This is a genomic window from Mesorhizobium jarvisii (genome assembly GCF_003601985.1).
GTDB classification, from domain to species: domain Bacteria; phylum Pseudomonadota; class Alphaproteobacteria; order Rhizobiales; family Rhizobiaceae; genus Mesorhizobium; species Mesorhizobium jarvisii.
The window spans coordinates 56,845-114,515 of sequence record NZ_QZXA01000013.1 but is presented as its reverse complement, the minus strand read 5'-3'; the positions used below and the strand labels follow the sequence as shown (position 1 = coordinate 114,515).

Annotated in this window: 47 protein-coding genes (2 of these 47 only partly in view); 12 read left to right on the top strand and 35 right to left on the bottom strand. The window is 63.4% G+C overall.

Translation table 11 applies throughout. The annotated features are described in order from the left end of the window. Nucleotides 1-185: the final stretch of a caspase family protein gene (locus tag D3242_RS28015; protein ID WP_081296220.1), read on the top strand. The gene continues 1,057 nt to the left of window position 1, outside the view; only the last 185 of its 1,242 coding nucleotides appear in the window; the start codon falls outside the window, past its left edge; the stop codon is at nt 183-185. 53 nt (nt 186-238) lie between these two features. Here D3242_RS28015 and D3242_RS28010 read toward each other — a convergent pair whose 3' ends face one another. After that, nucleotides 239-775, bottom strand: coding sequence for a DUF6931 family protein (locus D3242_RS28010; protein WP_156315148.1), 537 nt, complete (start codon nt 773-775; stop codon nt 239-241). 212 nt (nt 776-987) lie between these two features. Between D3242_RS28010 and D3242_RS28005 the strand changes: the two genes are divergently transcribed. Continuing rightward, nucleotides 988-1,491 carry an OmpA family protein gene (locus D3242_RS28005; RefSeq protein WP_019859816.1) on the top strand — a complete coding sequence of 168 codons (504 nt, stop codon included), beginning with the start codon at nt 988-990 and terminating at the stop codon, nt 1,489-1,491. Between the two features lie 84 nt (nt 1,492-1,575). Here the strand turns inward: D3242_RS28005 and D3242_RS28000 are convergent, their stop codons facing one another. The 8 genes from D3242_RS28000 to tagH (D3242_RS27965) form a co-directional block, all read right to left on the bottom strand. Continuing rightward, entirely contained in the window at nt 1,576-2,907 is a 1,332-nt protein-coding gene (locus D3242_RS28000; RefSeq protein WP_064986068.1) for a caspase family protein, read from the bottom strand. 270 nt (nt 2,908-3,177) lie between these two features. Next, entirely contained in the window at nt 3,178-5,601 is a 2,424-nt protein-coding gene (locus D3242_RS27995; RefSeq protein ID WP_064986066.1) for a M23 family metallopeptidase, read from the bottom strand. Further along, entirely contained in the window at nt 5,598-6,098 is a 501-nt protein-coding gene (locus D3242_RS27990) for a DUF1036 domain-containing protein (RefSeq protein WP_064986064.1), read from the bottom strand. Before D3242_RS27990 ends, D3242_RS27995 begins: the two co-directional genes overlap by 4 nt. A 12-nt stretch (nt 6,099-6,110) precedes the next feature. After that, on the bottom strand, nt 6,111-8,738 hold the full coding sequence (locus D3242_RS27985; protein WP_064986062.1) for a serine/threonine-protein kinase: 2,628 nt from the start codon (nt 8,736-8,738) through the stop codon (nt 6,111-6,113). Continuing rightward, nucleotides 8,735-9,514: a PP2C family protein-serine/threonine phosphatase gene (locus D3242_RS27980; RefSeq protein WP_064986120.1), complete on the bottom strand. Its 780-nt coding sequence runs from the start codon at nt 9,512-9,514 to the stop codon at nt 8,735-8,737. Before D3242_RS27980 ends, D3242_RS27985 begins: the two co-directional genes overlap by 4 nt. A 135-nt stretch (nt 9,515-9,649) precedes the next feature. Further along, nucleotides 9,650-13,177, bottom strand: coding sequence for a type VI secretion system membrane subunit TssM (tssM, locus tag D3242_RS27975; RefSeq protein WP_064986060.1), 3,528 nt, complete (start codon nt 13,175-13,177; stop codon nt 9,650-9,652). Next, complete coding sequence (gene tssL, locus D3242_RS27970) at nt 13,177-14,691, bottom strand: type VI secretion system protein TssL, long form (RefSeq protein WP_064986058.1); 1,515 nt, start codon at nt 14,689-14,691, stop codon at nt 13,177-13,179. The genes tssM (D3242_RS27975) and tssL (D3242_RS27970) overlap by 1 nt, the downstream gene beginning before the upstream one ends. 263 nt (nt 14,692-14,954) lie before the next feature. Beyond that, entirely contained in the window at nt 14,955-16,034 is a 1,080-nt protein-coding gene (gene tagH / locus D3242_RS27965; protein ID WP_064986056.1) for a type VI secretion system-associated FHA domain protein TagH, read from the bottom strand. A gap of 247 nt (nt 16,035-16,281) precedes the next feature. On the opposite strand from tagH (D3242_RS27965), the gene D3242_RS27960 reads away from it, so the two are divergent. From D3242_RS27960 to D3242_RS27950, 3 genes are read left to right on the top strand one after another with little or no spacing between them, the layout of a single operon-like run. Beyond that, nucleotides 16,282-18,609, top strand: coding sequence for a type VI secretion system Vgr family protein (locus D3242_RS27960; RefSeq protein ID WP_064986054.1), 2,328 nt, complete (start codon nt 16,282-16,284; stop codon nt 18,607-18,609). Nucleotides 18,610-18,617: 8 nt separating this feature from the next. Beyond that, nucleotides 18,618-19,061, top strand: a complete 444-nt coding sequence (locus D3242_RS27955; protein WP_064986052.1) for a DUF6484 domain-containing protein — start codon at nt 18,618-18,620, stop codon at nt 19,059-19,061. Continuing rightward, entirely contained in the window at nt 19,058-19,396 is a 339-nt protein-coding gene (locus D3242_RS27950; RefSeq protein ID WP_064986050.1) for a hypothetical protein, read from the top strand. The genes D3242_RS27955 and D3242_RS27950 overlap by 4 nt, the downstream gene beginning before the upstream one ends. Before the next feature lie 38 nt (nt 19,397-19,434). On the opposite strand, the gene D3242_RS27945 is transcribed toward D3242_RS27950, so the two are convergent. From D3242_RS27945 to tssA, 17 genes are all read right to left on the bottom strand, one after another. Beyond that, complete coding sequence (locus D3242_RS27945) at nt 19,435-20,364, bottom strand: hypothetical protein (RefSeq protein ID WP_064986048.1); 930 nt, start codon at nt 20,362-20,364, stop codon at nt 19,435-19,437. Between the two features lie 11 nt (nt 20,365-20,375). Next, nucleotides 20,376-21,335, bottom strand: coding sequence for a DUF4150 domain-containing protein (locus D3242_RS27940; protein WP_064986047.1), 960 nt, complete (start codon nt 21,333-21,335; stop codon nt 20,376-20,378). Next, nucleotides 21,335-22,360, bottom strand: coding sequence for a 3-oxoacyl-ACP synthase (locus D3242_RS27935; protein WP_064986043.1), 1,026 nt, complete (start codon nt 22,358-22,360; stop codon nt 21,335-21,337). Before D3242_RS27935 ends, D3242_RS27940 begins: the two co-directional genes overlap by 1 nt. After that, the gene (locus tag D3242_RS27930) at nt 22,357-23,454 is read right to left on the bottom strand and encodes a DUF2169 family type VI secretion system accessory protein (protein ID WP_064986041.1); all 1,098 of its coding nucleotides are present in this window, start codon (nt 23,452-23,454) and stop codon (nt 22,357-22,359) included. Before D3242_RS27930 ends, D3242_RS27935 begins: the two co-directional genes overlap by 4 nt. Next, nucleotides 23,454-23,996 (bottom strand): type VI secretion system-associated protein TagF, encoded by a 543-nt coding sequence (gene tagF / locus D3242_RS27925; protein WP_081296219.1) that lies wholly within the window; start codon nt 23,994-23,996, stop codon nt 23,454-23,456. Before tagF ends, D3242_RS27930 begins: the two co-directional genes overlap by 1 nt. Beyond that, nucleotides 23,978-27,520 carry a type VI secretion system membrane subunit TssM gene (gene tssM, locus D3242_RS27920; protein ID WP_064986039.1) on the bottom strand — a complete coding sequence of 1,181 codons (3,543 nt, stop codon included), beginning with the start codon at nt 27,518-27,520 and terminating at the stop codon, nt 23,978-23,980. The genes tagF and tssM (D3242_RS27920) overlap by 19 nt, the downstream gene beginning before the upstream one ends. A 1-nt stretch (nt 27,521) precedes the next feature. Then, nucleotides 27,522-28,850 (bottom strand): type VI secretion system protein TssL, long form, encoded by a 1,329-nt coding sequence (gene tssL / locus D3242_RS27915; protein WP_064986038.1) that lies wholly within the window; start codon nt 28,848-28,850, stop codon nt 27,522-27,524. Between the two features lie 4 nt (nt 28,851-28,854). Beyond that, nucleotides 28,855-30,189, bottom strand: coding sequence for a type VI secretion system baseplate subunit TssK (gene tssK, locus D3242_RS27910; protein ID WP_010910851.1), 1,335 nt, complete (start codon nt 30,187-30,189; stop codon nt 28,855-28,857). Nucleotides 30,190-30,229: 40 nt separating this feature from the next. Next, nucleotides 30,230-30,682 (bottom strand): type VI secretion system lipoprotein TssJ, encoded by a 453-nt coding sequence (gene tssJ, locus D3242_RS27905; RefSeq protein ID WP_019859795.1) that lies wholly within the window; start codon nt 30,680-30,682, stop codon nt 30,230-30,232. Nucleotides 30,683-30,685: 3 nt separating this feature from the next. Then, a complete protein-coding gene (gene tagH / locus D3242_RS27900) occupies nt 30,686-32,146 on the bottom strand; it encodes a type VI secretion system-associated FHA domain protein TagH (protein ID WP_064986036.1) in 1,461 nt (486 codons plus the stop codon). Further along, the gene (tssG, locus tag D3242_RS27895) at nt 32,143-33,204 is read right to left on the bottom strand and encodes a type VI secretion system baseplate subunit TssG (protein WP_064986034.1); all 1,062 of its coding nucleotides are present in this window, start codon (nt 33,202-33,204) and stop codon (nt 32,143-32,145) included. Before tssG ends, tagH (D3242_RS27900) begins: the two co-directional genes overlap by 4 nt. Further along, a complete protein-coding gene (gene tssF, locus D3242_RS27890; RefSeq protein ID WP_064986032.1) occupies nt 33,168-35,042 on the bottom strand; it encodes a type VI secretion system baseplate subunit TssF in 1,875 nt (624 codons plus the stop codon). Before tssF ends, tssG begins: the two co-directional genes overlap by 37 nt. Before the next feature lies 1 nt (nt 35,043). Next, complete coding sequence (gene tssE, locus D3242_RS27885; RefSeq protein ID WP_019859791.1) at nt 35,044-35,796, bottom strand: type VI secretion system baseplate subunit TssE; 753 nt, start codon at nt 35,794-35,796, stop codon at nt 35,044-35,046. Continuing rightward, a complete protein-coding gene (locus D3242_RS27880; protein WP_027047140.1) occupies nt 35,783-36,232 on the bottom strand; it encodes an Hcp family type VI secretion system effector in 450 nt (149 codons plus the stop codon). Before D3242_RS27880 ends, tssE begins: the two co-directional genes overlap by 14 nt. An 82-nt stretch (nt 36,233-36,314) precedes the next feature. Then, entirely contained in the window at nt 36,315-37,820 is a 1,506-nt protein-coding gene (tssC, locus tag D3242_RS27875; RefSeq protein WP_010910844.1) for a type VI secretion system contractile sheath large subunit, read from the bottom strand. 3 nt (nt 37,821-37,823) lie between these two features. Then, complete coding sequence (gene tssB / locus D3242_RS27870; protein ID WP_019859789.1) at nt 37,824-38,360, bottom strand: type VI secretion system contractile sheath small subunit; 537 nt, start codon at nt 38,358-38,360, stop codon at nt 37,824-37,826. Nucleotides 38,361-38,365: 5 nt separating this feature from the next. Further along, nucleotides 38,366-39,541: a type VI secretion system protein TssA gene (tssA, locus tag D3242_RS27865; protein WP_019859786.1), complete on the bottom strand. Its 1,176-nt coding sequence runs from the start codon at nt 39,539-39,541 to the stop codon at nt 38,366-38,368. A gap of 331 nt (nt 39,542-39,872) precedes the next feature. Between tssA and tssH the strand changes: the two genes are divergently transcribed. Beyond that, nucleotides 39,873-42,704 carry a type VI secretion system ATPase TssH gene (tssH, locus tag D3242_RS27860; RefSeq protein ID WP_120145552.1) on the top strand — a complete coding sequence of 944 codons (2,832 nt, stop codon included), beginning with the start codon at nt 39,873-39,875 and terminating at the stop codon, nt 42,702-42,704. 105 nt (nt 42,705-42,809) lie between these two features. On the opposite strand, the gene D3242_RS27855 is transcribed toward tssH, so the two are convergent. Next, nucleotides 42,810-43,571: an SDR family NAD(P)-dependent oxidoreductase gene (locus tag D3242_RS27855; protein ID WP_064986028.1), complete on the bottom strand. Its 762-nt coding sequence runs from the start codon at nt 43,569-43,571 to the stop codon at nt 42,810-42,812. A gap of 100 nt (nt 43,572-43,671) precedes the next feature. On the opposite strand from D3242_RS27855, the gene D3242_RS27850 reads away from it, so the two are divergent. Then, nucleotides 43,672-44,955, top strand: a complete 1,284-nt coding sequence (locus D3242_RS27850; protein WP_064986026.1) for a class-III pyridoxal-phosphate-dependent aminotransferase — start codon at nt 43,672-43,674, stop codon at nt 44,953-44,955. Nucleotides 44,956-45,075: 120 nt separating this feature from the next. After that, nucleotides 45,076-46,080 (top strand): phosphotransferase enzyme family protein, encoded by a 1,005-nt coding sequence (locus D3242_RS27845; protein WP_038648598.1) that lies wholly within the window; start codon nt 45,076-45,078, stop codon nt 46,078-46,080. A gap of 6 nt (nt 46,081-46,086) precedes the next feature. On the opposite strand, the gene fabG is transcribed toward D3242_RS27845, so the two are convergent. From fabG to D3242_RS27820, 5 genes are all read right to left on the bottom strand, one after another. After that, nucleotides 46,087-46,851, bottom strand: coding sequence for a 3-oxoacyl-ACP reductase FabG (fabG, locus tag D3242_RS27840; protein WP_064986024.1), 765 nt, complete (start codon nt 46,849-46,851; stop codon nt 46,087-46,089). A gap of 181 nt (nt 46,852-47,032) precedes the next feature. After that, complete coding sequence (locus tag D3242_RS27835; RefSeq protein ID WP_019859778.1) at nt 47,033-48,559, bottom strand: APC family permease; 1,527 nt, start codon at nt 48,557-48,559, stop codon at nt 47,033-47,035. A gap of 99 nt (nt 48,560-48,658) precedes the next feature. Then, nucleotides 48,659-49,357, bottom strand: a complete 699-nt coding sequence (locus tag D3242_RS27830; protein WP_019859777.1) for a cysteine hydrolase family protein — start codon at nt 49,355-49,357, stop codon at nt 48,659-48,661. A gap of 9 nt (nt 49,358-49,366) precedes the next feature. Then, nucleotides 49,367-49,786 carry a diol dehydratase small subunit gene (locus D3242_RS27825; protein WP_019859776.1) on the bottom strand — a complete coding sequence of 140 codons (420 nt, stop codon included), beginning with the start codon at nt 49,784-49,786 and terminating at the stop codon, nt 49,367-49,369. Continuing rightward, nucleotides 49,783-52,053: a propanediol/glycerol family dehydratase large subunit gene (locus D3242_RS27820; protein WP_038648590.1), complete on the bottom strand. Its 2,271-nt coding sequence runs from the start codon at nt 52,051-52,053 to the stop codon at nt 49,783-49,785. Before D3242_RS27820 ends, D3242_RS27825 begins: the two co-directional genes overlap by 4 nt. Before the next feature lie 35 nt (nt 52,054-52,088). Here D3242_RS27820 and D3242_RS33670 point away from each other — a divergent pair, with 35 nt between their 5' ends. Further along, nucleotides 52,089-52,259 carry a hypothetical protein gene (locus D3242_RS33670; RefSeq protein ID WP_155772710.1) on the top strand — a complete coding sequence of 57 codons (171 nt, stop codon included), beginning with the start codon at nt 52,089-52,091 and terminating at the stop codon, nt 52,257-52,259. A gap of 11 nt (nt 52,260-52,270) precedes the next feature. Here D3242_RS33670 and D3242_RS27815 read toward each other — a convergent pair whose 3' ends face one another. From D3242_RS27815 to D3242_RS27805, 3 genes are all read right to left on the bottom strand, one after another. Continuing rightward, entirely contained in the window at nt 52,271-53,257 is a 987-nt protein-coding gene (locus tag D3242_RS27815; RefSeq protein WP_120145551.1) for a glycosyltransferase family 4 protein, read from the bottom strand. Then, nucleotides 53,221-54,078 (bottom strand): glycosyltransferase family 2 protein, encoded by an 858-nt coding sequence (locus tag D3242_RS27810; RefSeq protein WP_223217892.1) that lies wholly within the window; start codon nt 54,076-54,078, stop codon nt 53,221-53,223. Before D3242_RS27810 ends, D3242_RS27815 begins: the two co-directional genes overlap by 37 nt. Before the next feature lie 218 nt (nt 54,079-54,296). Further along, nucleotides 54,297-55,247, bottom strand: a complete 951-nt coding sequence (locus D3242_RS27805) for a LysR family transcriptional regulator (RefSeq protein WP_019859771.1) — start codon at nt 55,245-55,247, stop codon at nt 54,297-54,299. 93 nt (nt 55,248-55,340) lie between these two features. Between D3242_RS27805 and D3242_RS27800 the strand changes: the two genes are divergently transcribed. The 3 genes in view from D3242_RS27800 to D3242_RS27790 are tightly spaced (at most 3 nt apart) and all read left to right on the top strand, a layout consistent with a single transcriptional unit that may run on beyond the window. Further along, nucleotides 55,341-56,246, top strand: coding sequence for a dioxygenase family protein (locus D3242_RS27800; RefSeq protein WP_019859770.1), 906 nt, complete (start codon nt 55,341-55,343; stop codon nt 56,244-56,246). 3 nt (nt 56,247-56,249) lie between these two features. Further along, the gene (locus D3242_RS27795) at nt 56,250-57,209 is read left to right on the top strand and encodes a VOC family protein (protein ID WP_064986013.1); all 960 of its coding nucleotides are present in this window, start codon (nt 56,250-56,252) and stop codon (nt 57,207-57,209) included. Continuing rightward, nucleotides 57,206-57,671, top strand: the 5' portion of a protein-coding gene (locus D3242_RS27790) for an alpha/beta hydrolase (protein ID WP_064986011.1). 194 nt of this gene lie beyond the right edge of the window; the window shows 466 of its 660 coding nt (coding positions 1-466); it begins with the start codon at nt 57,206-57,208; its stop codon lies off the right edge, out of view. The genes D3242_RS27795 and D3242_RS27790 overlap by 4 nt, the downstream gene beginning before the upstream one ends.

Genomic DNA, 57,671 nt, shown 5'->3' with positions numbered 1-57,671 from the left:
GCCTCGACAAATCGGTCTGGGAAGGCAAGCACTGCGACAACTGCCATGAGTGGAATGAGGTCCGCCTTTGCGAGCAGGCGAAGAATTTCGCCGCCAACGACGTCTCGGTCCTGCGCCTTCAGCATCCGCTTGGTACGCGCTTCAAGGTCGCGCTGGCCAGATGGGCGCAAGGCGGCTGCAAATAATGCCGGCCTGAGGCCAGCAATGACGGATGGCGCGTAGGGATCGGCGAATGCCGTTACGCCTCCATCTCCGCCATCTGGATGCCCATTTCGACAAAGGCCGAAAGCACGGAAAACCGGTCCGCCAGCGAGGCGCGGGCCAACCCGGCCAGAATTCCGGCATTGACGGCATGAGCGGCAGGAAATCCGGTCGACACCATGTCGAGGGTCGGGTCGCGCCACACCGCTGCCAGAGCGATCCAGGCGGCCGGTGTTGCCGGCGGCAGGTCAAGGGAATTGCTCAGGACGGCTTGATGGTGGGGATTGTCAGGTTCGCCGACGCGGTCATGGACAAGCGCCAGCAATTCGAGATCCCGGTCCGCGAGGAGCTCGGCGAGATTGCTCAGGCACTCATGTCCCCACCAGACGGCGGCTCGCTCGGGCAGAAGGTAGGCACAGAACGTGACTGCTTCTTCCGGCACGCGCCCGGCAAGCAGGGCTCGGCAAAAATCAAGCGGCGGCTGGCCCGTGGCCAGCGATTTCATGTCCCTGGCGATGGCGGGACAAGCAAGAAACAGATCCCGTGCCGTTCTGTATCCGAGTTCATTGGCCATGGCTGCCACACCCCAAGAACCACCAGAACAGCACTCAAGCCTGTGGCCGAGCGCCGGTCAAGCGTCAGTCGTTGGCAGATGGCGGCCACGAGCGGCATGCGTTTGTTCACAGACAATCGCTTCCCGATTTGATATGATGCGCGCCAGCGAAATCCTCTTAGACAGGAGTGACGGTCATGCGATGGGGCAGTTCAGCCTTGGCATTGGCGGCCATGCTTCTTGCAACGCACGTCTTTGCCGATCCGCTTCAGAAATCAGAAGACATCGTCAAGTTCTTCGCCGGACAGTCCGGCAATCTGGGTGCCGCGCGCGGCATCTGCGTCGGCACCGAGGAAGAGTGCAAGAGCAAGGCCGAGAAGACTGGCTCAGCTGCACAAAAGACCGGTCTCGACATGATGATCAATTTCGCCCTTGATTCCGCGCAACTCGACCAGACGGCGCGCACCGAACTCGACGAGTTCGCCAAGGCGCTGAAGGACAATCGGCTGAGCACGTTCAGCTTTGTCGTTGAAGGTCATACCGATGCAACCGGCCCCGATCGCTACAACCAGGACCTGTCGCAGCGCAGGGCCCAGTCGGTGGCCGCTTTCCTCGAAGCGAACGGCGTTGAATCGGCGCGGCTCGAAGCGATCGGCCTGGGCAAGTCGCACCCGCGGGTCGCCAATCCTTACGATCCGGTCAACCGGCGCGTGGAAATGCGCATCAGGACCGAGTAAGCGGTCGCCGCCAGGCCGATCCGGCAACAGCGATAGCGGCAAAAGGGAACTCGTCCAACGCGGGTTCCCTTTGGCTGACTATGATCAATATCTCATCGCACCGCCGATCACGACGCCGCTGCCGAAAATCAGCGCCTTGGTCAGGAAGTCATTGTTGTCTCTCCGCGGCGGCTCGTCGCGCATCACAGTCTCCCTGTTGCGCCAGCGCTCGACGATCTGCTGTCTTCGCGGTTTCCGCTGCGCCATCGGTTTCAGCGTGCGGGTCTTGTGCACGACCTGTTTCTTCGGTGGTGCGGTGCGGACCTGGTCGGCGGCCGAGGTGCGAACGGCTGAGCCGGGATTCGCGTTCGCATCGTTCGTGTCGAGCGACGCGACCTGCTTGCCCGCCTCGGGGCCCTTCAACTGGTCGATGTCGAGCCTTGCCACCGTGGCGAAGCGGCCGCTTGGAAACTGGTCGAGATAGGCCTCGTAATAGGGAATGGCATTCTTTTTCGAAGCCTCATCCCAAAGCCGCTGCTCAACCTGCCAGGACGGCGGATCGCTTGCGATCGGCGCGGGGGCGGGCGAGGCCGTCGTCCTGGCTGCATCGGCGATCGGCGCCCCCGCGGCCTGTGCCGACGGCTTGCCAAGGAAAACCTCGCGTCCCAGCGATGCGTTGTGCCATGGGCGCTGCCGGCCCTGCGTGGCTTCCGTCACGTCGCCGCGCACGCGCGTCAGCGCGCTCTGAATCTCGACACCGGGTTCGGTCAGGTGCTTGGCCAACGCCAGGGAGTAGGGGCTGTCGACGCCGTCGCCGTCGCCGTCGAAAGCGATAGCGCCGGGATCGGTTGCGTAGGCGATCAAGACACCGCCGGTGCCGACGCCGTCTGCCTTTGCATCCACCGGCGCGAGGCCGGCGCCAAGCGAGCGGCTCTTGGGCAGAGCCGCAGCCAGGGTACGACCCAGCGGATTGTCGCGGCAGGCATCGAGAATGATGATGCCAACGGCGGGATCGGCAGGCAGCGCCGCCATGAACTCGTCGATCTGAACCGTGCGGGTCTTGAGATAGGCGGGCGAGGTCAGGTCGGCATCGACCGGTATGAGATAGTTCTTGCCGTCGACCTGCATGCCGTGGCCGGCATAGAAGATGACCGCGAGGTCGGCGTTGTAGGATTCTTCGGTGAATTTGCTGATCAGGCCATGCATACCGGCATTGTCCTGGTCGACACCTTCGATCACGTCGAAGCCGGCGTTGCGCAACGTCGACGCAATCAGGTGGGCATCGTTCGCCGGGTTGGGCAAGGCAACGGCGTTGACATATTTGCTGTTGCCGATGACCAGCGCGACACGCTTGCTCTCGGCTGTTGCGGCCTGGACGCCGAAGGCGGCAAGGATGGAAAGGACAACTCCGCTCAAAAGGATGGCAAACAGTTTCATGGATCAGCCCTCCTGCCCATCGGGGCACGCTATGGATCTCTGCGCATGCTCAATTCGTCAGCGACGAAGTCGCTTCGGCCAAAAATGGCTCTCAGGCTTGTGTAGCCCCGACGACAGCTTAGGTTCACCGGATCCCCCGGCTTCCGCAGATATTTGTCGAAACCGATCGACCAGGCGATCGTGCCGCCTTTGAGCCGGGACGGCCACTAGAACCGTTCACCGTTTCACGGAAATGGTGAGCCGTTCTGTTCACACTTTTCCTGGAATTGCTCAGCCCGGCTCAAGCGTCTCTTGGATTGAATTGAGCAACGCGGTTATCGCCTGCTTGTATTTCTCGAACTCCGGCGACGTCTGCCGGACCTCGGTCGTGGTTGTCGCCGGCTGGCTCTGATCGGTCACCACGCGCGGCACTTTCTGCCCCATTTTCCGCTCGGCCCAATCGATGACGTAGCCGACGGTCTTGCCGGTCAGGAACGGGTTGGCCTGGATCACGGCTGCGCCCAGAACAGCGCTCAATTGCGACGAGCCGGACGCGGCCAGCACCTGGTGTGCCCCCTCCATGCCGAGGAAATGGCAAAGATACAGGCGACCGGCGGTTATCTGGTGGCCGCGGGCGCGCAGATAGGCCTCGCCTTCGCGCGCCAGGTTGCGCACCATTTCGCGTGACAGCGTCGCGTCATAGCGAAGCGCGAGCAGGTCGGCGGTCGAAAGCGATCGGGCAAGGTCGGGACGATAGGTGTTCATCATCCGGATCCAGGTCTTGGTGATGAACTGGCCGGCGCCGGTTGCCGACGAGTTGGGGTTCTTGGCGCGGGCGCTGCCGCCGCTTTCGACATGGACGATCCGGTCGGTCAGCGTCTCGACCGCGGAATCGCCGGGCCCGCCGGAACTGACGGAAACGGCGGTGGCGACGGTGGTGACTGTCCCGAGCGGGTCGATCGCCTCGCCGTTCTCGTAGAGCTCGAAATGCAGATGCGGGCCGGTCGAAAGCCCCGTCGTGCCGATATAGCCGATGACGTCGCCGGCCTTCACCTTGGTGCCGACACCGCTGGCGATGGCGAATTTTTGCATATGCGCGTAGCGCGTCTCGCGGCCGTTGGCATGCGTGATCTTCACCAGATTGCCGTAGCTGCCGCCATCGCCCTGGAAGGAAATCTCGCCGTCGAAGGCCGCCATGACCGGCGTCCCGACCGGAGCCGCCCAGTCGACACCCTTGTGGATCCGAACCGTGCCGAGGATCGGATGCTTGCGCGGGCCGAAGGTCGACGTCATCACCCCGGCGACCGGCGTGACCATGCCGTTGGTGACGTTCAGCGAGCGAACCTGATCATCGCCGGTCACGCAGGCATACTGGCCGTCACTTTGCTGGAAGACGAAGCAGTCGAGGTTCTTGTCCTTACCCAGGACGCCGACGTAAAGCACCCGTCCGGAGATCTCGCCCTCGTCGCGCGGCGTCTGCGAGTAGATCATCACCAGGCGCTGGTCCTCGCTGGCGAAAGCGTCGAGATCCTGTCCCCTCGACAGATACATGATCGCTTCGCCGATCACGCTGGTCGGCACCTTGTTGCGCGCCGCGGTCGAGTAGATTGCGTCGAGCAGCCGGTACTGCCGCTTGGGTCCGCCCTGGTCGGAGGCACCCGAATAGTTGAAGAGGTCCTCGCGAACCCAGGGGTCGACGCCGGAAACGAAGGCGCCCGCTGCGTTGCGCGTCAGCGTGCCGACATAGACGTTCCTTGCGTAGACCGAGACCTGCATCAGCGACATGGTCGTCGTCTCGCGATTCGGCCGGAAGCCGCGCATGGCGACCACGAAACCGGCCTCGAGCCCGTCGCGCTTGAACAGCGCTTTCAGCGCCTCGCCCGCAAGCCTGGCGTCGTCCGCTGAGAAATGCGCGTCGAGCGCCACGCTATCCAGGCTGCGGTCGTTGAGGATTTTCACGAAAGTGTCCTCTGTCGCCGCGAAGCGCTGATATTCGCTGGTGACGGTCGCGACGGTGGTGTTGTTCTCGATCGCGGTTTTCTTGAAGGCGGGCAGCGCTGCCTCGCCCTGGTCGATGGTCTCCCCCCAGCCGGCCTCGGGGTCGTCTGCGTCGGCCTTGGGCGCCGAACCGGCGGGGGGCTCGCCCGCGTCCGGCGGCGCCTGCAGGTCGTTCGCCAGATCGCCCGGTTGGTCGTTGGGCGCCGCAGCAGGTGCGGGCGAGGTCGGTTGCTGATCGTCTGGTGCTGCGGTTGAAGGCTGCCGCTGCGCCTTGAAGAAGGCAAAATCCTCCTGCGTCGACGGGATCGTCGTCATGAACTTCTCGCTGGCGCTCAGCATCACGTCGGACAGAATCTCGATCTGCGGCGAGGCCCCGGAACTGTCGAGTTCGGCCGGGCGCGCAACCGTGTGGCCCTTCGTGGCGGTGTCCGCATCGGGCGCCAGCGTGATCCACATCGGATCACCGGCAAGGTCGATGATGGCCGGCACATAGACCGAGGCGTCGGGCGGCACGTCCTCCATGCCTTCGACGGGATGCAGTTCCTCATCCTCGTCGCCGAACGACCAGTTGTCCTTCGTAAGATAGAAGCCGGTGGCGATCGCGATGACGGTGAGCGTTGCAACGCCAGCAAGAACGCGGCGCCAGAGTTTGCGTCTGCGCTCGGCCAGGCGTGCCAGCTTCTTCTGTTTGAAGCTCGTGTCGATGCTGTGCGTCACGGGCTGTTTCCGGTCAGGAAATAGGTCCAGCGCACCTGCTCCAGCGTGTCGACCTCGACGAAACGCGCCGCGATATGACCGCGCTGCCAGCACTCCTCGATGCCACGGATGGAGAAGCGGCGCCGATCAACGCACATCTCGGTCGATCCGTTGAGGATCGCATGGCCGAACACGTCGGTCGCGTAGAGGTAGATGTAGCGGTTGGCCAGTTCCTCGCGGATGACGTTCACGCATTGGTTGGCGCCGATGGTCCACCAGCCATCGGTCTGGTCGGCATTGTCGACCTTCTGTCCGACGGCGAGGTTGACGACGTCGAGCGTCTGGTTGCAGACGGTGAATTCGGCATGCGCGCTTCTGGTCGAGAAGATAACGAGCAGCGCCGCGCCGAGCAGCGCGGAAAATGCCAAGCGGTCGGAGAAGTCCGCCAGTAATCGAAACCAGCTACGCTTTGTGCGTGACGAAGGCTGGCAAAATGAATGCGAGGGGCGAAGGTCCATCGGCGTTCATATCTATCCGCCGAGCTGGAAATATTTGGCGGTGGCGGAGAACTGCCGGCCGTCGGCGCCGATCTCCTCGAGGATCTTTGGCAAAAGCTCGGAGACCGGTGTCGGTCTCGAGAACATCGCGGCCTGAATGTCCTTTGGTCCGGTGATCACCAGCATGATCTGCGGCAGGGGTTTGCCGGCCGCCTTGTCGGCGGCGCCTAGACCGATCGGGATGTTGAAGGTCGCCTTGTCGGTCTGCGCCACGATGCGATCATCGAGGTTGAAGGCGATGCCCCTGTGGTCGATTAACATGACGTTGGAAACCAACCCGCCACGCGTTACCAGAGTGCCGCTGATCGGCGCGCCATCCGGCACCGATGTCCGGTCGAGAACGAGCCGCGGACTTTCCACACGGTTCCGGTCGAGGACGCGCAGGAAGTTGGTCACTTCACACTGGGGCTGTTCGATGAGACGGACATTGATGTCCGGCTCGAGATGGAACCTCGAGCGAAAATCATTGAGCATCTGCTCGAAGGGCTGCACGGCTGTTGCGAGGCCTTCGATGGCGGCGGAGCTGGCGGTTTGCGATGTCAGCGACGCATAGAAACAGTCGCCGCCGCTGAAGTCGCGCACCCATGAGGCGCGTTGCGCCGCCTCGTCGACCGGCTTCGCCGGCGGAACCGCCGGCTTTGGCACATTGATCGCGACTTCGGTATTTTCGGGCCGTGTGGTTACCGGCGGCTGCGGTTGCTGGGACGGCTGCGCTGCCTGTGTCGGCTCTTGGGGCGAGGTTGGTGGTGTCGGCTCGCTGGCGGCCGGGGGCGGGGCCACCGGTTTAGCCGGCGGGCTGGTCGGCTGCGCCGGCAACCGGCTCTCCGAGGTCGGTGGCGAGGAAGCCTCCGGCTTGGCCAGCTTGGAAAGGATCTCGACCAGGTCCGTTGCGCTGGGTTCTGTCGCCGGCGGGTTTGCCTGCTGCGCCGGCTTGCTCTCTGCCTCCGCCTGGCTTGGCGTGGACGTCTTCGGTGGGTTAGCGGTCGGGTTTTGGGCAGGCTTGGTCTCGACCGGGGGCGCTTGCGCCTGACTGTTGGCCGTGGTTTCGGACGGCGCTGGCTTGCCGACGGGCCGCGCTACCGGCGCCTGCTCAGCGGGTTGCCGTGCTTCTGTTGCCGGCGGCACCTCGGGCCTGGTGGTCGGCATGGGGATTTCGGTAGGCTTGGCCGCCTCCGGTTTCTGCTGGCCCGCAGCGTCCGCCTGGTTCTCGGCCGGCACTGGGGTCTTCACCTGTGCATCCGGTAGGGCAGGTGGGTTCACCGTCTCGATAGTGGCGGCATTTTCGGGTTTTGAAGGCTCCGGCTGAGGCTGCATCGGCGGCTGAGGGTTCGATGCTTCCGGCTGCGGCGTTTGAGCCACCGGCTTGGGGGCTTCAACAACGGGTTTGGGCACCGGCTTCGGTGTCAACGGTTTGAGTTTCTCTTCGGCAGGCGGAGGCGCCAGGATGCCGCTGAAGTAAAGGCCGCCGCCCAACAGGACCGCCAGCGTCACGAGGCCGCCGGCGACAGCCGGCATCCGCGACAATTTTCGCGGCGCAGCCGGCATGGGCGTGCTGGCCGGCGCGGGCGCTGGCGCAGGCCGTGGTTGTGACAGATGCGCCGGTCGCACATGTTCAACAAAGTGCTTTTCGCCCGCGGACGTCGAAGGCTGCGGCCCGGTGTCGGACAGCGCCGTCCAGCCGGCGCGCGGCAAGCCCGCGCGGTCACGCGGACCATACGATGCCGGCGGCAATGTCACGTCGACATCCTCGCCACGCGTTGCCCTGGCGATCTCGGCCATGCTGGCAGGCCGATCCCGCGGATCCGGCTGCAGCATCGCGGCAATGAGCTCTTGGAAATCGGGGTCGATGTCAGACAGGTCCGGCACGGTCCGGCGTTTCTCGATCACCTCGTATTGCGAGCCGCTCATATCGAGCGGCTTTCCGCGCAATGCGGCGGCGAGCACCAGTCCGAGACTATAGATATCGGACTGCTCGCTGACCTCACCGCCATAGAGACCGAGCTGTTCGGGCGAGACGTAATTGTATTTGCCGGCGAACTTCCCGCCGATCAGCGTTTCACCGCCTGCGGTCGCCGACCGGGCTATGCCGAAATCGATGATCTTGGCGCTTTCCACCTGCCCGCCAGGCAGGATGATGTTGTCCGGCGAGAGGTCGCGGTGAACCGCGCCCGCCCGGTGCACGGCGGCGAGCCCCGACGTCAGGCGATGGCAAAGTCGCCGCACTTCTTCCGCCGGCATCGGTCCGCGACGCATCACGTCGAATAGCGACTGGCCGTCCACGAACTCCATCGCCAGATACGGGCGGCCGATCCTCGGATCGATGGTGAAGACGTGATAGCGCACCACTGCGTCATGCGACAGGTGATTGAGGATCGACGCTTCCTTGCGGAACAGCGACAGGATCGTCTGATCGCGGGCGAATTCGGGCAATACGATCTTGATCGCCACATGGTCGCCGGTTTGGATGTTGTGGCCGCGATAGACCTCTCCCATGCCGCCGGAGGCGATCCTCTCGTCGAGTTCGTAAATGCCGCTGAGCTGCGTGCCGACGCCGGCATAGATGTCGTTCGTCGATATCCGGGTCTTGTCGTCGTCGCTCATCTCACCAGGCTCTCCGCTCCGGACCGATCCGAATGGAGCGCGCCGTTGCGACCGCCGCCGATCTTCACGAGTACGATGGTCACATTGTCGGTTCCGCCGCGCGCCAGCACCGTCTCCAGCAGGCTTCGGCACGCCGCTTGCGGCGTTGCGGATATCACTGCGGCTTCGATCTCGGCGTCGCTGACATGCGCCGTCAGTCCGTCGGTGCTCAGGACGAAAACATCCCCCGGCATCAGCTCGCCCTGCTGGAAATCGATCTCGAGCTCATCGCTGACGCCGACGGCATGGGTGATGACATGGCGGCGCGGCCAGGTAAGCGCTTCCTCCGGGCTTATCATGCCGCGGTCCAGCAGTTCCTGGACCTCGGTGTGATCCTTCGAGACCTGAAAGATCACACCGTTGCGGACCAGATAGATGCGGCTGTCGCCGGCCCACAGGCCAGCGAAGCGTCCGTCCATTGCAAGCAAGGCCGCGAAGGTGGACCCGATGGTGATGCCGCGGGATCGCGAGATGTCGCGGATTTCGGAATTGGCGCGGCTCAGCCGGTCTTCGAAGCGCGCGCGAAGGTCCGGCGCCGAGCTTGCAATGCCGATCGTCGCCAGATGATCGACGATGCTGGCCGATGCGACCTCGCCGGCCTCGTGCCCGCCCATGCCATCGGCCACCACCCACAGGCCGGTCTGCGGCTCTATCAGGTAGTTGTCCTCATTGTGGTCGCGCACGCAGCCCTTATGGCTTACGCCGAAGCTTTCGATGGGAAGGGCGACAGAACTCAATTTGCCACCAAGCGCTTCGCGAGCGTCCTCTGTGACCAATCATGGGCGGCGTGCCCAGGCCACTTTGCCACAAGCGCATACGTTAGAGTACCGAAATGAGGGCTGCGGCCGGCGGCGCGCTGGAACACAGCCATGTCAGAACGCCTTTGGACAGCTGAAACCGGACAGGGCCGGCAGCAGGAATGGATTGGCCCCCGGTCCGGTCTGCATCGTGTAAGCGACGTCTCGTCCGCCGATCACGAAGCGAGCTTCGGTGTTGGCGCCATTGGCGGTGATGGTCGCCTTGTCCAACAGACGCTTCAAGGCCCACGGTCCTTCGAATTTGAGAGCGGAGTCGCGGCCTGGCATTTCCGGCATCAGGCTTAGGCTGGCGGAACCGGAGGCAGTGCTGTTCGGCCAGGTCACTGTGCTTGGCGCGTTCCCCGTTTGGCTGCCCTGGACGGTCTGGCCGTCAATGTCGAGAACCGCGTTGTCTGCGTCGCTATTCAGCGAAAAAGGCGTGATGGTGATCGAAACCGACGGCACCGAGCCGCCGGAAGGGAAGAAGGCGCTGCGGATTTCGGCGGCCGCCTGAAATGATTTCAAGGTCGACTTCGCCAGGTCGCGGCTGGAGCGGGCGTCCTGTCTCCAGGTCCATTCCTGGCCGGTCATGTCGATCAGCGGCGCAAGGTTCTGCGCGAAGAAGCGGTCCATCAGCCCGCCCGGCGCGAAGAGCTTGGCGAAATCCGCTATCGAGATCTCTTCGGTGCCGTCACTGACGAAGGGATAGCGACCGTTGACCGCCTCTTCGCAGGCTCGTGTGACCGTCTGGTCGAGGTTCTGGTTGAGGTTGGCCACCGAAGCTTCCGCGACATTGCCTTCAAACTCGTCCGCTGCCGCGTTGACCATGCGCGCAAGCGGCTTCGGAAGGCGCGAGGCGTTTGCGCGCAGCGTGGAGATCTGCAGCTGCAGGTTGGCGTTGACGCGTTCGGTCTGGGAAGGGACATCGGCCGAAAGCTTGAGGCTTTGAAAGATGTCGCGGAAATTCCGCGTCAACGCATCGAGCGGCCGCCGTCCACTGGCGCCGCTGACCAGGGCCTGGAACGGTCGAAACTGTGCCTCGACGCTCGCACCGGCATTCTGCGCGACAGCCGGGTCCAATCCGGCTCGGCTCTGCGACTTGCCGCCAGCGATCTGCAGGCCGATGCGTGCCAGACCTTTGGCCATGCTGGCGGGGTCTTCTTGCGCTGCGCTCTCGCCCTCGGCCGTGGTGTTCTGCTTCGTCAATGCGGTCTCATCGGCGATCGCGGTGAACAGCTGATCGAGAGGCGAGTCCGGTGCGGCGAGGGTGGAAAGCGCGAGATATTGCGGCTTGTCCTTGAGCAACGCCTTGAACTTGAGCTGGTCGAGCACGCGGCTCCATGCGGAAGAGAATTCCTTGCCGTAGCGGTCGATCAGTTCGGGGCCGAGCTTGGGCAGGTCCTGGTCGATGCCGCCCTGTTCGCCGCCTCCGCCGAGCACCCACTGGTCGTTGACGAGCATTTGCGCGATGCGCGAGAGCTGCGGCAGGAAGAAGCGGTTGAAGCCGGCGCGCGTGTAAAGTCCAGGAACGTTGAGATCGGCGAGGTCGCTGCCATCCATGCGTTCGAACAGCAGCTGCGTCTCGGGACCGGCTTTCGCGGCGACGGAGAGGTCCTCCAGCCTTGCGGCGTAGACGGCCGACCTGATCAGCGCCGAAGCGCGGTCGGCAAGGCTCATGCGCCCAAGCGAGCGTTGGGCGGCTTCGATCAGTGGCTGGTTGAGCTCAAAGACGGGATCGTAGGCGTCGTCGAGCGCGAGCATCGCACGCAGATGCTTTTCGAGCTGCGCGCGGCCCTCGCGGTTGTTCTCGCCGGGATAGCGGTTCTCTTCCCAATCCTGCCTCATCCAGGAGACAATCAACTCGTCATCGACCTTCGGAGCCTTGCCGCCCAGCATAAGGTAGATCTTCAGCGGTTCGTAAAGCGCGATCGGATCGGCCATCTTGGCCTGGATGGTGCGCTCGGCCTGCACCAGCAGCCGGGAGCGGAATGTCCGCTCGAGCGCTTGTCGGTAGGCGGTCCTGGAGGCCGACAGCAGCCTCTCGCGCTGGCTGAGCCCGAACGTCTCCTCGATCGGCTTTGCCTGGTCGCCGTTCTCGTAGCCAGCCGGCAGGTTGCGCAACTGGTCGAGCGGGCCGATGACGTTTTCGAGATCAACGTCGGTCACCGTCGTGCTCTTCAGCAGTGAATCGGCGCTGTCGCGATACTGTGCCATCGCCTGCCGGGTGGAGGCGATCAGCGACTTGTTGGCGAAGAAGCTGAGGCCAAGCACGCCGAGAGCCGCCAAGGCCGCCAGCGCAACGGCGGCGAGGCCGCCAAATCTCGCGAGCCTGGCGCGCCGTTCGGCCGCTCGGTCGAAGGATACCCAGCCCGATTCCGGGAAGATCACATTGGTCAGCAGATCGTGCAGGAAGAAGCTCTTGCCGATGCCGGAAAGATGCGCCTGCGAGGTGCTGCCGAAGCTGCGGCCGATCGTGCCCAGCACCTGGTCGAACGGGGTTCCTTCCTGAGTACCAGAGGAGAAATAGAGGCCCCGCAGGCTGACATTGACATGCGATCGAGAGGCATCGAACAAGCTACCGATAAAATGCGCTATCCGGTTCCCCAGCGCACCGAACTGTGCCGGGAAGCCGAAGATGGCGATGCGCGCCACCGGGTCGGCCTCCTCCTGCAAGCGATCGACAACTTCTTCCGCCAAGCGCTTCGCCAGCCCGTCGAATTCGGCCGGCGCCTCGCCGGCCATGTTCCTTGTGCGATCGGCGGTCTGGAACGTCGCGCCCCACACCTTGCGCCTGCCTGCTTCGTCGAATTGGCCGAAATAATCCATGAAGCCGGAGACGAGATCGGCCTTGGTGAAAAGCAGATAGACGGGAAACTGGATCTTCAGCGTCTCGTGCAATTCGCGCAGGCGGCTTCTTATCTCGGTCACATGCGCCTCGATTTGCTGGTCGTCGAGGCCAATGAGATCGGCGAGGCTGATGGCCAGGATCACGCCGTTGATCGGTTGCCTTACGCGGTTTTTCTTGAGCAATCCGAGGAAAGCAAGCCAGCTTGCCTTGTCGCGCTCGCGGTCCGATTCCTGCGTCGTGTAGCGGCCGGCCGTGTCGATCAGCACCGCCTCATCGGTAAACCACCAGTCGCATGACCGCGTGCCGCCGACGCCGGCCACCGGCTGGGCATTGCCGGAGCCCGCAAGCGGAAATTTCAGCCCGGAATTGACCAGAGCCGTCGTCTTCCCGGCGCCTGGCGGGCCGATGATGATGTACCAGGGAATATCATAGAGGAAGTTGCGCTTGCCGCTCGTCCGCTTCAGCGTCGCGATGGCCTCGCTCATGCGCGCTTCGAGCACCTGTGCATCGTCGTTGCGCTCGTCGCTGCGCACGATGGCCGCTTCGAGCGCCCTTTGCGCCTTGCGCCTTTGCCAGAAGCCGATGCCGTAGAACAACGCCAGCACGGCCACCGTTACCCCGATGATGACCGCCCTGAGCCACACGGATCCGAGCGGGCGGGTATCGGCGAAGCGGATCAGCGGTCCGGCATACCAGACGGCGGCCGAGAAGCCGGCCAGGGCGAGCACGCTGAATATCCGCAGCACCCAGCCCATTAGTTGCCGTTCTCCGCCGAGCCGGTCTGCAAGGTCTCCTGTTTCGGGATCATCACGTCGACGCGGCGGTTCTTGGCGCGGCCGTCCGCCGTCGCGTTGTCGGCGATGGGTTCGTCTTCGCCCTTGCCGTCCACGCTCAGACGCGACGGATCGTTCAATTGCCTGGCGATCATCGCCTGCACGGCCTTCGCGCGGGCGACCGAGAGATCGAAATTCGATTTGAACGTGCTCGACTTCTTCGGCTTCACATTGTCGGTGTGGCCGACGATCTTGATCGGTCCGGCTTCGGCGTCGAGCGCCGTGGCGATATCGGCCGCGATCGGCTGGAACTGTGCTTTCAAATCAGCCTGGCCGGATGCGAACAGAAGCTGGTTGCTGATCTCGACGACGATGAAGTCGCCCTTCGTACCGACGTTCAGTCCGCCGGCGGCGATCTCCTGGGCGAGTGCCGCGCGGATGCGGTCGATCTGCGTGGTGTCCGGGGGAGAGGGTGGCGGCGGTTTGGCTTGCACCGGTTCGGCGGGTGCCGCCACGCTGGCGCGTTCAATGGTGACCGGGGTGGAAGGATTGAGCGCCAGCAGCGCGCCGGCGGTTGCATCGCCTTCATCGGTGATCAGGATCCGTAGCCCGAAAAAAGCCGCCGTCACCAGGGTCGCCGCGGCGGCTGCGATCGCCCATAGAGGCAGCCGCCCTCCTGGCCTGGTCATTGCCGCCGCCATGCCTTGCCACCGGGGCGAAATGTCCTCGGCGGCGCGCGGCCTGAAATAGCGCAGCGTGTCATAGACGTCGCGCCGGACGCGCTCGAGTGTGTTCCGTTCGCTGGACAATCCCCGATACTGGCCCTCGAACCCCAGCGACAGGCAGGCATGCATCAATTCGAGCAGGTCGTAATGCGCTTCAGGCTTGGCGAGGAGGTTGTTCAGCGCTTCATAGAAGCCGGTGCCTGTCGGTCGTGTGTGGAAGAACCGCGCCACCAGACTGTGCTGAAGCCAGGTTTCCTTGTTCGGCCAGGGCAGGTTGCCGACGAGATCGTCGGCGGTTTCGCAAAGCGCGAATTTCGCGATCCGTGCGTCTTCTTCCCCAATGCCGGCTTTGGCGATGGTGTGGTCAAAGGTCTCGATGGCGTCTGCGATATGCTCCGCCAAGGCCGCGGCTTGCCGTTCGACCGGTATCAGCCGTAGCTGACCGAACAGCATGAGCAAGGGGGCTGCGGCGGATAGGATAGGATTTGTCGCGGCATACTTCACGCCAGCTGAGGCGTCGAGCAAGGCGTCCTGCTGCAACGCCGGTGCCGCCGCGGGCTCAGCCCCGTGGCCGGCTTCCTGAAAGACCACGGTTCCGGACGACCAGCCGGGGGGCATTTGTCGGCCGAGGCCGGGGTCGAACACTGTCGATTCCCTGGCGGGTGATGGCGCACCGGAACGACCGGGAGCCACGCGCGGCTTTTGTCTTGGCCGTGGTGCGCGGATGACGGTTTTATCCGGCGGCTCGGAGGGATCGTCCTTCGAGCTCATCGGCGCACCACCGTCGAGGTGCGCGTACCAGGCTGGGTATCAACAGCGAGCCGGATGGAAAGACTGATCTTGCCGAAACATGACATTCCTGCACACGCCCCAAGCCACACCGCTTTGCCAGCCAGGCAAGCGCCCATGCGCTATCCTAGTCGCACGGCAAGCCGATTGAAATCGGAAAGCAGGATGATCAAGGAAGCGGCTTCTTCCACGGCGTCCCTCACACAGCCCGTAAGAGCGTTGCTGACGACATTTGCCGAGCGCGGCTATTTCTGCTTGCCTGCCTTGGCGTAGGCTTCGGCGAAATAGGCGAGGAAGACATCCAGCATGCCGTTTTCGTGCTTGTCCTCCATCGTCCGCCACGTTGCGACGAGCGCGTCCCAGGCCTGGCTTTTCCTGGACGAAAAGGACGCAGGCGGGATTCTTTTAGCGATCGCCTCCGGCGACAGGTCGTCGAGCAGCCGCGAGAGCGCGGCCTGCATGGCGGCGTAGGTTGCGATTTCGTGGGTCTTCAGGTCGCGGAACGCATCCTCGATGCTATGCCTGGCATCGAGATAGCCGGCCCGGCGCTTGGCAAACATGATCTCGAGTATGTCGTCGGTGCCCGGCACGAATTTCAGCGGGTTGTTGTCCTCGGCACTGATCATCGTGCGGTGCGCGCTTTTGGCGAGCACCTTGGCCGCCGCCCGCGCCTTGAGCAGCAAGGACAGCTGCTCGACCGTGGTTCTCAGCACCGCACCGATCTCCGCAGCGACGTCATGCGGGTCGCGCGACTGCAACAGCTCCGGCGATAAGCCGGCCGCCCTGGCGATATCGCGCAGTATCCCGTCCGCTTCCCCCGACTGCTTGACCGGGACAGCGGGGCTGGGCTGCAGCGCCGAAGACGTCGGCACCGGCGTTGACCCGGCCGGGCGCTGCCCCGCTGGATTGTGGAATGGCGCGCTGCCAAGTTCCAGCGGCCTTCCCGTCGAGGGCGGCAACTCGCGTTGCGTTGAACCGGTCCTGGCTTGCGGATGGCCGGTGGCGGCGCGCTCTTCGTCGACCGAAACGGCGACGACATAACGGCCGATCAGCAGCCGGTCGCCTTGGGTCAGCCGATGCGGCGCATTCATGCGCTGGCTGGAGCCGTTGACGAAAGTGCCGTTGCGCGAGACGTCATGAAGCCAGAACGAGCCCGCCTGATAATGGACTTCGCAATGCCGGCCTGAGATGAACTTGTCGGGGTCGGTAAGTGTCCAGTCGCAATTTTCGCGCCCGATTTCGAAGCTGCGGTCGCGGGCGGCATAGCTCGCCGAAATGCCTGGCGGCAGTCTGTCAACATTGCTGATCTGGAGCGAAATGAACATTCGACGCCACTGGCAAACCTGAAATCCTAGGCATTCTAGCATCTTGCCAGCGCAGTGGGAGAGGTGCGCTTCACATGAATGCACGCCACGGTTTAGACATTGCTTCTGTTTGGCCTCCAACAAACATATGGTAGGCTTGCAGAGGTCCGATGCGGTGAATTCGAAAACCTCCCGTGCGTGATGCAGTTTACGGAGCGGGGGCTTCAATCCATCACACTGGCGGCTGCGTCGAGGAGGGGCACACCCCATGGCGAACGAACGTGCCACGGTTGTACACACGCCGGTTGGCGCCGATGTGCTGACCTTCACCCATCTCGTCGGTCGTGACGAGATCAGCCGAAGTTTTGCTTATACCGTCGGGTTCGTCAGCAAGAGCCGAGACGTCGATCCGCTCAAGATGCTGGGCGGCGTCGTTTCGGTCGAAGGTGAATCCGATCCAAAGCGTTGGTTCAGCGGCCTGGTGTCGGATTTCAAGCTTACGCGCATAGAAGACCGGCTGGCCTACTACGAGGCCACCGTCAGACCGTGGCTCTGGTTCCTCGGAAATACCACCGATTGCCGCATTTTCCAGAACATGACGGCTGTGGAGATCGTCGAAAAGATCTTTTCGAAATACGGCATCGCAAAATTCGAGAAGCGCCTGCAGGGCTCGTATCCATCGCGCGAATACTGTGTCCAGTATGACGAGAGTGATCTCGATTTCGTACAGCGGTTGTTCGAGCACGAAGGCATTTTCTATTTCTTCGAGCATGATGAGGACAAGCACACGCTCGTGCTGTGCGATGCGATGAGCAAGCTGAAGCCGGCTCCAGGCTACGAGAAGGTGCTTTATAATTTCGAGGGCTATGGCTCGCGACGCGACGTAGAATACATCACCGAATGGATCCCGGGCAGTGCGGTGCGGCCAGGCGCCTACGCCCATACGGACTATGACTTCGAGAAGCCCGGCGCTGATCTGATGGCGAAGTCCGCCCAGCCCTTCAGCCACAAGGAGGCTTCGGGCGAAAACTACCGCCAGCCCGGAGCGCATCTCGATGTCGGGCGCGGCGACACGATCGCGGGGATCCGCCGCGAGGAACTTCAGGCAGTGCACCATCGCAACACCGCCGTCGGTACGGTGCGCGGCCTTTTTTCCGGCTGCAAGTTCACGCTCGAAAGCTTTCCGCGCGACGACCAGAATACGGAATATCTGGTTGTGAGCGCCGAATACCGCCTGTTCGATCCGGGCTACCGGACCCAGAACGAAGCCCACATCGAGAATTTCAAGGTGGTGCTGGGCGTAGCGCCCACGAAATTGCCCTATCGGCCACCGCGCATCACGCCCAGACCGATCATGCGCGGCCCGCAGACGGCAACGGTGGTCGGCCCTTCGGGCGAAGAGATATTCACCGACAAATATGCGCGGGTGAAGGTGCAATTCCACTGGGACCGCCTCGGCAAGAAGGACCAGAATTCGTCCTGTTTCGTGCGCGTGTCTCAGACCTGGGCTGGCAGCGGCTGGGGCTTCATCCAGATCCCGCGCATCGGCCAGGAGGTCATCGTCGATTTCATCGAGGGCGACCCGGACCTGCCGATCATCACCGGTCGCGTCTACAATGCCTCCGAGATGCCGCCCTACGCGCTACCTGCCAACGCCACGCAATCGGGCTGGAAGTCCAATTCCTCGAAAGGCGGTGGCGGCTACAACGAGCTGATGTTCGAGGACAAGGCCGGTTCCGAACTGGTCAATTTCCAGGCGCAGAAGGACCACCATCTGCTGATCAAGCACGACCGCAACAAGACGGTACAGCACGACCAGTCCGACCGCATCGACCATGACGCCAAGCACTCCGTCGGCCATAACCTCGACGAGGACGTCGGCAACAACAAGACCGTCAAGGTCGGCGTCGACCAGACGACGAACATCGGGTCGAACGACACCGAAACGGTCGGCGCGAACCGGTCGCTAACGGTGATGGCGAACGAGACGATCCACGTCGTCGCCAATTCGACGGAAAACATCGACGCCAGCCATTCGCAGACGGTGGGGCTGGTGCAGACGGTGACGGTCGGCGCGGCGCGCGTCGATACCGTGGGCGCCACCGAGACACGGAGCGTCGGCGCGGCGCAAACGAATACGATCGGGGCGTCGCGGAGTGTGACGGTGGGGGCGGGGCAGAGCCACGATATCGGGGCTGCCGACAGCTGGAACATCGGCGCGGCGCAAACGGTTAATGTCGGCGCCGATCAGAGTTTCACTGTGGCAGGCGAGCATGCCTCCGAAATCGGCAAGGGCCGCACCACCAAGGTGGCTAATGATGATTCGACTGAAGTAGGCGGGGCGCGCGCGCTCAAGATTGCAAAAGGCAGCGCTGTCGAAATCGGCGAAGACGGTGCCATCAAGGTGGGCAAAGCCCTGCTGATCGAAGCAGGCGATTCCATAATGATCAAATGTGGTTCCGCTGGAATTGCTTTGAAGAAGGACGGAACGATCACGATCGAAGGAAAGGACATAACCATCGTAGGTTCAGGTGAGATTGGCGTCAAAGCCTCGAAAGACATCACCATGAAGGGCAGCAAGATCAATCAGAACTAGGGCTCGTTATGACGAAGGCCATTGGGAAGACCAGGATCGTTGAAAAAATCGAAGGCGTGGTGATCGGCGTCTTCCTCGGCTTCGGCGAGGATGCGCCGCTGGTAGTTTTTCCGGGCAATCCTAAGCAGATCGCCATTCCGGCTCGTAGTTTGGCGGAGCTCAACTCATCAATGATCGGAGCTGAGGTGGCGTTGTTGTTTCAGGAGGGCGATCCGGAACGGCCGCTTATCGTTGGCCGGATCGTTGAGCCAGCGCGCAAGGTGGCGCCAGCACAGGTTATCCGCGACGGCGAGAATGTGAAAATCGTCGGCGACGAACGGATCGAACTGCGCTGTGGCAAGGCCACGATCATCATGGAGAAGGATGGCCATATCACGATACGTGGAACCTATCTGACCAGTCACGCCAGCGCCGCAAACCGTATCCGCGGCGGATCCGTGAATCTCAATTGATGCAAGTGCCTGTCCTCCCGGAAATAGTCCGTCAGCACGCTGAGATGGCGGCGTTCCTATGGACGGTGTACGACTATCACCTGCTTCATCCAGACGAGAACCCTGAGATGGACGAGGTGCGTCTAGGGCGCCTTGTTGCGAGGATCGAGGCGCATTTGGACGGCTTGCGGGTAGCAGGGCCTGAGGGGCTAGCGATTGCCGCAAAGGCATATGAGGCGTTTCCGGAAGCGGGCGAGCTCTTCGTCCTGCGCATGCTCTCCGTACCCGATCCACCGCGCATCGCGGCGCTCGACCTCGAAAAAGTTCGAGCCTTTTTGGCGGCTGCAAAACGATAGTTACGGACGAGGCCCGGCGTTTTTTGCGCGGCAGCTTCTCACAAGAACCTTCGAGACATGTCGATTATGCTGGCATGAAGACCGTTGTCGTATCCGAACTCGAAGCCGGACCAGCTTGACCCATCGAACAAGAAGACTTCTTTCCAACCAACCACAACCATGAATTCGGGCGATGCCTGCATCGCATACCCGTAGCCCAACGCCCTGAGAGGAGCGAGCTTCAGCCCCTTCTGGACATAGAGGCCATACTCATCGTCACCCCAATAGCGCTTGCCCTTGAACTCGCAAATTGAGAAGAAATCTCGGTCAGGCGCTTCGATGGCCGTAAGATCGTCTTCGAGGTACCGGAAGCAATAGCCGTCCTCGCAGCCTATGTTTATGACCCCGTCCTCGGCGACTTGAACCGCATTTATCGAGCGATTGAAATTTAGAGGAATTCTCTTCCAACCATTGCCAGCAAGACGAAGCAGCGTGCCATCGTCTCCCGCCACGTGAACAGGCCCGTTACTCGCGCTATGCATGGCCCGCAGGAAAGATTTGGCGATCGGCTTGATTGTCCGCCATGCATGGCCTTCGGCGACACAAACGGTTCCGTGCTCGCCATACAAATAAACCGCGCCATCCTCTTGATGGTAGAGTTTGTTAAAGAACAGGTCAGGGGTTCCGCTGGCCGCATGCGCAGTGCCGTGAAGGAAATGGGTCGTACCGCCGATTTCCAATGCGACGTGGTCGATTGGGGTAGGGCTAACATGCGCAAGGATAAGATTTGGAACCTCAAGCAATGTCTCGTAGCGAAGTGTCTTTCCGTCGAAAAGGACTTTCAGCAGGTATGAGTGCCCAATTTCGTCGTTTTCGTCACTAAGCTGGACAGAGACGCTGAAATATTTCCCCTCCAGATGAAATCCGCTCATTACCTCTAAGTCGATCTGATCGGGTCTGAGATGGGAGAAGGGATTTTTCGAAGGCATCACAGACGCTCCTAGCGCATCGTGTACATATCGTTAAGTTCTTCTTGCGTTTTCTTGGGAACGACGACACTCTGAATATATGCCATAAAGATCATTTTGAGGCATTTTTGAACATTCTCTCGCGTCTTTGGGCTGGCGTTCTTGGTTTCCTTGTGATTGACTGTAACAGCTTCGACTGCCTTGCTGACGCCGCCCCTCAATTTCGGTGGTTGCCCCTGATTGAGCCGCCTGGTGTTGTAGTCGCTCATCATGTTGGTTTTTAGATTGTGCGGAGAGCCCTTCTTGCTCCCTTTTCCTGTTTGATACCCACCACCTTTCTTGTGTTTGTACGATCGAATACAGACGCAAGGCGCGGTATTCTGGTCGTAATTCCTCCATTTTGGATATGAGATATTCTTAGCACGATCGCTCTGAAAATATTCATTGCTGACAAAGTGTTCTGATTCATACCCGTCGGGACATTTCTTGTCTTCATGGGCATGCAGCCGCATGTTGTGCTTTTGCAGAAGGGTTCCGCAAGTCACGTTTCCCATATTCACTGTCAGGATATGAGCCCACGGGACGGCTGCGGTCGCGGCGGTCGAGGCGTGGTTGTTGGTCGACAGATCGGTGAACCGGATGACCGGCTCCCCATCGAACTTCACGTCGTTGGACCAGGAATTGAAATACTCCTTGCCGGTGTTGGTCGAGGTGATGATCCCCTTCTTGGCCGCGCATCCGGCCTCGTCGCCACTGGTCTTTGAAAGGTCGGACTTGTTCTTGATGTTGACGGTTTTGCCGGAAATCTTGACCGTTCCGGTACCCTGCTCGGTGTCGCTGGACACCCCGAACAGGGGGTACGGGACAGGCACGCCAGGAGGCGTTGCCGGATTCTCCGGAGGCGTGAAGCAAACGTCCGGAAATGCCGCAATCGTCTTGCCATCGCTTCCCTGGCCGGAGATTTCCAACCCATTTGCGAAGACGTTTCCCATCAGACGGCCCGTCCGGTGAAGACGGCTGCCCCGCAGGCGCCCGTGTCGTTGGAGGCTTCAACGAGCACGGAATCGCCCATGGCATAGCCCTTGGCCGCAGCGGTGAATGCCCAGCCCAGCATCAGCGGCACCACGGCAGCCCCGACATTGCCCAGGGTTTCGCCGGGCGACCAGATATCCATGAATTCGCGGCGGCCACGGGTCAGACGCAAGGTGGCCAGGGCGCTTTGCCTGAACCAGTACTTCTCGCCGATCAGGTCGGAGATGCGATAGCCGACACGATGCATGGCGATACCGGTCTCCTCAAGCGCGGTCCGGTAGGCAGCGGTCATGCCGTCACCCCGCGACGCCAGATCGTCGGGATTGTAGATGAAGGCGGGCTCTCGGCTGAGCCCGAGGCCTTGAAGGCGAAGACTGCCGAGCGTTGGTCGGGGGGAGCAAAGGATCGCGGCGGCCGCCTCGCCGGGGATGAATCCGTCCGGATTGTCGGGCACCAGCAGTCGGTTTTCGGCAAAGTAGTGCGTGACGGTGCCTGCAGTCAGGTAGCTGTCGACGCCGACGATCATCACGAAGGGGGCATCGCTGGCCGAGAAAATTCTGCGGGCTTGTTCCAATGCGACCAGCCCGGAGGGACGACCATGCGCCACGATCCGTGCTTTGTTGGGACTAGTCAACTTGGTAATCGAGGCTATGCGAGAGAGCATACGCTGTCCGTCCGGGGCCGGCCGGCCGGGGCGATCGTCTTCGGCAAGGCATAGAATGAGGACGGCGGAGCCTCGCGCTTCCGGAACGCCGGCAAAAGCTTCGGTGATCGCCATCGCGGCAAGGTAGGCCATGCGCTTCTCGCCGACCCAGTCACCGGGCAGGGGGACGGGCGCGCCGATGAGCTGATCGCCGCCCGAGGCGAGAAAACCTGTCTCCTGAAATCCGTCTATTCCCGCTCGCATCGCCGCGCACGACGACGGTGCGCTGAGACCGACGGCGGTTACCATACCGATCGAAACGATGTCGATCGCCGCGCTCATACAGCTTCATCCTCGGGCGCGACCCCAGCAGCGCGAACATAATCCCGGCCGGTGGCTCGCGCTCGCAGCATCGACTGGGTCGGCGGACCGATCCAGCATTCGGTGAAGTCGAGGATCGTGCGGTGAATGCGCTGAGATAGGCGCCAAACCAGGGAGAAGCAGCGGTTCTCTGGGTCAAACAAAATGGTGTCGGGAAGGATTTCTCCTTCAAATGAGAGCTCTCGCTCCCTGAAGAGCGTCATCGGCAGTGCGGTCTGTGGCAGGCGGAAGCCTACCCGGCCCTCAGGGGTCAGGTTCACGAGTTGCACTTCTTCACCGCCCTTCGGTAGCTCGATCTGCTGGTCGGGCGGCGCCATTTGGAAATAGCGTTCATCGAAATCCGGAGGCAAGAATGGGAAAATGTTGGCCACCCAGTTGTCATCGTAGGTACCGCCATATTCGATCCGGCCGGGCCAACCACGTCCCATAGGGCCGAAACTCATTGGCTTGTAGTCGCCGAACGGGGAGCGCATGTCCTCGCCAATTGCCTGTGTGTTGGGCAGCCGCAGGCCTGGGACTAGACGCTGGTTCTTGGTGCGCGACCATCCGGTTCCGACTGGGTTGTATCTATAGCTGGCGGGAAGCTGGTCCTCCGGATCCAGCCTGTCGACGCCACCCCAGGCAACGTCATAGGAGATCGGCAGTTTCAGGAAGGGTTGCGGCGACGTGGCGGTAAAGACCGGACCAATGGAGCGCCATTCCCGGTGGCCGACGACCTCGAACAGCTTCGACCAGTTGCCGACCTTGATCCCGACCGGTATGCGCTCGGCTGGTCTGCCGTTTGGCGCATAGGCGCAGCCATTGGCGATGACATCGCAGCGTGGCTTGCGGAAGGCAAAGTCGGTCTCCCACAAGGTTGCCGAATAGCCAGGCACACCGGTTTGCGTGTCGGCCATGACAAGTGGTATCTGCTTCGCCGATTTTTGCACCGGCCCGCCAGGCGTCTCGGGAAAGTCGAACGTGCCTTTGACCACCACGACAATCCACTCATGGGCGTCCTTGTCCGTGCCCACAGTGAACTGATGCGGAAAGCCCATCTGGTTCCAGATCTGCATCAGCTGGTCTCCCAGCTTGCGGCGAAGATCTGCTCCAGGGTCGGCTGCGGCGCTTGCTGATCGACATCGAAAATATCCGTATGTGCCGTCCACGCCACGAACTCGTCGATGAGATCGCCCTCGCCATCGATAAGCGGAACGGGCAGGGCGGCCAGTGCCGCGTCGAGTTCGTCGGGTGTCAACTCTCCTCGCTGCGCCGCCAAGGCGAGGGTTTCGATGCTTTCGAACCATGCGTCCGCAAAAGCCAGCTTAAGGGGCGCCTCCGGGAGCCTTGCGACGACGCTCAATGGAAATTGCCGGCCGACCCTGTCGGCGCTTTGCAGTAGGATGCCGGCCGAGGCGCCGAAGGAACCAGGCCCGCTGAGGAAACGCAGCGCAATGTGCTGCGGCCAGGTTTTAAGTCCGAACAGCGGCACGATATGCTGCGCCAGCCAGCGGTCCCATCCACGCACGAAATCCGCCGGCAGCCGCCGGGTCACGAAATCGCCGGTGGCGGGCATCTTGCCATAGAAGCCGGGCACGATCAGATCTGCGGCGGACATGTGAACTTCTTGAACATTTCGAGCGTGTAGGGGTTCTCGACGCTGGCGGCTTTGAGTTCGAAATCGGCCCACATCCCCTTCGTGCCGAGCCGCAGGCTATAGACGTCGGTGAGCTTGGTCGCGGCGAAGCGGCCGCCGCGCAGCATTCTGAGCCACGCCCAGCTGCCGGTCTCGTTCAGCATCACTTCGGGCGAGCCGTCGACCGGCTGGAAGGCGAGCGAGATCACCCCGGTGCCATCCTTGCCGGGCCACGTCATCGGTTGCGGCCTGGTGGCGTTGTTGTAGTAGACGAGGTTCTGGCCATCGAGGTTGAGCGTGACACGCGCCACGTTGGGGGAGAGGTCCTTGGGCTCCAGCGTGAAGTTCATCACCGGGCCGGTGCCGCCCGGAAACAGATCGTCGCGGATATGCCTCGCCTGCTCGAACGCTGCGAGTGCCGCTGGGTCGAGGCCGAAATCGGCACGCCATTTCCACGGCTCGCTGGCGGTGTCGACATAGTTGATCAAATGGTCGGTGGTGAAGGCATCGATCAGGCCGGTCGGCCCGAACAGACGTTGGAAGTCGCGCACATTGACATCGACCGCGCTGTCCGGGCTGAACGGATAGCGGTTGTTGAGCGCCGCCTGGCAGAAGGGCAGTATATCGGCCCGCCAGATGGCGTTGAGCTCGTTGGTTACGGCTTTCTGCGACAGCCCGCTGGTGTCGCCGGCAATGCCGCCCAGCCACTCGTTGATCGGCGAAGGCAGGATCTGCGCCTGCCTGGCGACGGCACCCGTCAGTTCGGCGAGGCCGCCCTGCTTCTTGATTGCATCCTGCGGGTTGGGATTGGCGGTCACCGTCTGCAACACATTCGACAGCGCCGTCAGCGCCACGACGGCGGCGTCGAGCGCCGGCGGCTGGCCGTCGACCTGGGCGATGGTGCCTTTGAGCGGCTTGAAATGCTCGGCAACCAAGCTGCCGGTCATGTCCACCTGGTTGGCGGAGCCGGCGCGCGGCAGGAGCTTGGCGCCCGAGGTCACCACCTTGCCCAGCTTTCCGAGTTTGCTGAGCAGCTTGGAGCCGGTCTTGGCGGCAGCGCCACTTTTGTCGTCGGCCGGCGCATCGTCGGAGCGGGTGAGGTCTGTCTCCTGCACCACTGCCGTCAACAGGCGCTTCAGCGCGGAGTCGGCGCTGGAAAGATCCTTAAGGTTTTCACTGGCGATGTTGAGATCGGTAAGCGGCGCGAGCCGCATGTCACGCAGGAAAGAGTCCCACTGGGCGATATAGTCGTCATAGTAGAGCTTCAAGATGTCCTGCGAGAGCGCCGAGACCGACGTCTCCGAATTCTCCGAGCAGCCACCGGCAAACACCGCGCGATCGAGGGCCGCCTGTCCCGCTACATCCTCGACCCGGTCGAGGATCGCGTCGTGGAAACCGGCATAGGTGTAGGGGCCAGGAACACCGACGCGCAACGTCTTGTCGGAGCGGCGCGCGAACACTTTGGCGCCGTTCGGCCCGGCAAAATTGGCCGGCACCCATTCCTTGATGGCGGCTACCTCCGGGTCGGCCAGGAGCTGCTTGTAGGCGCGCTGCGGCAGCGAGATCGTGCATACAGTCTTCAGCGCCTCCGCGACCAGTGCCTTGTCCGGGGCGATGTAGCTGTCGTCGACGGCCATGCGGCGGATGGCTGCGATTTGGTGCTCTTCGGCGTCGGCCGTGGGGAAAGGCGGTGCCGGCGCGAATTGTGGCAGGCTGTTCACCCACCAGTTCTGGACGAAATCGGTGTCCATCTGCGACAGGCCGGTCATCATCCGGTAGGTCTTCAGCGCGCCGAGCATGAAATCCGGATCGCGGATTTGCCGCCACATCGTGGCCTCGAGCAGGGCGACCATATGCGGCTCGAGCACGTTGCGCAGCGCATGGTCGTAGGTATCGGTCTGTGCGCGCACCAGCTCCGGCGAAGCGGTCGGGCCGAGCAGGTTATGGACGGCGCCTGGCGGCGGCGTTCGGGCGGTCGCCACCGCGTCCATCGCCGCCAGCGCGCCATCCATGGTCGGCTGCTCGACCGCGGCCGGCGTGGCGGCGACTTGGGTGAGCGGCCCTTGCAGGGCTTCGAACTGGCCGGCCTGTTCGGTGATCGCATTGCGGTTGTCGAGGTAGGACCAGGTGAACAGTCCGCCGGCCAGCAGGGCCGCGAGCGCACAGGCGGCGGCGGCGCCGCGCCAGATCCAGGCGCGGCGGCGCTGCGCCAGCGGATCGAATGTGCCAAGGCCAGCCTCCTTGAAGATCACTTCGGTGAGAAGGTTCCTGAGGAAGAAGCTTCGCTTCTCGACGCGCGCCGCCGGCATGGCGCGGCGCGGCGGCAGCCCGAAGGACGATGACAACGCCGCGGTCAGGCGGTCGATGGGGGCACCTTCCTGTGTCGCCGATGTCAGATAAAGGCCGCGCAGCCACGCGGCTTCCTCATAGCGGCTTTCGCCGAACATCGCCTCGATCAGCACCTGGATCGGCCCGCAGAGGCTCGCCAACTGCGCCGGAAAGCGAAAGATCTCGGCGCGCGAGCCAAGCTTGTCCTCGTCTTCAAGGCGCGGCACCAGCCTTCGCTCCAGCTCGGTGCCAAGCCTGGCCAGCTCCGCCTGGATCATGCCTGCGTTGACGCGGGCATCCAGCGCAAAGGTGGTTCCCCACACCTGCTCGCGCGCACTCGTCGACAAGCCGCCGAAGAAGGCTTCGAACCCTTTGATCAGGTCGGCCTTCGTCAGCATCAGGTAGACAGGCAGACGAATCTCCAGTCGATCGTTGAGCTCCGCCAGTCGGCGGCGGATCTTGCGGCCGTGCGCCTTGATTGCTTCGTCGCCCTCCGAGAGGGCATCGATCGACAGCGCGACGATGACGCCGTTGAGCGCACGCCGGCCCCGGTGCTTCTTCAGAAGGTCCAGGAAGCCCAGCCATTCCGCGGCGTCGACGTCCGGCTGGCTCTCCTGCTGGACGTAGCGGCCCGCGGTGTCGATCAGCACCGCGTTCTCGGAGAAAAACCAGTCGCAGTTGCGCGTGCCGCCGACACCCTGCAGATCATCGGTCAGATCGATTGGAAAATTGAGGCCCGACTGGCGCAATGCCGTGGTCTTGCCGGTGGCCGGAGGCCCGACGATCACATACCACGGCATCTCGCGCAGGAACTTCCGTCCGCCGAGCTTGCGCCGCTTGAGCTCGGCCATCACCTCGCCGAACTTGGCGCCTACGGCTGCAACGCTCTCTTCGCCGGGGGTGAGCTGCTTTTCGGCCACGGGCGCCGAGATTTCGGCGACGAACATGCGGTTGGCGCGGATCGCGCGCCGTTGCGCGATGATCAGCCAGATCAGCCACAGGATGATCAGCCCCGCGATGATGGCGATGCGCACATTGTCGGATTCGAACGGCGCGTACGGGCCGACCTGGACGATCGGGCCGAACACCCAGATCAAAAGCGAAAGCAGCGCAATGCCGATCAGCGTCCAGAGAAAGCGCGAGGTGATGACCGCCCAGAGGAAGCGCAGGATGAACATCTCAGAGCCTCTTCTCGACCAGGACCTCGACGCGCCGGTTGAGCGCGCGGCCCTCGCGCGTCGAGTTGTCGGCCACCGGATCGGAGTCGGCGCGGCCTTCGGAATGGATGCGCTCCTGTGGCACGCCAGCCTGCACCAGGAGGTCCGCTATGGTTTGGGCACGTGCCTCCGAGAGCCGCTGGTTGCTCGCGAGCGGGTTGGACCGTTGCAGGCCCACATTGTCGGTATGGCCGACGATCGTGATGTTGCCGATCAGCTCCTGATTGGCGAGGATCACCTTGGCGATAGACTGGATCAGGGGCTCGTAGCCCTGCGACAGTGTCGGCCGCGAAGACTGGAAGAGCTCGGGGTTGGAGGACTGGATGATCAGCTTGGCCAGCGAGACGCTCTCGGTACCGCTGAGCGCGCCCTTGAGGCTCGCCGGCGCTTCGGCCTTGAACGCGGGCAGCAGCGCGAAATCGACCGGCTGTGGCGGTTCAGGTGCGGGCGCATCCTGCTTGGGTGCGGCGCGGGTAACGTCCGCGCGCGAGGCCGGCGGCAGCGTGCGCACGAGGGCGGAGAGTTCGACCGCCTGGCTGCTCAAGCTCATCGACAGACCGATATAAGCGACGGCGGCGACGACAACCGCGGCAAGTGCCATCACCCAGATCGGAACGATGAAGCGCTGCGGCTCGTCGGAAGCGATCACGCCTTTCCAGTTCGGCGACAGCGGCGCGTCCTCGGCGTCCGCATTGCGCAGGAAGCGCGCGGCTGCCACACGCACGGCATTGAGCGAGCGGTCGCCGGCGCGGCCGGGCACCCGATACTTGCCGCGGAAGCCGAGCGCCAGGCAGTAATACTGAAGCTCAAGCATCTCCCGGTCGCGGTTGGGATGGCGCTCCAGCTCGTCAAGGCGGGTGAAAAACTGGGTGCCGGCATCGACGTCGCCACGCAGCATGACCACCAGAGGCTGGCGCGGCCAGGCGCTGGCGCCGCCCCACGGCGTGTTCAGCGCGAGGTCGTCGAGCAACGCCGCCACCGCCCAGGCCGCCTGGTCGGCGCGCTCCAGCGAGGAGCCCGCTGCCATGGCGGCGTCGCGCGCCTGAACCAACTCGTCGAGTAGGCGCGTGCGCATCGCTTCCGGGTTCTCCGGCGCCAGCGCGCTTTCGAGCTCGGGCGCGAATTCGAGCAACGGCGCGAAGATATTGATGAGCGTGTTGGGATGGGCGCGCGCCCTTTTTACCGGCGCGCCCGGTGACAGCGGCGCCATCGGCCGTGGGGCGGCGCCCGCCAGCCTGATGCGTGTGCGTTCGCGATCCTCCGACAGTCCGAAAGGATCATCCCGGCTCATGGCCTCACCTGTTCACTGAGTAGCAGTCGACCTGCGGCTCGCTCGGCAGGACACCGGAAACGCCGATGACGAAGCCGGGGGCGTCGAGCAACGAGGCCCAATGCTCGCTCTTCTGGTCAAGCTCCAGGCACAGCCGGTCGCCATCATAGGGAATCTCGCGTGGCTGCGAATGAAGCGGTTTCAGCGGAATGCCCGGCAGGCGCGACTTCCAGAGGCCTTCGAACTGGTCAGCGGCGCCGACTGTCGCCTGGTTGACGAAAATCTTGCGCAGCGCGTCCTCCGACAGTTCCGATCCGACGCGGATGACGATGCGGCTGGCGACCAAGAGCTTCGGGTTGTCGATGCGCACCTTCCAGACATTGGTCGCGTGCCGCATGACCGGCAGCGCGCGCGATTTCGGCTCGATGTAGCGCAGGCTGAGGATGAGCGAACGCAGGGCGTCGGCCAGCGCCATATAGGCAGGGCCGGGCGCCATATGGTCGTAAGCCGGCAATTCGCCGAGCCGCCGCGAGCTCGAGCCATAGGTTGCCATCTCGCCGGCCAGTCCGGCCAGTTCGAGATAGAGTTCGGCCGGATGAAAGACATCCTGCGCGAGCATGTGGGCAAGCCGCGGGCGAGCGGCATTGGCGAGGTGCAGCATCAAAAGGTCTTCGACGCTGCGGCCGGCGCCGCCCATCACCATCTTGCCATGCGCTTCGGCGATCTGGTCGAGGCCGGTCACCACTTCCTGCAGCAATTGCCGGTACCAGTGGACCGCGCCGGTGATCAGCGTCGGCGGCAGGAACGTCTCATCGAGCGAGATGCCGCCGTCGGCGCGCACGCCCTTTATGTCGGCGATCGGCAAGGCGGTATAACCGCCGACCGATTTGCCGGGCGCGAGCAGGGCGGCTTGCGGGCGGGCGATCTCGATCTCTTCGGGATCGGCGCCGCTCTGGACGGCGTCGCGCACCGAAACGATCTTGCCGTGGTAGCGCGCGCCCGTCGATGCCGCATGCGCCGGATCGAACCCGACGCCACCGGGTGGCTCGAGCGGCAGTGCCACCAGCACCGGACCGGCGCCGGTGTCGGCCGTGACCGGCAGCGGCTTGGGCGCATCCATCAGTTCCGGGATGGAGAAGGGCGTGCCGTCCGGGAAAATACCCCGGGCGGACACGATCGAGACCTGGCCGGCGTCGAGCAGCGACTGGTCGAGGGTCAGTTGCTGGAAGCCGAAAGTATGGAGCTGGCCGGCCTGCAATGCGCCGCGCACCATGCCCTCGAAGAACCGATCCTGCTGCTGGAAGTGCTGGGTCCTGAGAAACAGGCCCTCCGACCACAGCACCCTGTTTGCATCGCTCATGCCACTACTTTCTGGCCACAACCATCCGTGGCCCCTGTCGCTAGGCGGAAATGCCGCCCTTGCCGAGGCTGACATTGACGGTAAATTTCGACCCTGGCGATACCGACTTGGTCGTGCGCCAGTTGCGTCCGCCCGGCTCGCGGATCAGCGCCACGAAGCCGAGTGCCGTGGCGTTCGGCTCGACCGTGATGGTCTTGGCCGCCGTCTTGCCTGGCGCGACCGAGATCGTGTCGGAGCCGATGAGGTCGGCACCGAGCGCCGAGCTCGCATCGCCCTGCAGCGCGAAATAGTCGGCCGAGTTGAACTTGCCGGTGCTGGCAAGCCGCATCACCAGTACCGTCACCGGCCTGTCGCCGCCGCCCGGTCCTGGATTCATGCCGGCGCCTCCGGTCACGTTGACCGAGATCACCGATGGTTTCGGCGGGCCGCTCTGGCAAGCCGCAAGCAGCCCCGTAGCGCCGAGGGCAACGACGAATTCGCGTCTGTCGATCATGTCCTACTCCTCCTCTTCGTATGCGTCCCTGAAGTCTGCGCCGATCTCGCCCAGGAAACTCGATTCCGCGCTCTGGGCGATGTCGCGATGGCGTTTCTGGTAGAGCTCCCACAGCTTGGCATTACGTCCGCCGGAGAGCAGATTGCCGATGGCGGAATTGGACTTGAGCTCTTCCTCGATCGCGGCCGGATCGAAACGGTCGATCATGCGCCGAAGCGCGGCCTGAACGCCGCGCCAAGCGCGCACGTGATGCTGTGCAAGGTCCTTTACCGCATCGTTGATCGCCGCCTCGCCGGAGAGAAAGCCCGGACTGCGTTCGGAGATGATGGTGACGATGACATCCTCGGCCGTCGGCAGGAATTTGAGCGGGTTGACTTCGGAGGCGCCGACCACCGTCTGGGCGACGCGCGCGCTTCCCTTCTCCTCGGCGCGCTTGCGCAGGAGTTGCATCAAGCCATCCAGCATCAGCCGGTATTCACGCCCGAATTTTTCCATTTCGGCGATCGGATCGCGAGCGGGAAAATCAGCCTCCTCGACGCCCATGCCGCGCAAGAATGCGGCGCGAAGCGCCATATCGCCGGATGCGGGCTGCGCCGGACGCGCAGGCTTGGGCGCTGGAACGGCGCGTCGCGGCGGCGGTGGCTCGGCCGGCTGCACCGGCACATCCCAGGGATGCCCGGCTCGCGGCTTTTCAGCCTGATGCTGCACACGTCCTGCCGGGGCGGCGCCGTTGGCGAGAGGCGGGGTCGCTGCCGGCCCAAAGCTGAAATCGTCATCGAAGCTGGCCGGCTTTGCCGCATGCCCGGACGCATCGTTGCGCGAAGGCATTTCGCCGAACCCGAACGGATCTGGCTGACCTGGAGCAGCGACATCACCGGATTGCGACGTCGCCACCGGGTCGAGGCTGAACGGGTCGTCAAAGGCAGGCGAACTGCGTTGGCTCGATGGGCGATCATAAGCCCCGGGAACAGGCTGCTCGAACGGGTTCGGCAGGTCCGCCGGGCGTGGCTGGCGTGGTTCTTCCTCGACCTTAGCCGAGAAGAAGTCGTCACCGCCGATGCTGGCAGGCGTTCTCGCTCCCGGCGATGACCACGCAGGCGCGGGATGGCCGGCGACAGGGGCTGGGCCGACCGACGTCCGGTTCGCTTTGGATTGAACCTCGACGTGGAAGATATAGTCGCCCATGCGCAGGCGCATGCCGCTCTGCAGCCGCATCGACCTGCCAGGTCCCAGGGGGCTGTCGGAGTCATCGACGAACAATCCGCTGCTCGACGTGTCGGTAATGAAATAGCCATCCCGGTCGCCGCTGATCCTGCAATGTGCGCGCGAGACGAACATGTCCGGGTCGTCGATCTGCCAGCCGGCATCGGCGCTGCGCCCGATCACCAATTCGCCCTCGTCCAGCCGGGTCTGCCTGACCACTTGCGAGCGCGGGCCTTGTTCCAGCGTCAGCAGAAGGCTCATGCGGCCGCCTCCGCCATTTCCGGCCGCCAGCCGACGATGGTGTGCAATCTAAGATCGTCGGCGTCACCCTTTGCGGAGGGCCGCGCCAGCCAGGCCGTCCGGCCAAGCTGGACAGTTCCGACCCGTGGCAACGGCACGGCTTCGCGCGCGAGCACGATGCGCAAATCGACGTCGAGCGTCTCGCCGATCATGTCGCGCACCGCCTTCTTGAACAGGCCAAGACGCCGTTCGCCGGGCAGGAACGACTTGAAGTCGTCAAGGCTCAGCGGACCAACGCGCAATTCGATCCTGCTTTGACGGCTGAACACCCGCGGCCCGATCGTCGCGCCGCGTCCAAGCCCGGCATGGGCCTTGCCGAGACGCGTCTGCAGTGCCGTCGGTATGGTGATCCAGGCGGCGACGAATTCCTTGATCTGCACCGGCACCTTGAAGGCGGTGGCGAGAAACAGCGTCAGCCGCTCCACGCCGTCGACCTGGTTGGCGAGCGATCCAGCCTGTCGCAGTCGCACAGTGTCGAGTTCGGGATCCTGCGTGCCGGGAAGGCCGATCCCGGACATTGCCTCCAGCATGGCGCGAACTCGCCCGCCGACGGACCGCTCGACCTGCACCGCCGGATGCGCGTCAGCCCAGGCGCGATAGTAAAGGGCCATCATGCGGTGTTGCAGGATGTTGACGAAATCGACGAAGGTCGTGTCGCTGGTCTGCTCGGCATCGGCCCCGGTGAACCAGCGCTGCGACAGCCGGTCGAGCACCCAGCGTGTCAGATGCAATGGCATCGGTCCTTCCGGTCCAAGCAGCCCGAGATTGGCGACGGTCACACGGGCGGAGGCCCCGACGCCCTGGAACTTGACGACGTCGCGGGCCGAGAAGCTCAGGCGGACATGCTGGCCAAGTCTCGCCGGCTCGCGGTCGGCCGTTCCGGAATGGCCGAACAATCCACCGCGCTGCTCCAGGCGCCGCAGCAGCTCGAAAAAATCGAAGTTCTCCAGCGACGGTTCAGCAGCGACCGTTGCGGGCTCCGCTAGATCAGGCAGCGATTGCCGGGCGTCATCGGCCATGGCACATCCTCCTGCTTCTGCAGCAACCGAGTACGGGTCCGCACAAATCCGTTTATCCCTGCATGGCGGGCGAACAGCCGCGAAAGCAGGGCCGAAAGCAGCAGCGAACTTTGCCCCGCCAGCACGGACTGGTCGACATGCAGTGTCACTTCGGTGCCGCGTCCGAAACACATTGGCCCGTCGATCTGGAGCCGCTCGATCACCGGGCGTGAATCGATGCGCACGATCGAATGCACGTTGCGGGCAAGGCTGGGATCGCCGCGATCGGCATAGAGGTCGAGCAAGGCATGCAGCGGATCGACGCCACGGCCTTCCTGGGCAAGGCTGAGGAAGTTGAGAGAGAGCTGCGCCACCAGCCGCCAGGCGAGATTATCGGCGCGGGATTCGCCTGCCGCGCTGGCCGGGAGGGACGCCGGGATTGCCGGCTGCGGCGCCCGCAGCGCTCCAAGCAAGCGCACCGCTTCGACCGGATCGGCCGTCTCCAGCGTCAGCGTCGGCGTGTCGTCCAGGATCGGCAGGTCGCGGTTGGTGCACAGCGCCGTGATGTCGAGACGCTTGAGCGGCCGGTTTGGCGAGCTTCCTGCCGGCCGCGAGACGGCGATGAAGACATCGTCGCCCGTGTAGGAGGTGCGGGTCAGACCTTCGCGCCGTTCGTCTTCGGTGGCTCGGCGCGGACGTCGCTCGATCGAATAGACCCAGCCGCTGCCGCGGTTCTGCCCCAGGCTGAACAATTCTGGAATTGTCGCCTCGCCGCTCTCCGCGTCGGCGTCCTCGACCCGGGTGACCCGGAAGATCTCGAAATCCCGCGCCCGGGTGCGGTCGGCGTGCAGCACCTGACGCGTTTTGCGCGGATCGATCTCGATGACGTTGCATTCGCGTTCGAAGAGGTTGATGACCGGTGTCACGAACAATTCGAAGTCGGCAACCGTCACATCGGCGAGCTCGGGCACCGGACGCCGGAACAGGAAGATGATCTCGATCCCCGCATCGCACTTGCGCACCACCGGCTGGAGGCCGGCGACCCGCACATAATGGAAGCGCTCCGGGATCATGAAATATTCGCGCAGCAGCCGGTATCCCTCGAAGGTCGGACGGGTGCGCGGCATCAACGCTTCGTCGTCGCGGATGCCGATCATTTCGGGCTCGGGCAGCGCCGTCAGCGGATTGGTCTTGCCTTCCGCCCGCGCGCCGAGAGCCGAGCAGGCGCCGAAGATCGCATCGAAAAGCAAGGGTGCCCTGGCACGCCCGGCGAAATAGAGGTCGAGACGGTCGAGCGACAGTTCGCTGAGCTTACCCTTTCCCGTCCGGGCAAGGGTGATGCGAAACGCCGCCTCGCCGCGCGCGTCGCCGATCATCGCGATTCCGGCAGCGGCGAGCGCGCTGCGATCCTGGAAATAGCCGACCGAGGCGATCGCGATCGGCCACAGCGTGACCTCCTGCGCGGTGGTGAAGGTCGAACGCGTCGAAAGCCCTGGATTGAGGCCGGAGACCAGTCGTGTGCCACGCGGGACGGCGTGGCCGGCAATCATCGACTGCACCTGCTGGCCGGGTTTCAGCACAGCCATCGCCGTCGCGGGCGCTGGCGTCACCAGATCCGGGTAAAGCACATCGAGCACGGCGCGCGAGAAGCGCGAGCGCTCCGCGTCGACCTTGAGACGGGTGCGCGCGGCCAGGAAGGCCACGCCGTCAAGCAGCCGTTCCACATAGGGGTCGGGGCAGGGGACCGTGTCGAGGGAAAGATTGCGGGCGACCGCCGGATGCATGTCGGCGAATTCCGCGGCCAACGCCCGGATATGGGTCAGTTCTTCTTCGTAATACTCCACGAAGACCCGATCCATCTCAGGTCTCCCGGAATTCGGTTCGTGCCAGGCCGTTGTCGAGATTGATCGTGGTGCGCAGCCGCATACGCTCCGGTGTCGGGGTCATGATCAGCACCGCGTCGATCTCGATCTTGAGGCCGACGGTTTTGTCACCGAGCGTGACGTTGACGGTCGTGGCGCTCTCCTTCAGGCGCGGCTCGAAGGTGGCAAGCACCGTGCGGATTTCGCGCGCCAGCGCATCGCGGTCGAAATCCCGCGAAGAGCGGCCGGAAAAGGAGGGCACGCCATAATTGACGACGCTGCGGCGCACCTCGGGAAAGTCGGCCAGTGATGGCAGTTCGTCCAGCGGCTGTTCGTGTTCGGCATCGGAAAGCATCGGCACGGATTCGAAGCGCTCGGTGTTGAACAGCGCCTCGATGTCGCGCCGCACGGCTTCTCTCAACACGCGTGCCGAAACCACCACGCCGCGGCTTTCGATCTCGGCGCGATGCTCGGTCTGGAAGGCCAGCCGGTGCAGGCGCCGTCTCTGCTCAGGCGTCAGTTCGGCGTCGGTATCGATGGCGCGCGCGCTGCCGTCAAGAAGAGCCCCGACGCGCTCGGCGCCGAGTTCTTCATCCAGCAGACGGCGCAGCCCGTCGATCTCCGACGCCACACCCGGCAAGTCGTTGACGAGGCGGTCCCACAGCGAAGGCTGGACCGCCTCGCGCTTTGCCCGCGAACTGCCGGCAAGCTGCGGCTTCGCGCCAGGCCGCTTGGCCTCACTTGCCGACATAGACGTCCATTTCGATCTCGTCGTCCTTGTCGTAGACGAACTTGATCTTCTTGTAGGCGAAGCTGACTTCTTCCTCGATAAGATCGGCCTCGTCGGCGGCCTGCCGCATATCGTACTCCATGACCGAGGCGTCGGTGAGCGTCACGACCAGATAGTCGCTGGTCTCGCCGTCAATGGTGCGGCGTGCCGAGAACACCACCTCGTCGAGCGCCTTGTTCTCGAACAGTGCCTTCTTCAGATACGGCGACGACTTGTCGTAGTGCTTGATGAACTTGATCATTCCCATCGACACACGGCCGCGTCGCGAAAGCGAATTCGGGTCGTAGGGCGCTATCATCTTGTAATCGACGCCATGCACTTCGATCTCGTCTTCATGGCCGTCGCGCTTGCTCGGGCCCTTGATGTCCGGGACTTTCAAAAAACCATCGATCTTCATGGAAGGAGCCTCGCTTCTCTCTGTGGTCGGCATTGTCTTTCTCCACCGCTTTCAAACGAAACAAGATGACTTCGCTGCGACTTCAGCCCTTCACTGACGGCAGTTCCGACACCAGCCGGAGAGAGGCGTTGATGCCTTCCAACTGGTAGTGCGGACGCAGATAGAAACGGGCATTGTAGTAACCGGGCCGGCCTTCGACGCTGTCGACCTGAACCTCGGCCGCGGCAAGCGGACGCTTGGCCCGCGCCTTGTCGTCGGCGAAGGCCGGATTGGCCAGTACGTACCGGTTGATCCATTCGGTCAACCAGATCTCCATATCGGTGCGTTCCTTGAACGATCCGATCTTGTCGCGCGCGATCGCCTTGAGGTAATGCGCGAAACGCGACACCGGGAAGAGGTAGGGCAGGTTGGCGCTCAGCCGTTCGTTCGACTGGGCGTCGGGGTCGACGAGGCGCCCGGCGCGCGTCTCGTCATCCTGGAGCGAGTGCGCGCCGATGAAGGCCGCGAGATCGGTGTTCTTGCGGTGCAAGATCGGCATCAGGCCGAGCTTCGCCAATTCGGCCTCGCGCCGGTCGTCGATGGCGACCTCGGTCGGGCATTTCATTGCGATCGAACCGTCGTCCGTCGGGAAAGCGTGCACCGGCAGGTTGAGCACCGTGCCGCCATTCTCGACGCCGCGGATCTGCGTTCCCCAGCCATAGAGCTTATGGCTGCGGTTGATGTTGACGCCCATCGGGAAGGCGGCGTTCATCCAGACATATTTGTTGTGGTCGCCGCCCACCTCTTCCTCGAAGGTGAAGCCCTTCACCGGAACGGTTTCCGAGCCGTAGGGCAGGCGTGCCAGCACGCGCGGCATGGTGAGCCCGATATAGCGGGCGTCCTCGCTCTCGCGCAGCGACTGCCATGAGGCATAGGCCGGGTTGTTCACGATCATCTGCAGGTCTTGCGGGTTCGGCAGCTCCTGCCAGCTGTCCATGCGGAACAGCCGCGGCGAGGCGGCCGCGATGAATGGCGTGTGCGCCGAGGCACAGACACCCGAGATGTTGCGCAGCAGGCCGACGTCGCGCGGATGGTTGGAGAATTCGTAGGCGCCGATGATGCAGCCGATCGGCTCGCCGCCCAGCATCGAATACTCGTCCGTGTAGACTTTCTTGAAGATCGGGCTTTGGTCCCACATCTGACCTTCATAGTCTTCGAGCGTGTCGGCCAACTGCTCCTTGGAGATGTTCATCACCCGGATCTTCAGCTTGGTGTCTGTCTCGGTGTTGTTGATGAGGTACCAAAGGCCTCGCCAGGTGCCTTCCATCTCCCGCACTTCCGGGGCATGCAGGATCTCGTTGACCTGCGTCGTCAGCATCTTGTCGATGCCCGCGATCAGCGACTTGATCGACTTGATCGCGTTGGACGAGATGGTCGTCGTCTCGGAACGGGACTGAGCGGCCAGCGCCAGGTTGCGCACCAACTGCTGCAGTTTCTCGCTGTCGTCCTTCTTGACCTTGAAATCCTTTTCAAGGAGGCCGCTGAATTCGCCAAGATCGATGGCTTCGGCCTCGGCGGTAGCGGCTGCGGTCTTTTGCTGTTCGGCCATGACTTACTCCTCGCCCTTGCCGTCAGAAATCGCCTGGCCGGCGATCTTGCTCAGCAGCGGCTCGTTGTTCAGAAGCTGCGCGATGCGCTTTTCGGCGTCGACCCGGCCATCCATGAAGCCCAGCAGTTCCTCGAGTTGACGCCGCATCTTGAGGATCTCGGCCAGTTGCGGCACCTGCTCGGCGATCTTGTCCGGCGCGAAATCACCCATTTTGGAAAAAGTGAGATCGATCGCCAGTTCCTCGTCCCGCTCGGCGCCCTCGGCTTGCGGCAACGTGTTCTTGACGCGCGCCTTCACGCGCGGTCCCATCGCTTCCATGAATTTGGGGAAGCGATTGGCGTCGGTTTCGACGAAATTGCGGTCCAGAACCGACTTCGACGCTTCCTTGGTCTGCGAGGCGCCCGAAAGGTCGGCCATGACAGCCATGACGAACGGCAACTCGATCGTCGTGGGGCTGCCGTAGGTTTCGACGTCGTAGGCGATCTGCACGCGCGGGGCGCGGTTTCTTTCGATGACCTTGGCTTTGCTCTCTGCTGGCATGCTGGTTACCTTTCATCCTTCTGGGCCGGCTTCTTGGGATCGGCGACACCGGCAAGCAGCCGGAATTCCTTCAGCCCCGACGGGGCGAGATCTTCCATCAGTTCCACGAAATCCATGTGCACCATCCTGCGCACGCGCCGGGCGAGGTGCGGGATAGGGCTGGACGGTTCAGTGCGGTCGTAGAAGGCGACCACGAGATCGAGGCATTTGACGACATCGTCGCGCGAGTTGATCCGGTCAGGCAGGCCGGCGCTGGGTTCCACAGAGCTTGCCACACTTGCCATCGTCTCGGCTCCATGACCGTTTTGGGTGGGCGTCGATGCCGGTTGGGCCGGCTGCTGGGCAGGCTTTGCCGCACCGTTGGCCATGGCGCCGGCGCTGGAGTTCCGCTCCAGCGTCGTCAGCAGGCGCTGCAGGAACTTCTTCAGATCCGGAACGGCCGCGCCATTGCCCTCGATGCGGGCATTGAGCGCGGTATCCACCGCCTCCAGCGCCGAAATCGCGGCGCGCGCATCGGCCAAAAGTGTCGTGACAGTGTCGGCGGCCTGATCGATCTGCGCCGCGCATGCTGTGCGCACCCGGTTCAGCAGCTGGTTGTGGGCGGCCGCCAGCGCCGCCTTTTCGGCGGTTCCGAGGCCCGAGGCAGCTTCCTGGAGCATGACGCGCTCGTCGAGCGCTGCCTGTTCCAGGTCTCGCCCGCTGATCGGCCCGATGGCGCGCGGTGAGAAGAAGACGGTTTGCCTGAGGTTCGCCAGCAGGCCTTCCTGGCCGTTCTGGAGGTCAAGCAGCGCATTGATGCGTCGCAGCGCCGCGTCGCGCGGCGTGGCACCCGTCCGCAAGGCCGGATGCATCGTATCCCAGTACTGGTCGAGAGTCCTCGCGATCAGGGTCAGCCCTTGGGCGAGGCCGGCGAGCTTCTCTTCATTGGCCAGCGCGCGCGTGACGATGACCAGAAGGCGCAAATCCCGGCCGCGCGACTGCAATTCTTCCGATTTTTCGAGGACTGCCGCCCAGTCGACAGCGCTGGTTGACTGCGAAGCCTTGTTGCCACCGTCGTGGACGACCTTGAGCTGGGCTTCCGTGAGCCGCTCCAGCTCATGAAAAGCCGGGTCGTTGCGTAAGTCCTCTCCCGACGGGTTCGCGCCGTCCAGAGGATTCAGCCAGAGTGCGAGATCAATCACACCTACCCCCAGCAAAGGGCCCTGTGACCCATGTGACGCAACGTTATCATCGGTCCCATGCCACGACAATTGAGCACTTCCCCAAAAACTAACAGAAGCTGAATCTCCCGCAATCTTTCAACCAAACCCATTGCGCGATTGGCGGGCCGCGCATGCGAAATGGCTCGCATGGTTTGGACCCCAGGTGCGGGTTTGTTTGAGGAGTTTGCAGGGCTTGTGTAACCACGAGGTGCCGCCCGAACCGGGTCGGAAGGCCTCTTTCGTCACGCGGCTTTGTCAAGCGGCCGCTTCTATGGCAGGGTACGGTCAGCAGATTTCGGGGGCAGGTTCAATGGAACAGCGCCGATCGTCGCAGAGTTTCAAGCGCAAGGAACTCGTTGCAAAGCTCAATCCCACGGGGGTGCGCGCCTTCAAGGCCGCCGCGGACACGGCCAAGATGCGCGGCAATCCCTATGTCGAACTCGTGCATTTCGTCCAGCAACTGGTGCTGTCCGAGCGCTCGGATGTGCAGATGATGGTCGCCGATGCCGGGCTGGATGTCAGCCGGCTGACGGCCGATACGACCCGCGCCATCGACAAGCTGCCCTACGGCGCGACCTCGGTGGAGGAATTCTCCGATCACATCTTCCACGCCATACAGGAAGGTTGGAGCCTGGCCACACTGCAATTCGGTGTCGAGGAGGTGCGTAGCGCGCATATTCTTCTCGCCTGTCTGAAGACACCGGCGCTGGAAGGGCTGGTTTCGAAAATCAGCGCCGAATTCGACAAGATCGACGCGGACGGGGTCATCGCCCGCTTCGCCGACGTCACCGAGGGCTCGCTCGAAGCCGGTCCACCTCCTGCCGCGGCTGCGACCGAAACACCGATGAAACGCGGCCCGGGCGGGGATTCGGCGCTCGCCAAATACGCCACCGACCTGACCCAGCGTGCCCGCGACGGCAAGATCGATCCGGTCGTCGGCCGCGATCCTGAAATCCGCCAGATTGTCGATATCCTGATGCGCCGCCGGCAGAACAACCCGATCCTGACCGGCGAGGCAGGTGTCGGCAAGACGGCGGTCGTCGAGGGCTTTGCCTTGCGCATCGCCCAGGGCGACGTTCCGCCGACGCTTCAGAATGTCAGCGTACGCATGCTCGATGTCGGGCTGATGCAGGCGGGCGCCAGCGTCAAGGGCGAGTTCGAAAAGCGGCTGAAGGCTGTCATCGACGAGGTCCAGGCCTCCGAGACGCCGATCATCCTCTTCATCGACGAGGCGCACACGCTGATCGGCGCCGGCGGCGCGGCGGGAACCGGCGATGCGGCCAATCTCCTCAAGCCCGCGCTCGCGCGCGGCGAGCTTCGCACCATCGCCGCCACGACCTGGGCCGAATACAAGCAGCATATCGAGAAGGATCCGGCGCTGACCCGTCGGTTCCAGGTGGTCAAGATCGAAGAGCCTTCCGAAACGGTGGCCGTGCTGATGTTGCGCGGTGTCGCCGGCGTTCTCGAGCAGCACCACAAGGTGCAGATCCTCGACGAGGCGATCGAGGCCTCGGTTTCGCTTTCGCACCGCTACATTCCGGCCAGGCAGCTGCCGGACAAGGCGGTCAGCCTCCTCGACACAGCCTGCGCCCGCGTTGCCGTCTCTCAGCACGCTACGCCCGCGGAGGTCGAGGACATTCTGCGCCGCCGCCAGGCGCTCGAGGTCGAGGAAGGCATCATCGGCCGCGAGGCGGCGATCGGCATCGAAGTGGCCGACAGGCAGGCTCGCGTGGAGGCCGGGTTGGCGGAAACCGAGACCACGCTTGCAGCAGCGCAAGCGCGCTGGGATCGGGAAAAGGCGCTTGTCGCCGAGATACTCGACCTGCGCGCCAAACTCCGAGGCGAGGGCGTGCCGCTTGACGCGGTGGAGGGCGGGGAAGCCGCTTCGGGCGAGGCCGTCGATGCGTCACCTGCCACGGCGCATGAAAGCAAGGCACCTGAGGCCAAAACGCCGAAACCTGAGACGGCCGAACCCAAGGGCTCGAACACCAAGGCCAAGAAAGCAAAGGCGGCAAAGACGGAGGCTGCTGCTGCGCACGAGCCCGTGCCGGATTCCGCTGCCGACCTGGCGCGACTGCGCGAATTGATGGCGGAACTTGCCGAGGCGCAGGGCGAGACCCCGCTGATCCTGCCGTCGGTCGATCGCAACGCCGTGGCTGCCGTCGTCCAGGACTGGACCGGCATCCCGACGGGACGGATGCTGTCCAGCCAGACCGAGAAGGCGCTCAAGCTCGCCGCGACCTTGTCTGAGCGCGTTGTCGGTCAGGACCATGCGATGGAGATGATCGCGAGGCGAGTGCAGACCAGCCGCGCCGGCCTCGGCGCGCCGGAGAAGCCGGTCGGCGTGTTCCTGCTTTGCGGCCCCTCAGGCGTCGGCAAGACCGAGACAGCCCTGGCGCTTGCCGAAACGCTTTATGGCGGCGAGCAGAACCTGATTTCGATCAACATGTCCGAATTCCAGGAGGCGCACACGGTCTCGACGCTGAAAGGCGCGCCACCCGGTTATGTCGGCTACGGCAAGGGCGGCATCCTGACCGAGGCCGTGCGGCGCAAGCCCTATTCGGTGATCCTGCTCGACGAGGTCGAGAAGGCGCATCCGGACGTACACGAGATCTTCTTCCAGGTCTTCGACAAGGGCATGATGGACGACAGCGAAGGCCGCCGGATCGACTTCAAGAACACGCTGATCCTGCTCACCTCGAATGTCGGCTCCGAGGTCATCATGGACCGCACGAAGAACGGCACCTTGCGCACCGGCATGGACGACCTGGACACCGCCTTGCGCGGCCCGCTGCTGAAAGTGTTTCCGGCCGCCTTCCTCGGCCGCGTGGTGACAATCCCTTACTATCCGCTCTCGGACGCGATGATCGAGGCAATCACCAGGCACCAGTTCGGCAAGATCGCGCGGCGCCTCAAGGCAACCAACGATGCCGAGCTGGTGATCGGCGACGGCGTCATGGACATGGTCAAGGCGCGCTGCACCGAGATCGAGTCCGGCGGACGCATGATCGACGCCATCCTCACCAACACGCTGCTGCCGGAACTCAGCCGGGGCGTGCTCAATCGCTCGCTCGAGGGCAAGAAGATGACAAAAGTCACCGTCGGTGCCTCGTCGGAAGGATTTACCTACTCTTTCGAATAGAGCTCGTTGGGATTTGCCGTTCGTGCCCTAGCGCCGACCAAAACGCATTCCATTCCTATGACTGGTCAGGCCAATCATTGGCGCACCGGCACTCCTGGAGTTGCTCTAGATCACCGTTTCTCCTCCATCGACAACCAGGATCTGACCCGTCATGTACGAGGACCGGTCAGACACCAGAAACAGCACTGCCTCGGCGATCTCCTCGACGCTTGCCCAACGGCCAAGCGGCACCCTTTCGCGGATGTAGGCTTCGATGGCCTCCCGGCCTCCCATCTGTGCGATGAAAGGAGCATTGAAGGGCGTGTCCACCCAACCTGGGCAAAGCGCGTTGACGCGAATGCCGAAGCGGCCATAGTCGCCGGCCATCTGCCTGGTCATCGCGATCACCGCGTGCTTGGTCGTCGTATAGGCGATCATCTCGCGGTCGTAGAGCACGCCGGAACTCGACGACGTGTTGAGGATGACGCCGCGGCCTGCCTTCTTCATGAATGGCATGACGATGCGGGCACCGAGGAAGTGAGCCCGCACATTGAGCGTCCAGGAGGTGTCGAAGCCTTTCACGCTCACACCGAGCACGTCGCCTTCGACCTGTACGCCGGCATGATTGTGCAGGATGTCGATCCTGCCCTGGGTGTGGATGAAATCGTGAAAACCGGCTTCAAGCGCCTGATCGTCGGTCAGGTCGAACACAAGCGCCTTTGCCCGGCCACCGGCGGCAAGAATCTGTTGGACGGTCGCGTTGGCGCCGTCGGCGCTACGATCCGCCACGCCGACCACCGCTCCCTCGCGCGCGATGATCAGCGCCGCCGCCCTGCCGATGCCCGATCCCGCCCCGGTGACGATCGCGGTCCTGTCCTTCAGGATCATCCCTCTCCACCCTTTCTCGCCGGCTTTTAATCCTGCATCATCCGGCGGGCGGGCCTCGCCCGCTCCGGCGCGCCGATCAACCTTTGAGGACAAGACAGGCATGTACGACTTCGGCCCCTTCGAGTTCGAGTCGAAGCAGGATTTTTTCGACAAGGCAATGCGTTTCTGGAATCCCGACAAGACCAGGTTCTGGCAGAAGGCCGGGATCGACCTGGTGATCGGCAGGCGGGAAGGTTATTTCCTCTACGACATGTCGGGGCGCCGCCTGATCGACCTGCACCTCAATGGCGGCACCTACAATCTCGGTCACCGCAATCCGGAGCTGGTCGAGACGCTGAAGAGCGCGCTCGACTATTTCGACATCGGCAACCACTGGTTCCCATCCGTGGCGCGAACGGCGCTGGCCGAATCCCTCGTCAATGTCTCGCCCGGAATGAAATACGCGATCTTCGCGCCGGGCGGCGCGGAGGCGGTGGACATCGCCATTAAGAGCGCCCGCTATGCCACCAAGCGGCGCAAGATCGTGTCGATCATCAAGGGCTATCACGGGCATTCGGGGCTAGCCGTGGCGACCGGCGACGATCGCTTCACCAAGATCTTTCTCTCCGACCAGCCGGAGACGTTCATCCAGGTTCCCTTCAACGACATCGACGCCATGGAACGGGCGCTCAAGGGCGAAGACGTCGCGGCGCTGATCATGGAGACAATTCCCGCCACTTACGGCTTCCCGATGCCGAAGGATGGCTATCTCTGCGCCTGCAAGGCGCTGTGCGAAAAGCATGGCGCGATGTACATCGCCGACGAGGTCCAGACCGGCCTGATGCGCACCGGCAGCATGTGGGGCTGGCAGGCCTACGGCGTCCAGCCGGACATCATGGTGACGGCAAAGGGCCTGTCCGGCGGCCTCTATCCGATCAGCGCGGCGCTGGTGAACGACAGAGCCGGCGGCTGGCTCAACGAGGATGGGGCCGCCCATATTTCGACCACCGGCGGGGCCGAGCTCGGCTGCGTCGTCGGCCACAAGGTCATCGAGATGCTGCAGCGGCCCGAACTGGTGGCCAATGTCGGCACCGTGACCGAGTTCATGGCGCAGGCCATGCGCGAGATGCTGGTTCGTCACGGCGACATCTTCACCGGGGTACGCCAGAAAGGCGTGATCCTCGGCCTGGAATTCAGCAATCACCCGGAAGGCGCCGTCTTCGTGTCGCGTGCGCTCTACGAGCAGGGCGTCTGGGCGATCTTCTCATCGCTCGACAAGCGGGTGCTGCAGTGGAAGCCCGGTATTCTCCTGGATCACGAGACCTGCCGGGACATTATGGATCGCTTCGACGCGGCAATGCCGCGCGCCCGGGAGTTGCTGCATCAGGCAGGCAAGGCGAGTTGACATGGTCCAACCCTCGTTGAAACTACCAGGCGTCCAGTTCGAGCTGGCGGCTGGGCTTGCCGAGATCGCGCGGGTTCCGGCAGGGGACAGGTGTGCAAGGATGGGGCAGGACGGACAGTGATGGATTTCGACGCGCTCACCCACGACCAGCAACTCGGCATCCTGCAGGAAACGGCGGAGGCGGCCACCGCCAACTACGATCTGCCGGCGGACGTTTCCGTCGAGATGATCAACCTGTCGGAGAACGCGACCTACAAGATTGCGGCTCGCGACGGCCGGCGCTGGGCGCTCCGCATCCATCGCGACGGCTACCATTCAAGGACGGCCATCCAATCCGAACTGGCCTGGCTGACCGATCTGCGCCAGACCGGGATCGTCCCCACGCCCGTGCCGGTCGCGGGCAAGGACGGCGAACAGATCCAGCGTGTCGGCCATCCAAGATTGGCGCAACCACGCCATGTCGTGTTGTCGCAATGGGAGACCGGTTCGGAGCCGGGCATAGGCGAGGCGCTTGGCGAACCTTTCGAACTGCTGGGCGAGGTGACGGCACGCATGCACATCCACGCCCGGCAGTGGAAGCGCCCTTCCTGGTTCAGCCGCCATGTGTGGGATTTCGAAACAAGCCTCGGCGAGGAGAGGCCGCTTTGGGGACGGTGGCGTGACGGCATCGGCGTCGACGCCGCGAAAGCCAGGCTCTTTGGCCGCACCGCGGAGCTGGTCGGCCGCAGGCTCACTGCCTTCGGCAAGGGCCATGACCGCTTCGGCCTCATCCATTGCGATCTGCGGCTCGCCAACCTTTTGATCGACGGCAAGACGGTGAAGGTCATCGACTTCGACGACTGCGGCTTCGGCTGGTATATGTACGACGCGGCGACGCCCATCTCTTTCTATGAGCACGAGCCACAGGCAGCCGATCTCATCCGGTCATGGACGACCGGCTATCGCCGTGTGCTTGACCTGCCGAGCGCGGACGAAGACGAGATCCCGACCTTCGTGATGCTGCGCCGTCTGCTCCTGGTCGCGTGGATCGGCTCGCACGCCGAGACCGACCTCGCCAAGTCGATGGGCCTTCCCTATACCGAGGGAACGGTCGGGCTGTGCGAGGCCTATCTGAGCAAGTTTTGAACCATTCTATGCCAGTGCCTCCAGGCTCTCCGGCAGGATCTGGCCGCCATCGACAATGATTGTCTGTCCCGTCACGTAACCGGCTTCCCTCGACGCAAAATAGAGCGCGGCATAGCCGATGTCCTCCACGGTTCCGAGCCGCTTGAGCGGGATCGAGGCGGCCATGGTCTTCTGGTAGTCCTCGCCCAGGCCGACAAGGCCCTCGGTCACGATGTTGCCCGGCATGACGGCGTTGACGGTGATGCCGTATCTCGCCAGTTCGATGCAGGCCGTTCGCATGAAGCCGAGCTGTCCCGCCTTGGTGGCACCGTAGTGCGACCACCCGGGAAAACCGGTGATCGGGCCGGTGATCGACGACGTCAGCACGATGCGGCCCTGGTCGGATGCCTTGAGATAGGGAACCGCTGCCTTGACCGCGTGGAAGGTGCCCTTGAGGTTGGTGTCGACAACCTCGTCCCATTGCTGCGAGGTCATGTCTTCGAGCCGTGCCTGCGGGAAGATGCCGGCATTGGCGCACAAAACATCGATACTACCGTTTCTGGCGGCTGCCGCTGCAAGCGCGCGCTCGATGCTGGCGAGCGAGGTAACGTCGCCAACCACGCCAAAGGCGCCATGGCCGATCTCGGCGGCCGCGGCTTCGGCCTGGTCGATATGGCGCGCAACGATGGCGACCTTGGCACCCGAGAGCGCGAACACCCGCGCTATGCCCTTGCCGATGCCTTTCGACCCGCCGGTAACGACGACGGACCGACCCCTCAAAGACTGGGTCATGACTTGAAGCTCCAAAATGAGACGGGGACAGAGTGATGCTCCGTCCCCGTTGAGGCAAGAAATCCAGGGCGAGGAATGCCTTAGAACGTTTCACCGTTTCATGGAAACGGCGAACCGCTCTAACTCTTTGTTTTAACGCAATTCCGGACGGAAAACCGCTCACACTTTTCCTGGAATTGCTCTAGCCCTCGTTCACCATGTGACCGATGTTCTCATAGGCCTTGGGGTTGGCCGACTTCAGCACGAAGCCCCAGATCAGGCCGACGACAAGGATCGCAAGCCCGACATAGGGGATGCTCCTGGCAAAACCATTGGTGCCGCCCAAGGTCGCCAGATTGGCGACCAGCGTGTAGACGAGGACCAACTGCACAACCAGCGAGATCAACGGCGCGATGACAGTCGTCAGCATGCTGCCGCCGCCGTTCTTCTTGAACCACATATAGATGGCCAGCGAGACAACCGCCTGCAGCACCAAAAGCAGTCCGGTGCCAAGCACGGCAAACAGCGTATAGACGCCAAGCCAGGCCTGTCCCGACGGATCGTCGAAGCCGTAGGCCAGACCGTAGAGCAGCACCCATACCGCCGCCAGCACCGACTGCAGCGCCGAGGCCTTGTGTGGGCTCTTGTGGTGGTCATGCGTCTCGGCGATCACCTGCGGCAGGACGCCTTCGCGCGCCAGCGAATACAAATAGCGGGAAGCGGTGTTGTGGAAAGCCATGCCGCAGGCGAAGGAACTGGTCAGGATGAGCAGCGACATCAGCTGGTAGCCCCAGCCGCCGACAAAAGCCTGCACCGGTGTCAGGAAGAAGTTCACGCCGTCGGAGAAGGCCTTGGCTACCATATCGGCCTCGGTCGGATAGGCCGCCACCGCGCACCAGCTGACGAAGGTGTAGAACAAGCCAAGGCCGATGACCGAAATCAGCAGCGATTGCGGAATGATGCGCTTCGGATCGCGGGATTCCTCGGCATAGTTCGGCGCCATCTCGAAGCCGACCCACGACCAGAACGCCATGAAGATGCCGACGGCCGCTTCGCCCGCCGGAATGGCGACGGTGCCGACCTTCTGCTCGGCGACAGGCGTGAACACTTTGAACACATTGAGCGAATCGCCGGAAAAATTCGTCCCGCCATGGGCAAAGATCACGCCGAGCGAAAAGATCACCAGCATGATCACTTCAAGAATCAGGGCTATGCCGAGCAGCCGTGCCGACACTTTCACGTCGCGGTAGGCGAGCGCTGCGATGACCACGATCATGGCGAGCGCCAGCACGATCCACGGAACGTTGATGCCGAAATGCTGGGAAAGCCAAAGATTGCCGAAAAAGGCGAACAGTCCGGTGAGGGAAGCCTCGAACAGCGAGTAGCAGGCGAGTGAGCCGATGCCCGCCGACATGCCCACCTCGCGGCCGAGCCCCTGGCTGATGAAGGAGTAGAAGCCGCCGACCGACGATACGCGCGATGCCATCGCGGCATAGCCGACCGAGAAGATGGTCAGCACGATCGTCGCCATCAGGAAGGCGGCGGGGGTATATTTGCCGATGCCGTAGCCTGCCGCGAACGGGACATTGCCCAGCATCGCCGACATTGGCGCCGCGCCGGTGACGGCCAGAAAGAGCACACCGGCGAGCCCGACGGCTTTCGAGTGCAAAAGATTGATGCTGTTACTCTTCGAGACGTCGATCGTCCCGCGTGCAGTTTCTATCGCCATGAAGCCCTCTCCATTCGTGACAGCTGTATGCAGTTCCCCGCACCGGGCGGCCGATGTGTCCCAGCCTGCTCGTGCAACCATGACACTACGGACGCAGCGTCACTTTGCCAAGGCCATGATTTTGCATAGCTCGCCGCTCGACATGACGTGGCAATAGATCATGTTGATGATTTCGAGCTCCTTGCGATGAAGCTCCTCGGTCGCCGCGGCGCAGCAATCCTCGAGCACGATGACCGCATAGCTCTCGTCCGCCAGGCTGCGCACTGTCGAGGACACGCACTGGTCCGTGAAGATACCGCAGCAGATGACATTGCGGATGCCGAGATTGTGAAGGATCAGGCGCAGATTCGTTCCCGTCAGCGCGGAATCGGTGGTCTTGGTCACCACGATCTCGTCGCCGGCCGGCTGAAGCTCGGCGACCAGCTGCGACGGTGCGTCGTTCTTTGGCAGCAGCAAATTGTTCCAGCCCGGCATTTTCTGAGAGAGCGAGCGGTCACGCCCGTCCTTGGTGTGGCAGGCGATGCGGGCAAAAAGGCATTCGATGCCGTTTTGCCGTGCCAGCGCCAGCAGTCTTGCCGTGTTCGGTATGACCGTGCCGTGCATGCGCTCGTGGAACGGCGTCCACAGATCGTAGCGTTGCTGTTCCTGCGGCGACAACGATGCGCGATCCGGCCGTTCCAGGTAGGTGTTCTGAACGTCGATGACCAGGATGGCGGTTTGCGCCGGCACCAGCACCGGATCATCCGGCTCGGGTGCGCCGAGATAGTAGAGCGAACGGAATCCGGTTTTCCAGCTCATGCGGTCCTTTCAGAAGCGGAACGTGAAAAGGCCGCGAGCCGCGTAGGTCTCGGCGGCTTCCTCGATGAAACGGGCGATGCGTTCCGCCTGGTAGGTATCGCGCATGGTGGCTGCGGCCTGGAGCAATTCTTCCTTGGATTTGGCGCGACCGGGGCGCAGCAGTTCATAGACCTGCATGATGAAATCCTGCGGCACCTCGACAAGCTCTGCCCCACGCTCGAAGTTGAGTGCCAGTGTCGGCCGTCCGACATCGCGCGCCACATCGGCCTGTGCCTGCAGCGCTTGTGGGGTGATGCGAAGGTCTTCCATCGTCACGTCGCCCGCAAGCACCGAATCCAGTGTTATCTCGGCAAGCGACTTGCCGCGCTTGCCCGTCACGGCGCCGGGCTGTGTTTCGGCGAGCGGATAGTCGGCGCGTGTGTGGGTCACGATTTCACCCCCGTCAGGATGACGTCGACCTCTTCGGGAGCCGCACCAGCCTCGGTCAGTCCGGTTTCGATGGCGTAGATGAGGGCGACGCGGGCGTGGTAGCGAGACCCCATGGCCTCGCCCCGCTGCGGCACCACGACAGGCTCCGGCATTTCACCCAGCGCATAGGCCGCCGCATTGGCACCCAGCGCGCGATAATGCTCGAGCCTGGTGATCGGCGCATTGGAAAACAGTTCCAGATTGTTGTGCGGCTGGCGGCCACGCTGGTGGATGACGGCCGTGCCCTTGGCCTGGATGCCGATGCCGATGCCGCTGCCGGCCATCCGGGCGGCGGACAGGCCGAGGAAGGAGGTATCGGCCGTATGGCGGAAGCGTACGACGCGCGCCTTGAGCCCGCGCGCGCGGATTGCGTCGAGCATGGCGCCGAGCACTTCGGAGAGCCGATGTCCGGCCGTCGTTCGATAAAGCTTGAGCCCGAAAGCCGGGCTGATGCCGATGACCACATCGTCCTTCGCCGATCCGTTGGCCGCCGGCCCAAGGTTGCGATAGCGGATGTGCCTTGCTTCGTCCTTCTCGTGCAGGGCTTCCGAGCGCAACACTTCCTTCTGGTCCAGCACATCGCGGATGTCGTTTAGCTGCAGGCGCCGTTCTTCGGACACACGGTAGCCGGAACCCGGGCCGAGATAGTCGTTTGGATCGTTGACCGCACTGACGATCCGCCCATTGCGGATCATCGCCGATGTCTGGAGATAGTCACCGGAAAGGCGCAGCTTGACCACGTCGAGGAGGTTCTCCGCCTCTTCTCGGAAGCCACGCTTGGCCAGCGCCTTGACCACATCGATCACTGTGATGCCGCGCTCCTTGATGGCTTCGCTGATAAAGCTGACGTCGCGCGGCATCAGGCTGCGCGTATCGTCGGAACCGGAAGCGTAGACCACGCTGCTCTTCATGTCCTCGGTCGGTGAGGAAAGGCCGAGTTCCTCGAACACGGCGGCGATCGCTTCCACCGCGCGCTCGCGCAGCTCGATCGCGCGCGACTCGGGCAGCGGCGTCAGCCCGCCATCGGCCTCGAAATCGCGCTGCAGCACAAGATAATCTTCCAGTTCCTCGCCGTTGATCAGCGACGGGTTGAACGAATTGTCGTATTTCAGGATCGATCCCATCCCGGAGCAGATCAGGTCCGAGCCGGCAATCAGGTAGGGAAGGATCTTGGCGCCGACGCGAATTTCCGATTCGGTCGAGCGCGCGTCATTGCCCGACGCGCATTCGAGATCGAGCCAGACGGCGATGAGGTTCTCGGCCATCAGCTCGCGAACACCGCCGGGTATGGTGGCGGTCAAAGGCGCTCCGTCGATACCGCCATTTTGCGTGCCTTGCACCCCCATGCCGCGCTGCAGGCAGAGGCAGCGCGCTTCCAGGTAGAGCAGCGATTTGGCTTCGTGGAAGCCCATCAGCAACTCGGAGCCGGCACCCGACGTACAGCGCATCTTGACGCCGCGCGAGGCGTAGGCGGCGGCCAGAAATGCCTTGGACCACGGTGTGTCGTCGCCATCGGTGAACGACTTTTCAGTGCCGTAGACGGAGACGGTTTCGGCGTAGGAGGTAAAGCCGGCCATGGCGATGCGCAGCTCTTCGGCTTCCTCGCTGGAGCATTGGAACAGCGTTCCCCAGCGACCGACCGCGCCGCCTACCGCGCACGCCACCGCGTTGGACCAGGCGTTGCGCGACACGCGCATCGTCGTCTCGATCTCGTCGAAGCCAAAGGCGACGGCGGTCGCGGCATCGGCGGCGAGTTGCAGCGGATCGTCCTTGGCGTTGGTAACGTGCGCCTGGTTGCCCGGCGTCTTGCGGGCCCGCATCTTCGAGTAGGCGAACGCGATCTCCAGCGCGTTGAGCTGCGACACCACTTCGGCGAGTTTGGCGGGTGTCATGCCATGGGCGAGCCGCACCAGCGTTTCGCGCGGCACGTTCATGTCGACCAGCCAGCGTGCGACGGTCGCCGAGTCCAGCGCCATCGCTTCCGGCGCCACCTCCGGATCGATGTGATGGCGGGCGATGAAGCGGTCGATCATGTCGTAGTCGTGTTCGAGCACCCCATCGAGGGATACGACGCGCCCGTCCTTGATGCCGATGCCTGGTTTCGGATCGGCCGGGCTGGAGAAAGCGGAGAAGCCGTTGGCGGGGTCTTCCGCCGCAAACTTGTCCAGCCGCAACGGCCGCTCGTCCCAATCGGCGAAGCGCTTCCAGCGGTTCAGTTTCGGCGTCATGCGTGCGATCCTCGACCCGGCCGAAAGACTAGTGAATGCTTGCCCGCCGCACAATGACCCTGGATCGACCGCCGGCCAAGGGGGCGCACGCCACAGGCTCGAAATACCCGAAGCTCCTCGCCATCCTGTCGATCTTCAGCAGAGGCGCGATGTGTTTCGGCATCGAGTTCGGCCGCCAAAGGTCAGGTTTGGCCGGGCACATCTGAAGCCGCACGTCTCACCGGCCCGACCGCTCCGCTGCCATGAGCAACGAGGTAAACATGTGCGCGTAGTTCTCCGCCTGCACGCTCCAATCCCACTCTCGGATCGTCTCGATCATACGGGTGGCCATCCGCGACCAGAGCGATGGCGTGTCCCGCAACAGGGCGAGTTTGTTCGCAAGCCCTTCCGCGGTTCCATCGAAGAACAGCCCGTTGTCGCCATCCCGAACCAGCTCGGGCATGTTTCCCACACGGGTCGTCACCAAGGGGACACCGCACGCCGCCGCTTCCAGGCAAGGATTGGGAGTGCCTTCGCTGCGACTGGCGCAGACATAAACGTCGAGATCCCGGTAGAAGTCGAGCATTTCGTCATGGTTGCGCCAGTGTTGCTCCCGAATCGCAGTCTGCAGTCGCACGCCCGGCACTGCAGCGACCGCGGGCTCGATGACGTCGTGGAAGCCGCGATGTGCCGGACCATGGTTGCCGAGACTTCCCGCCCATCCGACGCGGAGCTCGCCAGAATAAGGTTGCGGCTCTGGCGGGGGGCAAAAGAATGTCGTGTCGACTCCATTGGGCGTGTAGTGGACCGGAATACGCAGCAGAGGGGCGTATTCGTGCTCGAGCTTCCGATTGTTGACAAAGACAGCGCGCGCCAACCGCTGCAGGATAGCGAGCCCGGGCTCGCGGAATTCGCCCTCCATCTCTCTGTGACTGCAGATCCCGATGACCAGCCTGTCAGACCGCCGGGCGAGGACCGATTCCGGCAGGGGCAGCTTCGCGATCTGGAACCAATAGAAAATGAGCACGATATCCGCGGCGTTCACGTCGGACTCAGTCACATCATGCTGAAATCGTTGGACGATCTCGAACCTTCTTGCCAGCACGCGCCGAAGGTTCTGGGCCTTTCTATCGATCGCCCAGCCGGGTCGGTCCGCGATCGCCAGGATGCGGGGTAGGTGTCCATCGCTCACGAGGCGTACCGCGCAAGCCAGTGCGCCAACCATGGATTGGCCTCGTCCAGATCATCGTCCGTCGCAGTGGTGCGCACCTGGGTAGCGTCGGGCAGTTGGATATCGCCTGGTCGCAAGCGGGGTCGCCATCCGTGCCAACCACGACCGTCGACCTCCTCGCTCAGGAACCGCCGGCCGCCATACTTGCGCGCGGCGTGCTCTGCGCTCAGGAACAGATAATGCTTCATGCGAAAACGCTCGGGGGAGAGCCTCACCGGCCCCTCGAAGCGTACGCGATGGCCGCCTGACCACGCGATCTCCATGGGGCCGTCCTGTTTCTTGTACGCACGGACGCAGTGTGGGGAGGTCGGCCGGAACGGGTAGTAGGTGCGCAGCGTGTGTTGATAATTGGGATTGTCGTGATCGGGGGCTTCCCTGGTGGGAATGAACGTGAACTCGGAAGACTCGATCGCATTGAAACCGAGTGCGTCGGCTGCCGCAATGGCGGAGACCAACGATGAGTACGAAGTCGGCGGAAGATGGATCTCGTCAGCGTCAAGATGCATGAACCAGTCGGCCTCGAGCGACTGAAATAGTTCCTCTTTGCGACGAAGAAGCTGCTCCCAGCAATACCAGCCGTTGTGCGGGATGCTTTCGATTCCTATCAATCCGGCCCCGCGGTAGCGCTGGGCAATCTCAAGCGTTCGGTCAGTCGACTGATTGTCGCAAATGTAGACCTGTACGCCTTGACGAAAGAGGTTCTCGAGACATCCGGCAACGAACCGTTCCTCGTTCCGCGTTGTAAGGACCGCGACGACTCGCGGGGAGTTCCGATCACGCGCAGGACGCCCAATGTGGGTGTTGGGATCGACCAAGTTCTTCAATCCTTCGTTGTATGCTTCCGGATGCCATGCTGGCCGGTCAACTGGCGCATTACTGAACTTGGCCGAAATGACAAGTCTAAAGACTCAGCGCTGCCCATGCCAACGCGCCGTCACCTGAAGTGCAACACGCTCATAGCGGTTCCCGTCGCGATCGCAAGTCTCGGGAATATGCGTATTCGGAAACACGCCAGACCGCCGGCTCGAGCCGGCTAGCGGCCCCAGATGACGGCATTCTCGTGCCGTTTTATGATGTGCTTCAAATTCTCGAAAGCGGTCGTGACGTGGCCCGCGAAGCGCTCCGCCGCCGGAGAGCGCGGCCCGCCAACCCGGCGCAGGATGCCCAGTGAGCGGCTGGGCTGCGGGATTTCATAGGGCAGCACCGTCACCCGGTTCTCCTTGCGCTGCGCGAAGACCACGGAAAATGGCAGCACGGCCAATGCATCTGTTTCTGCGAGGAAGTTGATCACGCTCATCAGCGAGCCTCCCGAATAGCGCACGTTCAGGTCCGACATGCCGATGCTCATCAGGATCATCTGCAGGTCCGACATCAGCGGAGAGCCGGGCAGGGGCGCCACCCAGGGAAAGCTGGTCAGGTCATGCGCCCTGAGGCGGCGATTGCGCAGCAGCGGATGGTCCGGCCGGCAAGCCACGACATTGCGTCCGGGCAGGATCTCGGTGAATTCGAAGCCGGGTCCGAGGTCGAGCACGCCGATCGGCACGATCCCGAGGTCGATCTGGTTGCTCTCCAGCGCCGCGACCATCTCGGGCAGGTTCATATAGCTTTGCTGGACGGTGACCTCGGGCTCGAGCTTCTGGAATTCGCCGATCATCCGGCTGATCATCGCATCCATGAAGAAAGGCACGCCGCCAACACGGACGACACCCTTGGTGCCTTTCATGAAGCCCTGCACCGCATCCGACGCCTTGCGCGAGGCCGTGATGATCGTGCGCCCTTGCGCCGCCAACTGGAAACCGAGCGGTGTCGGCTGCAGCGGCCGGCGGCCCTTCAGGAAGAGCGGCTCGCCGACCCGCGCCTCCAGCATGGCCAGCGATCGGCTGACCGCAGGCTGGGTCAGGCCCAGCATGGCGGCTCCTTCCGACACGCCGCCTGCATCCAGCACCGCGGCGAGCTGCATCAAGTGGCGCTCGTTCAGCTTCATAGCAAAACGCTATACAAGGGCCACCACATCTCATCAAGCATCGTCTCGGGTCGTGTTATCCCGTTTGGCAAGGGGAAGGGAGGCCCCGGCGAAATGGACGGCCAGCACGACCCCCAGAGGGATGAACTCCCCAAGGCGATCTCGACGCAGGCCGAAGAATTCGCGCGGCGTCTGGCGGCAATGGGCCAGTCCCGCCTGGCGGCGGCGGCACAGGCCGCGGTCGATGGGTTGCACGCGCTGATCGTGGAGTTGCGGCCCTCCGGCGAGGAATTCCGGCTGGCGATCGATTTTCTGACCGAGGTAGGCCATTACGCCGATGCGCGGCGCCAGGAGTGGGTGCTGTTCGCCGATGTGCTGGGCGTGTCCTCGCTGATCGAGGATCAAAACAGCCCGCGCCCCGCCGGGGCGACCCCCAACACCCTGGCGGGACCTTTCTACCGGGCCGATGTGCCGGAAATGCCGCTCGGCGGGAACATTTCGCGCGATCACAAGGGCGAGCCGCTGGAGGTTACGGGGCGGATCGTGACGCTCGGCGGCGCGGGGATCGGCGATGCCATGGTCGAGATCTGGCAGGCCAATGCCGAGGGCCTGTACGAGAACCAGGAACCGGACAGGCAACCGGAATTCAATCTGCGCGGACGCTTCCGTGCCGATCCGCAGGGGCGCTTCCGCTTCATGACGGTGAAGCCGAAGGGCTACACGCTGCCGGCGGATGGTCCGGTCGGTCAATTGATGTCCGCGCTCGGTCTTGGCCTCGAGCGACCGGCCCACATCCATTTTCGCGTTTCGGCACAGGGCTTCGAAACGCTGACGACCCACATCTTCGACCGGTCGGACCCTGCGATCGGCCGGGATGCCATTTTCGGGGTCAAACCCGAACTCATGGCCGAGTTCCGCGCGCTGCCGCCCCATGGAGGAAAGCGCAAGCACGCACTCGACCTCAATCTCGTGCTCTGCCCGCAGCGGCCGGGCGAAACCGAAACCTCTGGGAGGAGATGACCGATGGCCCGTATCAGCGGCTACCACCATCTGACACTGTCGACCGACGGCGCTCAGGAAGATTTTGATTTCTATACCAAGGCACTCGGCCTGCATTCGGTGAAGCGCACCGTCCTGTTCGACGGCGTCATCCCGGTCTATCACCTCTACTACGGCTCGCCCGACGGCGATGCCTCGACGATCATCACCACCTTCCCGTTCCGCAAGCCGGGCGTCTATGGCCGCCGAGGCACCAACCAGTCGCGCACCATCATGCAATCCATCCCCAAGGGGGCCGCGGATTTCTGGGTGGACCGGCTGAACGCGCGCGCCATCAAGGCCACCAAGATCACACGCTTTGGCGCCGACCGCGTGGCTTTGGCGCATCCCTGCGGCATCTCGCATGAGCTGGTGGAAAGCGACAGCGATCCGCGCGCGCCCATCACCAACGAGGCACAGGGCATCGGCAAGGCCCACGGCATCAAGGGCATCTACGGCGCGGTCGTGGCGGTGATGGATCGCACCGCGATGGACGACTTCCTGACCATCGCATTGCCGCTGGAGAAGGAGGCGGACAATCACGAAGGGCTGGTGTTCCGCGTGCCGGACGCGAGCGGCGTCAATCAGCGGGTCGAGGTGATCGTCGATCGCGACAGCGCACAGGGCACCTGGACGCTCGCGGGCGGGACGATCCACCACCTCGCCCTCAACACGGGCGACGAAGAGAACCAGTTGAAGCTGCGCGCTCATATCGAAGGCCTCGGCTTCACCGATATCTCGGAGCAGAAGGACCGCAACTATTTCAAGTCCTGCTATGTCCGCTCGCCCGGCGGCGCGCTGTTCGAACTTGCCTGGACCACGCCGGAAGGCTGGGCCAAGGACGAACCCCCGGGCCAGATCGGCAAGACGCTGGTCTTCCCGCCGTGGTTCAAGGACCGCGAGGGCGAATTGCAGGCCGGTCTGGAACAGGCGGATTTCGCGTGAGCTCAGGCAGCGGTCCACTCCGGCTCGGGCCAAAGGGCGCGGAAGCGAAGGCGATCTGCGTCTTCGTCCACGGCCGCGGCCAATCGCCGGAGGAGATGCAGTCCCATGTGCTGTCGCGGCTTTCCGCGCCGGCCGTGGCATTCATCCTGCCGCGCGCGCCGCTCGGCGCGTGGTGGCAGGCGCGCGCCGTCGACCCGTTGACGCCGGTCGCCCGCGCCCACCTCTCCGACGCGCTCGATCATTTGGCGGCCGCTGTCGTGGCGGCACGGTCGGAATTGCCCGGACTGCCGCTGCTCCTGGCGGGCTTCTCGCAAGGGGCATGTCTGTCGATCGAATATCTCTGCGCCGGGCTGCCGCCGCCGGATGCGCTTGCCGCCTTCACGGGCTGCCGCGTCGGTGTGCCAACGGACGGGCGATCCGAAGCCGTGCCGGCCGGCGTGCCGGTCTATCTTTCCGGCAGCG

What these genes read in the sequence shown, in the direction of transcription:
- D3242_RS28010 (WP_156315148.1), bottom strand. Translation starts at nt 775, where the DNA reads ATGGCCAATGAACTCGGATACAGAACGGCACGGGATCTGTTTCTTGCT.
- D3242_RS28005 (WP_019859816.1), top strand. Translation starts at nt 988, where the DNA reads ATGCTTCTTGCAACGCACGTCTTTGCCGATCCGCTTCAGAAATCAGAA.
- D3242_RS28000 (WP_064986068.1), bottom strand. Translation starts at nt 2,907, where the DNA reads ATGAAACTGTTTGCCATCCTTTTGAGCGGAGTTGTCCTTTCCATCCTT.
- D3242_RS27990 (WP_064986064.1), bottom strand. Translation starts at nt 6,098, where the DNA reads ATGGACCTTCGCCCCTCGCATTCATTTTGCCAGCCTTCGTCACGCACA.
- D3242_RS27985 (WP_064986062.1), bottom strand. Translation starts at nt 8,738, where the DNA reads ATGAGCGACGACGACAAGACCCGGATATCGACGAACGACATCTATGCC.
- tssM (WP_064986060.1), bottom strand. Translation starts at nt 13,177, where the DNA reads ATGGGCTGGGTGCTGCGGATATTCAGCGTGCTCGCCCTGGCCGGCTTC.
- tssL (WP_064986058.1), bottom strand. Translation starts at nt 14,691, where the DNA reads ATGAGCTCGAAGGACGATCCCTCCGAGCCGCCGGATAAAACCGTCATC.
- tagH (WP_064986056.1), bottom strand. Translation starts at nt 16,034, where the DNA reads ATGTTCATTTCGCTCCAGATCAGCAATGTTGACAGACTGCCGCCAGGC.
- D3242_RS27960 (WP_064986054.1), top strand. Translation starts at nt 16,282, where the DNA reads ATGGCGAACGAACGTGCCACGGTTGTACACACGCCGGTTGGCGCCGAT.
- D3242_RS27955 (WP_064986052.1), top strand. Translation starts at nt 18,618, where the DNA reads ATGACGAAGGCCATTGGGAAGACCAGGATCGTTGAAAAAATCGAAGGC.
- D3242_RS27945 (WP_064986048.1), bottom strand. Translation starts at nt 20,364, where the DNA reads ATGCCTTCGAAAAATCCCTTCTCCCATCTCAGACCCGATCAGATCGAC.
- D3242_RS27940 (WP_064986047.1), bottom strand. Translation starts at nt 21,335, where the DNA reads ATGGGAAACGTCTTCGCAAATGGGTTGGAAATCTCCGGCCAGGGAAGC.
- D3242_RS27935 (WP_064986043.1), bottom strand. Translation starts at nt 22,360, where the DNA reads ATGAGCGCGGCGATCGACATCGTTTCGATCGGTATGGTAACCGCCGTC.
- D3242_RS27930 (WP_064986041.1), bottom strand. Translation starts at nt 23,454, where the DNA reads ATGCAGATCTGGAACCAGATGGGCTTTCCGCATCAGTTCACTGTGGGC.
- tagF (WP_081296219.1), bottom strand. Translation starts at nt 23,996, where the DNA reads ATGTCCGCCGCAGATCTGATCGTGCCCGGCTTCTATGGCAAGATGCCC.
- tssM (WP_064986039.1), bottom strand. Translation starts at nt 27,520, where the DNA reads ATGTTCATCCTGCGCTTCCTCTGGGCGGTCATCACCTCGCGCTTTCTC.
- tssL (WP_064986038.1), bottom strand. Translation starts at nt 28,850, where the DNA reads ATGAGCCGGGATGATCCTTTCGGACTGTCGGAGGATCGCGAACGCACA.
- tssK (WP_010910851.1), bottom strand. Translation starts at nt 30,189, where the DNA reads ATGAGCGATGCAAACAGGGTGCTGTGGTCGGAGGGCCTGTTTCTCAGG.
- tssJ (WP_019859795.1), bottom strand. Translation starts at nt 30,682, where the DNA reads ATGATCGACAGACGCGAATTCGTCGTTGCCCTCGGCGCTACGGGGCTG.
- tagH (WP_064986036.1), bottom strand. Translation starts at nt 32,146, where the DNA reads ATGAGCCTTCTGCTGACGCTGGAACAAGGCCCGCGCTCGCAAGTGGTC.
- tssG (WP_064986034.1), bottom strand. Translation starts at nt 33,204, where the DNA reads ATGGCCGATGACGCCCGGCAATCGCTGCCTGATCTAGCGGAGCCCGCA.
- tssF (WP_064986032.1), bottom strand. Translation starts at nt 35,042, where the DNA reads ATGGATCGGGTCTTCGTGGAGTATTACGAAGAAGAACTGACCCATATC.
- tssE (WP_019859791.1), bottom strand. Translation starts at nt 35,796, where the DNA reads ATGTCGGCAAGTGAGGCCAAGCGGCCTGGCGCGAAGCCGCAGCTTGCC.
- D3242_RS27880 (WP_027047140.1), bottom strand. Translation starts at nt 36,232, where the DNA reads ATGAAGATCGATGGTTTTTTGAAAGTCCCGGACATCAAGGGCCCGAGC.
- tssC (WP_010910844.1), bottom strand. Translation starts at nt 37,820, where the DNA reads ATGGCCGAACAGCAAAAGACCGCAGCCGCTACCGCCGAGGCCGAAGCC.
- tssB (WP_019859789.1), bottom strand. Translation starts at nt 38,360, where the DNA reads ATGCCAGCAGAGAGCAAAGCCAAGGTCATCGAAAGAAACCGCGCCCCG.
- tssH (WP_120145552.1), top strand. Translation starts at nt 39,873, where the DNA reads ATGGAACAGCGCCGATCGTCGCAGAGTTTCAAGCGCAAGGAACTCGTT.
- D3242_RS27855 (WP_064986028.1), bottom strand. Translation starts at nt 43,571, where the DNA reads ATGATCCTGAAGGACAGGACCGCGATCGTCACCGGGGCGGGATCGGGC.
- D3242_RS27850 (WP_064986026.1), top strand. Translation starts at nt 43,672, where the DNA reads ATGTACGACTTCGGCCCCTTCGAGTTCGAGTCGAAGCAGGATTTTTTC.
- D3242_RS27845 (WP_038648598.1), top strand. Translation starts at nt 45,076, where the DNA reads ATGGATTTCGACGCGCTCACCCACGACCAGCAACTCGGCATCCTGCAG.
- fabG (WP_064986024.1), bottom strand. Translation starts at nt 46,851, where the DNA reads ATGACCCAGTCTTTGAGGGGTCGGTCCGTCGTCGTTACCGGCGGGTCG.
- D3242_RS27835 (WP_019859778.1), bottom strand. Translation starts at nt 48,559, where the DNA reads ATGGCGATAGAAACTGCACGCGGGACGATCGACGTCTCGAAGAGTAAC.
- D3242_RS27830 (WP_019859777.1), bottom strand. Translation starts at nt 49,357, where the DNA reads ATGAGCTGGAAAACCGGATTCCGTTCGCTCTACTATCTCGGCGCACCC.
- D3242_RS27820 (WP_038648590.1), bottom strand. Translation starts at nt 52,053, where the DNA reads ATGACGCCGAAACTGAACCGCTGGAAGCGCTTCGCCGATTGGGACGAG.
- D3242_RS33670 (WP_155772710.1), top strand. Translation starts at nt 52,089, where the DNA reads ATGCTTGCCCGCCGCACAATGACCCTGGATCGACCGCCGGCCAAGGGG.
- D3242_RS27815 (WP_120145551.1), bottom strand. Translation starts at nt 53,257, where the DNA reads ATGGTTGGCGCACTGGCTTGCGCGGTACGCCTCGTGAGCGATGGACAC.
- D3242_RS27805 (WP_019859771.1), bottom strand. Translation starts at nt 55,247, where the DNA reads ATGAAGCTGAACGAGCGCCACTTGATGCAGCTCGCCGCGGTGCTGGAT.
- D3242_RS27800 (WP_019859770.1), top strand. Translation starts at nt 55,341, where the DNA reads ATGGACGGCCAGCACGACCCCCAGAGGGATGAACTCCCCAAGGCGATC.
- D3242_RS27795 (WP_064986013.1), top strand. Translation starts at nt 56,250, where the DNA reads ATGGCCCGTATCAGCGGCTACCACCATCTGACACTGTCGACCGACGGC.